Genomic DNA, 56,455 nt, shown 5'->3' on the forward strand with positions numbered 1-56,455 from the left:
TGTGTCCGCGGAGTGCGCGGACCGCGTCGCCTTCGTCGTTTGTGCGGCAGCGCTGCGCTCGCCGCGAGCGGGGGCTCCGCCACCCGCACCCCCTTTTGGGGCCTTCGCTTCGCTCGGCCCGCTGGGGTTGCTCGCCGCGGGACAGTTGCCGGCGGTGGTTGCTCGCCGCTCGAACGGTTCCCGGCGGTGGTTGCTCGCCGCGTTGACGGTCCCCGGTGAGGGCTGGCCGCCGCGTTAGTGGTTTCGGCCGTGGTTGCTCGCCGCTTGATGGTTCCGGGCTGGGTTGCTCACCGTGGACAGCTCCCGGTGGGGGTTGCTCGCCGCGTTGACGGTTCCCGGCGGGGGCTGGCCGCCGCTTTAGTGGTTCCGGCTGGGGTTGGGCGCTGCTTTAGCGGTTCCGGGCTCGGGGTGTTCGCCGCTGGAAGGGTTTCGGGCTGGGGTTTGGGTTGGTTGCCTTCGGGTTGGTGGGGGGTGGCGTTAACCGGTCGCGGTTGGGGGATTGCGGGTTGTAGTTTTCTGGGGGAGGTGGGTGATGGGGTTGGTGAGGACCGGGCGGTTGGGAATGCGGTGGGCGGGGGTGGGGGACTTCGCGGCTTTGAGTGAGATGTGGACCGATGAACTGGTGGGGCAGTACATGGGGGATTACGGGCCGCGGGACGAAGAGGCTGTGCGGGATTGGTTGATGGGGTTTGTGGACGACGGGACGCATGTGCAGTTCAGCCTCACGCGGCGGGCCGATGGTGAGGTGGTGGGGTGGCTCGGGATGGGGCAGAGCGAGGAGCCGGTGGCGGACTGGAGCTTCGGGTACGCCGTACGCGCGGCTCATCGTGGGCAGGGGTACATGACTGAAGCGTTGACCGCGGGACTCGAGTATTGCCGTGCCGAGCTGGGCGTCGCGAGTCTGTGGGGTGAGTGCTTCGTCGGGAACGTTGCTTCCGCGTGGGTGATGACTGGTGCGGGGATGGTCGAGATCGAGCCTGTTGAGCGCAGCCGGCGGTTCCGTATCCCGGCGGCGTCCCGATGATCGATCAAACCCAGGTCAGTGTCGCGGTGCACCCCGATCTCGATGAGTTGGTGCGGTTGGAGTCGCAGCTCTTCAATGAGGATGCTGGAGTCCACGACCCTCAGGTTGATGTCTCCTGGCCGACGCGGCATGGGCGCGAGGATTTCGCCCGGCTGATCGATCTCGACTCCGCACTGGTGCTTGTCGCGCGGCGCGAGAGTGTGGTGGTCGGTCATCTCGTCGGATACCTGACGGCACCTTCACCGACACGCTTCGGACGGCGTACTGCGGAGATACGCAGCCTCTATGTGGACAGCGCTTCTCGCGCGAGTGGCGTGGGGCAAGCGCTGGTCGGCCGATTCAGTGAGTGGGCGCGAGAGAACGACGCGACCAGCGTCAGCGTCACGTCGTACGTCGCGAATCACAGCGCGCGGGCGTTCTACAGCCGGCTGGGCTTTGCCGAGCGGAGCGTCATCTTTCAGGCCGTCCTCGAAGACTGAGCGAGCCGTAGCCCCAGGTCCTCGATGGCGAAGGTGGGGTGGGAACGACGGCGGACGGTGGAGCCGATGGAGCGGGGTGGGTCGGCGTGGCCGCCGCCTCGGAAGATTCGGTAGGCGCCGTAGGTGGCGGGGTCGTACAGGTCCCAGCACCACTCCCAGACGTTGCCGAGCATGTCGTGGAGGCCCCATGCGTTGGGCGTCTTCAGGCCGACCGGATGCGCGACACCGCCTGAGTTCCCGGCGTACCAGGCGATGTCCTCGAGCGGTCCATAACGGTACGCCGGCGTACCCGCGGTGCAGGCGTACTGCCACTCGGCCTCGGTGGGCAAGCGATAACCGGATGAGTTCCAGTCGCACGTGACCTCCAACCCATCCACCACATAGGCAGCGGGCAGCCCGGCCTTCTCCGACAACTCGTTGCACAAGGCAATGGCGTCGTACCAGCTGATCCCGGTGACAGGTACGCCGTCCGAGCCAACGACGGGACAGCAGGCCAACCGGAAGGCGGACAACGACACCTGCCAGCGGGTGCCGAGGCGGTCGTCCCGGAGGGCGATGGTTCCCGCAGGGATGTCGACCATGGAGGGCATCGGCCAACCCTAGGGCCCGTCAGTAGTAGCGGCGGAGGTCCGGCCAGAGCGTGGACCATGGCGCGCCGGGGGAGTCGCACAGCACCAGCGCGGTGCCGTCCTCGTCGTTCGAGACGACGTTGTCGATCGTCCCCACCTGCTCGCAATCGCGGAAGTGCGCCTCGAACGCCGGCGTCCGCTCCTGCTCGACGAGTAGCACCGGACCGGTGTTGCTGTCCGGCGGCCGCTCCCAGTCCGCGAAGCTCATATGACCCGAGTACGCCGGCGGCAGCCCATGCGAAGGCCCGAAGCGCCGCAACGCACCCGCCTCACCGTAGTTGCCGGTAAAGATCGTCGCCGACGCCCGCTGCTCCGAGGGGATCCGATTCCACACGTCCGCGACAGCCGTCGTCAGCTCCGGCCACCCGATCTGCTCGCCCTGTTCCTTGTTCACCGGTATGACGAAGTCCACCGCCGAAGCCGGCAACACGGGCAACGTGAACAGCGCCGACGTGAGAGCAGTCAGCGCGAGTCCAACCGCGACAATCGATCTCCGCCACGCCAGCACCGGCTCAACCCCAGCCGCCACCAGCACGAGCAGCAGCGGCAACGCGTAGTACGACTTCCCGCCGACGGCCAGTACGACGACGCACAGCAGGGGATAGGCCAGCGCGACGGACCGTGCCCACGGCATCCGCCACATCCGGCGGAACCCGGCCACCCACACCGGCACCAGGAACGGCGACAACTGCAGGATCTGCAGCGGGATGAACATGATCCGGTTCTCGGTCCCGTCGTCCTCGCTGATGCCACCGGCGACGGTGAGCTGCGGCCAATCGTGCTGGAACTGCCACAGCACGTTCGGCAGCGCGACGATCCCCGCGACCGCGACACCCGCGAGCAGCCACCACGAACGCAGTACCTCACGTGGACCGACGATCAGTACCGCGATGAGCAAGGCCCCGATCGGCAGCACCACGAGGTACTTGTTCTCCAGCGCGATCCCCGCGGTCAGTCCGAGCGCGAGCCACCACCGGCCGTCGGTCGTCCGCAGCAGTTTGATCGTGAAGAGCGCGATCAGCATCCACGCGAGCAGGTCGTACGTCGCGGTCGACACCAGATGCCCGACGCCGAGCACGAACCCGGACACCGCCGCACAAATCGCGGCCAGCAGTTGGCCGCGCCGCTCGCTCCCGAACTCCCGCGCGATCAGTGCGACCACCACGATCGTGATCGCACTGGCCACCGTCGACAGCACCCGCAGCCCCATCGGGGTGTTCCCGAACGCTTCGGTCGAGATCCGGGCGAGCAACGGTGTCAGTGGCGGCTGGTCGACGTACCCCCAGTCGAGATGTTGCCCCGCGACCATGAAGTAGAGCTCGTCCCGGTGGTACCCGTACCGCCTGGACAAGGCCGTCAGTACGACGGCCACGACCCCAGCGACGGCGTACACGGGAACAGCAGCGAATGCAGGCACCGACGGGCGCGTGGCGGTCATGCCCGAATGCTGACAGCCCGAAGGGTCCCGAACCACCCCGATTCACCCGGAGGAAACCCCGGTTGCTGCGTGGTTGGCATGCCATCGCGCATGATCTGATATGTCAACCGGACAACGTGAGGGGAGAGGCCGTGGCGCTGCTCTACGAGCGGATCAGTGCGCACGTGCTGGAGCAGATCCGGCGTGGTGCGCTGCGGCCCGGTGACCGGGTGCCGTCGGAGATGGAGCTCGCGGCGGAGTTCGAGGTCAGCCGGATCACGTCCAAGCGGGCGCTCGAGGTACTGCGGGAGGCAGGCCTGGTGGAGCGGATCCGCGGCAAGGGGACGTTCGTCGTACGCCATCTGCCCGACCTGACCGGTGTCACCGTGCCGCTGCGGGGACGGGTGCCGCGTCCGAGGCCTGAGGCCCGCTCGATCGCTCTCGTCATCCCAGATGTGTCCGAGGCGTACGGCCTGGAGTTGCTGTGCGCGGTCGAGGAGCGGTGTGCCGAGTACGGCGCGCATCTGATCGTACGGCGGACGCACGGCCGGCAGTCCGATGAGGAGAAGGCCGTGGACCTCCTGGTGGCGACCGGTGAGGTGGACGGTCTGATCGTGTTCCCGGTTCACGGCGACTTCTACAACGCCAGCCTGCTCCGGCAGGTGCTGGACGGCTATCCGGTCGTGCTGGTCGACCGCCACCTGTCCGGGATCCCCGTCGCGGCGGTCCACACAGACAACGTGGCAGCGGCAAAGGCCCTCACTGAGCGGCTGCTCGACCAGGGGCACCGCCACATCGCCTTCGTGTCTCCGCCTCCGGTGAATACGTCGTCGATCGAGGACCGGCTGGAGGGGTTCCGGTCCGCGTTCGGCGGCCGTGGCCAGCCCCACGAGCTGACCGATCTGCGCAGCACCCTGCCCGGGTCGACGACGACGGAGAGCGTCGAGGCGGATGTCGAGGTGATCCGCGCGTTCCGCGAGCGGCTGCCTGAGGTCACGGCGTACTTCGCCTGCGAGTACAACCTGGCCCGGATGACGGACCGGGCGCTTGGCGGCGACCGGGTGGTCGCCTGCTTCGATTCGCCGGGTGACTCGATCGGCGGGCCGCCGTACCTGCACGTCCGTCAGGACCAGCAAGAGATGGGCCGGAGGGCGGTGGACCTGCTGCTCGCTCGGCTTCGCGGTGAAGAGGTGCCGAACCTGACCATGGTCCCGTTCGAGCTGGTCGATGCTGAGGGCAACGGGTAGGAGACCTGACTTTCGGCAGTACGGCGAGGCCGGGGTGACTGTGTAGCGTCTGGGGCATGAACTGGCGGCGCCTGGGAGACGTCGGCCTGTGGGCCGGGCTGAGCTTCCTCGTGCTCGCGGAGAGCGGTGCCCGCGGCGATCCGTACTGGATGCAGGCCGCCTTCATCGCGACGCTGTTCGTGGCGGTCTTCGTCCGCCGGCGCTGGCCACTGGTCGCCCTCGCCGCCGTCGCCTGGGCGGAGATCGTCGTCCTGGCCTTCGCGCTCGGCACGCAGAACGGCGTCCAGGTCGCGTTGGTCCCGGCGATCACCTTGATGAGCTACCTGGCAGGTCGCCGGGAAACTCAGCTGAAGCACTTCGTCATGGTGTGCAGCTGGTCGCTGCTCGGCGGACTGCTCCTCGCGCTGGTGGTGCAGCGTGAGCAGCATGCCACAGAGGCGGTGCTGAGCTGGCTGGTGATGCTGCTGCTCGCACTGCTTCTGGTCGTGCTGCCGTGGCTGGTCGGGCGGTACCGCGCGCAGCAGGCTCTGCTCGCCTCGGCCGGCTGGGACCGGGCGGAGCGGATCGAGCGCGAGCAGCGGATGGCGATCGACCAGGAGCGACTGCGCGAGCGGTCCCGGATCGCCCAGGACATGCACGACTCGGTCGGCCACGAGCTGAGCCTGATCGCCCTCCGCGCCGCCGCCCTGGAGCTCGACCCGTCCCTGCCGGACGAGCACCGGCAGGCCGCAACCTCGTTGCGTGAAGCAGCCGCGACGGCGACGGATCGGCTCGGCGAGATCATCGGCGTACTGCGGGACTCGGACGCGCCGACGGTGCCCCGCGACGAGAGCGTGCCGTCGCTGATCGAGCGGGCGGCCGAGTCCGGTCTCGAGGTCCGTCTGATCGAGGAGGGTGACGGCGAACTGTCGCCGATGGTGGATCGCGCAGTACATCGCATCGTCCAGGAATCACTGACGAACGCGAGCAAGCACGCGCCCGGCGCCGCGGTCACCGTGACCGTGACGCGTGCGGACGACGACGTACGCGTGCAGATTGTCGACACAGGCGCACAGCGACCGGTCCAGTCGGTTCCCTCGAGCGGACGCGGCCTGGACGGACTGCGCGAACGCGTCCGGCTCGTCGGCGGGACGCTGACCGCGGGGCCACGGAGCGGCGGTGGTTTCGAGGTGGTGGCAACAATGCCGCGAGCGGGCGGCCGGCCCGAGCCCGAAGCACCGCCGATGTCTGCCGCGGAAGCGGAACGAGCCACGGTGCGGCGCAGCGCGCGACGCGGTCTGGTCACGGCCGTCGCCGCACCGCTGATCCTCGGAGCGGCCGTCGGCGTGGTTGCCTTGGGCTACTACCTGATCGCAGGCTACAACTCGATCCTGCACCCCGGTCAGTACGACGCTCTGACCATCGGGCAGCCGGAGGACGACGTGGAGAAGGTGCTCCCGGCGATGCAGATGATCGACCCGCCCAGCGAGGGTTACACGGCCCCGGCCGGCTGGTCCTGCCGCTACTACAGTCCGGACGTCCCGTTCTCGATCACCTACGTCTACAGGCTCTGCTTCGCCGACGGGAAGCTGGTCGCCAAGACGGTCGTGCAGAGCGGTTCCGTCGTACCGACCCCCGAAAGCACAGGATGACGACATGATCAGGGTGCTGCTGGCCGACGACGAGGCGATGGTGCGGGCCGGCGTCCGCGCGATCCTCGACACCGACGACGCGATCGAGGTCGTTGCCGAGGCAGCCGATGGGGCGGAGGCGGTCGAGCAGGTACGGCGGCACCGGCCCGACGTGGCGGTGCTCGATATCCGGATGCCGCGGATGGACGGTCTTGCGGCCGGCGCCGAGATCCGCCGGACCGTGCCCGAGACCGCGGTGGTGATCCTGACGACGTTCTCCGAGGACGCGTACATCGCCCGCGCCCTGGGCGACGGCGCGAGCGGCTTCCTGCTCAAATCGGGCGACCCCCGTGAGTTGATCGCCGGTCTCAAGGCTGTCGCGGAAGGTGCCGCCTATCTGTCGCCCCGCGTCGCCCAGCGGGTGATCGCCGAGCTGAGCACCGGCACCGGCGGTGGTGCGATGGCCCGCGCGGCGGCTGCCAAGGAGCAGGTCGCCGTACTGAGTCCGCGTGAGCTGGAGGTGCTGGGACTAGTCGGCGCGGGACTGTCCAACGCCGAGATCGCCCGGCGGCTCTTCCTGGTCGAGGGCACCGTGAAGGCGTATGTGAGCGCGATTCTGCTGCGGTTGGCGGTCAAGAACCGGGTGCAGGCCGCTATCGTCGCCTACGAGGCCGGTCTGGTGACTGGCTGAGGGGTCAGATTCCGTTACCCGGTGGTGGTGCGACGCTCCGGGTGGTGACGTGGTGTGGACACCCGGTCATGGGATAGTGGACCTTCCCCGGGGACCTCACCTCCGGAATCGAAAACCCAGCAACCCCAGGGGCCACCCGCCCCCTCTGACAGAATCGGGGACCCAGGTCGTGACCGACTCGCACAACTCCGGACAGCACAAGGACCGGGAAGCGGCGGCGGCCGAGGTCCGGAGAATGTGGCAACCGACGCCCTCCTGGACCCAGCCGGATCCGAACACGGCGCCCGCCGACGAGCCCGAGAAGCCCGACGAGCAGCCGGACGCGCTCTCCCAGGAGTTCCCGGGCGACGCGTGGTCCCGGCCCAGCCAGCCGCCGCCCAGCCCGTCCTGGTCGCAGCCGGCGGCCGAGTCCGGCACTACGGACGAGACCGACGACGCCGAGGCGGACAGCGCCGACGAGCAGTCGTCCGGCCCGGCGGCCGGCGGTCAGCCAGCCGGACAGGGCGACAGCGGTACGGCGCCGCAGGGTGCCCCGAACAGCCCTGTGTTCGGCGGCTCGTCGTTCCACAGCTCCGGCGCGGGCTACGGCGCCCCGGAGAACCCTCCGGCCGCCAGTGCTCCCGCGCAGGGCGGTCAGCAGCTGTCGCCGGCCGCGCAGCACTTCTTCCCGCAAGGCATCCCCGGTCAGAACGTGCCGCAGCAGCGTGACGTCTCCTACCGCACGGACGAGCTGATCCAGGCGCTTCCGCTGCCTCGGGAGGCCCCGGCGGAGCGCGGCGTCCGCAGTGTGCTGCGACTGCGTCCGGGCAGCGGCGAGCGGCTGGAACGGATCGCCCGCGCGACCGCGGCGACGGCGTTCCGGCGCCCGGTGACGATCGTGGTGGCGAACCCGAAGGGCGGCTCGGGCAAGACGCCGACCACGCTGCTGCTCGCCGGTGCGCTCGGTCAGGCCCGTGGCGGCGGCGTGGTCGCCTGGGACAACAACGAGCTGCGCGGCAACATGCACCTGCGTACGCACGACACGAATGCCCGGTCCACCGTCACCGACATGCTCCAGGCGATGCCGATGCTGACCCAGCCGGATGCCCGGCTCGGCGACGTGGCGGCGTACCTGCGGCACCAGGTCGCCGGGCAGTACGACGTACTGACCTCGGCGACCACGACGTACGCGCAGATCGAGGCCAAGGACTTCGACCAGATCCACCGGTTGCTGAGCCGGTTCTACAAGGTGCTCGTGATCGACACCGGGAACAACGAGGGCTCCAGCAACTGGCGCGAGGCGATGAAGGCGGCCGACGCCCTCGTCATCCCGATCAAGTGGAAGAGCCTGTCCTGCGCGGCCGCAGTGCAGATGCTGGAGGAGCTAGACAACCAGGGCCCGGAGGCGCAGCGCCTGATCCGCCGTGCGGTGATCGCGGTGTCGAACGGTCCCGGCGACGTGAACAAGGAGGTCGAGAAGCAGCTCCGGCCGTACTTCGAGTCGCGCGCGGCCGCTGTCGTCGACATTCCGACCGACCAGCACATCGCGGCCGAAGGCCCGCTCGACCACTCCGCGCTGCAGCCGACCACCCGCCGCGCAGCCCTGGAGCTGGCGGCGAAGGTGTCGGAGCAGATCACGATCGCCCTGAACGTCCCGCGGTAAGCCCGTTGCCGAAGTCGCCCGGACCGTCAAGGTCCGGGCGACTTCGTCGTTCCTACCGGAGTACGGCGAGTCCGCCGATCAGGCGTCGCGGCGGGACAGGATCCGCGTGCCGAGGACGAGACCCAGGACGGCCCAGGCGATCAGGAGAACACCGCTCACAGTCGGGGAGAGCGGATCGGTCGTGCCGGTCAGGTAGTTCTGGCCGGCGCCGCCCGGGAGCAGGGCCGCGATCCACACGAGTGCGCGGATCGAGCTCTGCCCGAGCATGAGCGGGACGACCATGAGCAGGAGGAAGGCCACGGTCAGTGTTCCCGCCGTACTGCGGACGACCCAGGCGATCCCGGCCGCGAACAGCCCGGCTGTCGTCGCGTAGAAGGCGACCGACAGCAGGTCGACCACCAGTGTGCTCGCGGTCCAGTCGGCCCACGAGCCCGCGGCCAGGCCGCCGGCGACAGCTGCGACACCGGCGAGCACCAGGCCGTAGACGAACAGGACCGGTGCGAGCACGATCGCCTTCGCGAGTACGACGTTCCGCCGTACTGGAGTCCACTGCAGGGTCGAACGGATACTGCCGGTCGCGTACTCGGACGTGACGGTCAGCAGGGCGAACGCGGCGATCACCACCTGCACGATCATGATGACCGAAGCGCCGAACTCCCCGACGGCCTCCGTCTGCGCGACCTGCCCCGGCTCCAGATGGGTGCTGGTGTAGGCGAGGTTGAAGCCGAACTGCAGGCCGAGCAGCGTGGTCAGCACGAGTGCTGCCGCGAGGTTCAGCCAGCTCGACCGGACTGTCCACAGCTTGGTCCACTCCGAACGCACCGCGTCCGGGAGACCGGTCCCCAGGGTGACAACCGCCGTACTCACCGCTCACCTGCTTCCACGAGTTCAGCTTCGGGCTCGACGTGAGCCCGCTTCTTCTTGAGCCGGTGCCGGACGACCTCCACGATCAGCGTGACCGCGAGCGCCAGCCCGATGCCGAGGATCACGCCCTTCAGCGGGTTGTCCTCGAACGCTTTCCCGCCGATGTAACCGACCAGGGTGCAGTACAGGCCCCAGCTGACGGCCGCGATGGCGGCGAAGGACGAGAACTTGCGCAGCGGGTACCGCACCGATCCCATCGTCAACGTGACCGCGGTGCGCCCACCCGGCACGTAGCGAGCGACCACGAGTACAAGTCCGCCGCGGTCCGCCAGTGCCCGTCGAGCCCACAGCACGGCGGCGTGCCGTTTGGTCCCCGGCTTCATCCGATCGAGCAGCCGGCCGCCGGCGCCACGGCCCAGCGCATAGGACACGTGGTCGCCGACGAACGCACCGACGGCAGCGGCCGCGATCACGGCGTACAGGTTGGGTTCACCGTTGGCCGCGACGAACACGCCCGCGGTGACCACGAGCGTCTCGCTGGGGATGGCCGGGAAGAACCCGTCCAGGGCGGCGAAGCCCCACAGCGCGAGGTAGATCCACCACGACGACATCAACTCCTCGGCGAAATGCAAGATCGCGTCGGTCATGACGCCACCGCGACGCCGTACTGGACGCTGTCCGCGGTGAGCTCCATGTACGCCTCCTCCAGCGAGGCCCGCTGGGTCTGCAACTCGTGCAGCCGCACGCCGAGTTCATACGCCAGATCTCCGACCCGCTCCGCCGGTACGCCGGTCACGATCAACTGGCCGTCCGCCGACTCCACCCGCTCCGCCTCTGTGATGAGCCGATCCCGCAGTACGGCGAGGTGCGCCCGATCGGGGACGCGGACGGCGACCGTGGTGCGCGACGACCGCGCGATCACGTCCGCGACCGGAGCGTCGGCGATCAGCCGGCCGCGCCCGATCACGACGAGCTGGTCGGCAGTCAGCTGCATCTCGCTCATCAGGTGGCTGGAGACGAACACCGTCCGGCCCTCCGCCGCGAGCGAGCGCATCAGCCCGCGGACCCAGCGGACGCCGTCCGGGTCGAGGCCGTTCACCGGTTCGTCGAACATCAGCACCTCGGGGTCGCCGAGCAGCGCACCGGCGATGCCGAGGCGCTGTCCCATGCCGAGAGAGAACTCTCCGGCACGCTTGCCGGTGACGGAGTCCAGGCCGACGACGGACAGGACCTCGTCCACCCGGCTGACCGGGAGTCCGTTGCTCCGGGCCATCGCGATCAGGTGGTTGCGCGCGGACCGCCGTGGGTGCAGCGCCTTGGCGTCGAGCAGTGCGCCGACCTTGGTGAGTGGTGCCGGCCAGTCAGCGTACGGGCGGCCGTCGACCAGGGCAGTGCCCTCGGTCGGTGCGTCGAGGCCGAGGATCATCCGCATCGTGGTCGACTTGCCGGCGCCGTTGGGGCCGAGGAAGCCGGTTACCCGGCCGGGGGAGACGGTCAGGTCGAGCGAGTCCACCGCGCGGGTGTCGCCGTACCTCTTGGTGAGTCCTTCGAGCGTGATCACGCTGGGGCCCTTCTGCAACGGATTGGTGTCTCGAACCTAGGAATCCGGGCACCCCTGGCACATCGGACGATGGGCGTCGGCGACCCCCTACTTTCGTCAGGTGGCCGGACCTGTGGATACGCCGTCGGGCCGTGGGTCCGGAGTCGATACCATCTGTGGCGTGACCGGCATCTCGGCCGGTCGGCGAACTCGAGGAGTGAACGTGCCGGAAGTCAAGGTCCATCTGATCGGCGTCGAGGGCGAGGCTGAGCGGAGTGTGACCGAGACGACGACGATCGGGGAGCTGTTCGCCGGAATCTTCGGCCAGGACCGCTCCGCCATCGCCGCCCGCGTCAACGGTGAGCTGCGCGACCTGTCCCGGGTGGTCGCCGACGGCGACGAGATCGAGCCGGTGAAGGCGTCGTCGGAGGACGGCCGGGCGATCATCCGGCACTCCACCGCGCACGTGCTCGCGCAGGCGGTGCAGGACCTGTTCCCGGAGGCCAAGCTCGGCATCGGGCCGCCGGTGGAGAACGGGTTCTACTACGACTTCGACGTGCCCACCCCGTTCACCCCGGACGACCTGGGCAAGCTCGAGAAGAAGATGCAGCAGATCATCAAGGAGCGGCAGCGGTTCAGCCGCCGGGTGGTCTCGGACGACGACGCGCGGACCGAGCTCGCGACCGAGCCGTACAAGCTCGAGCTGATCGGGATCAAAGGCTCGGCAGCGGACGCGGCTGAAGGCGCGAGTGTCGAGGTCGGCGGCGGCGAGCTGACCATCTACGACAACGTCCGGCGGGACGACTCCGTCGCCTGGAAGGACCTGTGCCGCGGCCCGCACGTGCCCGCGACCGGCTACCTGGGCAACTTCAAGCTGATGCGGACCGCCGCGGCGTACTGGCGGGGGAGCGAGAAGAACCCGCAGCTCCAGCGCATCTACGGGACGGCCTGGGAGTCGCGCGACGAGCTGAAGGCGTACCTGAACCGGCTGGAGGAGGCCGCCAAGCGCGACCACCGCAAGCTCGGCAGCGAGCTCGACCTGTTCAGCTTCCCGGACGAGATCGGTTCGGGGCTCGCGGTGTTCCACCCCAAGGGCGGCGTACTGCGCAAGGTGATGGAGGACTACTCCCGCCAGCGCCACGTCGAGGACGGCTACGAGTTCGTCTACTCGCCGCACATCACCAAGGCGCAGCTGTTCGAGACCTCGGGCCACCTGGACTGGTACGCCGACGGCATGTACCCGCCCATGCACCTGGACGAGGAGCGGGGCGCGGACGGGCAGATCCGCAAGCAGGGCCAGGACTACTACCTGAAGCCGATGAACTGCCCGATGCACAACCTGATCTACGGCGCCCGCGGCCGGTCCTACCGAGAGCTGCCGCTGCGGCTGTTCGAGTTCGGCACGGTGTACCGGCTGGAGAAGTCCGGCGTCGTGCACGGCATGACCCGGGCCCGCGGGTTCACGCAGGACGACGCGCACATCTACTGCACCCGCGAGCAGATGCGCGACGAGCTGCGCAAGCTCCTGACCTTCGTGCTCGGCCTGCTCGCCGACTACGGCCTGGACGACTTCTACCTCGAGCTCTCGACCAAGAACCCGGACAAGTTCGTCGGCTCCGACGAGGTCTGGGAGGAGGCGACCGAGACGCTGCGGGAGGTTGCCGAGGGCTCCGGTCTCGAGCTGGTCCCGGACCCGGGCGGCGCAGCGTTCTACGGCCCGAAGATCTCGGTCCAGACCAAGGACGCGATCGGCCGGACCTGGCAGATGTCCACGATCCAGCTGGACTTCAACCTGCCGGAGCGGTTCGAGCTGGAGTACACCGCGCCGGACGGGTCCCGGCAGCGGCCGGTGATGATCCACCGCGCGCTGTTCGGCTCGATCGAGCGGTTCGTCGCGGTGCTGACCGAGCACTACGCCGGTGCCTTCCCGCCCTGGCTGGCCCCGGTCCAGGTGGTCGGCATCCCGGTCACCGACGGCCACGTGGACTACCTGTACGACGTCGCCGCGCAGCTGAAGGCGCAGGGGATCCGGATCGAGGTCGACTCGTCCGACGACCGGATGCAGAAGAAGATCCGCAACGCCCAGAAGTCCAAGGTCCCGTACATGCTGATCGCCGGCGACGACGACATGGCCGCCGGGTCGGTGTCGTTCCGCTACCGCGACGGCACGCAGAAGAACGGCGTACCGATCGCCGACGCGGTGAGCGAGATCGTGGAGGCCGTCCAGAAGCGCGTCCAGGTATGACGGGTTCCCCCGACCAACCGTCCGCCGACGACCAGGGCGGCGTACCGGAGTCGCCGTACGCGCCGGATGAGGTGGTTGTGCAGGACGGGGTCGGGGTGCCGGATCCGTTCATGCGGTTGTGGACGCCGCACCGGATGGCCTACATCGAGGGGGAGAACAAGCCGACCAGTGGTGCGGCCGGGTCGGGTTGCCCGTTCTGCCGGTTGCCGGGGCTGCCGGATGCCGACGCGCTGATCGTGCACCGGGGCGAGGCGGCGTACGCGGTGCTGAACCTGTACCCGTACAACCCTGGCCATCTGATGGTGGTGCCGTACCGGCATGTCGCGGACTACACGGAGCTGACCGACGCGGAGGTCACGGACGTGTCGGTGCTGACCCGGCAGGCGATGCAGGCGGTCCGGGCGGTGTCGGCCGCGCACGGCTTCAACATCGGCATGAACCAGGGCGAGATCGCCGGCGCCGGGATCGCCGCCCACCTGCACCAGCACGTCGTGCCGCGCTGGGCAGGCGACACCAACTTCATGCCGGCGATCGCCCACACCAAGGTGCTGCCGCAACTCCTGTCCGAAACCAGGGCCCTGCTCGCCAAGTCCTGGCCCTAGGCAGGCTCAGCGCAGGAACAGGGGCATCATCGGGTCGACGATGCCTTGGAGGGTGGTCAGGGGGACCACGCGGGGTGGGTTCGTCAGGCCGGTGACGCGGACGACGCGGCGGCCGAGGCGGAAGACGAGTTCGCCCTTGTCCGGGAGGTAGTAGCCGGGCTGGCCGACCGGCGCGAGCTGCGGTGGAGGCGTCCGGTCCGCCTCCGGGATCGTCGGCTGGTCGAACGCCTCGACGATCGACACGGTCGCGTCGTACGTCCCCCAGATACACGTCAACGCACCACGGACCCGATAGTCCCGCCGCAGCTGCACCTGCGCCCCGGCGAAGTCCTCGGCCTGCGAGTTCGACAGCTGGCAGGCTGCGTCGGTCTGCCGAGCGTTCCGCAGCGACGTCGGTACGGCGTCCCGCGTCGCCAGCGCGATCGCCACCGCCTTGGCCCGGTCGATGCCGTCCGCGGTACTGCGATCGATACCGCCCGCCGGCGTGATGCGGACGGCCCGGTCGCCGACCGTGAACACGATCCGGGACTCAGTGATCAGGGCGCCTGGTCCGAGTTCGGCGAGAGGCTCGACCGTGGCGGCGCCGGTGAGCAGCCGGTTGAGCGAGTCGGGCTGGCGGGGGAGCGCAGTGACACCGATCGTGACGACGCGGTCCTCGAGAAGCAGTGTGCACAGGTCCATGGCGGGCAGGCCGCCGTCGTTCCAGGCGTTCGGTTTCGCGGTGACCGGCACGTGCAGCTTGGCGGTCAGTGTGCTGGTGATCGCCGTACACACCTGTGGTCCTGGTGCCCCCGCCGTACCGTCCAGGCCCTCGGCCTGCGGGGGAGCGATGGCGGTCGGGACGACGGCGGGAGGCTGCGTCGGCACGGTGACCGGCCGGGAGCCGTTGGCCTTGCGTGCGACCGAGCAGCCGGAGGTCAGCAGCGCCAGAACGAGCGCACCAGCCAGCGCACCAGCCAGCGCGCCGCGGCTGGGCCGCGCCATCCTCCGTCGCGTCCTCACCCTGTCAGCATCGCGCGAAATCAGGTCTACCGCAGGCGGAAAGCCGTGGCATGTCACCGGATGGTGATCCGGCTGGACTACGATCGGCCCGCCATGCTTAACAGATTCCGGCAGTTCTGGACCAAGGTGATCACGCCGATCGCCAAACTCCTGCTCAGGCTCGGCGTGACCGCTGACATGGTCACGCTCGTGGGCACCATCGGCGTGTGCGCGGGCGCGCTGATCTTCTTCCCGCGCGGCCAGCTGTGGCTGGGCGTGGTGATCATCACCTGCTTCGTGTTCTCGGACCTGATCGACGGCTTCATGGCCCGCACGTCGGGCACGTCGTCGAAGTGGGGGTCGTACCTCGACTCCACCCTGGACCGCATCGGCGACGGCGCGATCTACGGCGGCCTGGTCATGTACTACGCCAACTCACGCGCCGGCGACTCGACCCTGATGGCCGCGGTCACGCTGTGGGCGCTGGTGATGGGTGCAGTCACGTCGTACGCGCGGGCCAAGGCCGAGAGCCTCGGGCTGAAGGCGAGCGGTGGTCTGGCCGAGCGCGCGGACCGGCTCGTGTTCACCCTGGTCATCGCGTTCTTCTCCGACGTGTTCGACCTGCCGATCCTGCTGAAGATCGTGATCTGGGCGGTCGCCGTCGCCAGCACCATCACCGTGGTCCAGCGGTCGCTGTCGGTCCGCAAGCAGGTCCTCGCCGACCCCGCCAACGCCGGCCTGGACACCCCGCCACCGGCGACGACCGAGCCTCAGGCCACGACTGAGCCCACGGCCGCCACCGAGCCCCCGGCCGAACCGGACCCGAAGAACTGAGGCATGGACGGCCTCCGTCAGCGGGCTGCCGATCTCGCGTTCGCGCTCGCCTGGGCGCTGGTCCGACGGCTACCTGAGAAGACAGTCACCTGGTTGTTCCGCCAAGCCGCGGATCACGTCGTACGCCGGAACGGTCGCGGCGTACGGCGATTGCGCGGGAACCTGGCCGTGGTCCGCCCGGATGCCACACCGGCGGAGCTGGATGCGCTCACGCTGGCCGGAATGCGTTCGTATTTGCGCTACTGGCAGGAGGCGTTTCGGCTGCCCGAGTGGTCGGACCAGGAGGTCGTCGGCCGGGTCCGTACGGTCAACGAGAAGCTGCTCCGCGACGCTCACGCGGCCGGCCAGGGTGTGATCTGCGCGCTGCCGCACCTGGCGAACTACGACCACGCCGGCGCCTGGGCAGGTCTGACCGGGATGCCGGTGTCGACCGTGGCCGAGCGGCTGAAGCCGGAGTCCCTGTTCGACCGCTTCATCGAGTACCGCAAGAAGCTCGGCATGGAGGTTCTCCCGCTGACCGGCGGTGACCAGGATGTCGTCGGGATCCTGGCCGAGCGGCTGCAGGCGGGCGGGTTCGTCTGCCTCGTGGCCGACCGGGACCTGTCCGAGCGCGGCGTACCGGTGACGTTCTTCGGCCGTCCGTCGCGGATGCCGGCCGGTCCGGCCGCACTGAGCCTGCGGACGGGAGCCCCGCTCATCCCGGCGACGCTGCACTACGACGGGCCTCAGCTGGTGATCACGTTCCACGACGCCATCGAGCCCGAGGGCGGCACCGCCGGGATGACCCAGCGCTGCGCGGACGCCTTCGCCGCCGGGATCGCCGCGCACCCCCAGGACTGGCACATGCTGCAGAGGATTTTCCTGGAGGAGTGAGAATCGTTCCGTGAGGATCGGTGTGGTGTGCCCGTACTCGCTGGGCACGCCCGGCGGGGTGCAGAACCATGTCCGCGACCTCGCCGAGGCCCTGCTCGGGGTCGGCCACGAGGTGTCCGTCCTGGCGCCGGTCGACGACTCCGACGCGGTCCCGCCGTACGTCGTCTCGTCCGGACGCGCGGTCGGGGTCCCATACAACGGATCGGTCGCGCGGGTCACGTTCGGCCCACGGACGGCGGCGCGGGTGAAGAGCTGGCTCGCCGACGGCCGGTTCGACGTGGTCCACGTGCACGAGCCGACGACTCCGAGTGCGTCGATCATCGCGCTCTGGTCGGCCGACGGCCCGTTCGTCTCGACGTTCCACACCTGGCAGGTCCGGTCCCGCGCGATGAGTGCCGCCGCCAGTCTGCTCCGGCCCGCGCTGGAGAAGATCGACGCCCGGATCGCGGTCTCGGAGAACGCGCGTTCGATGATGGTCCAGCACATCGGCGGCGAGGCGGTCGTGATCCCGAACGGTCTCTACACCGCGCGTTTCAAGGGAAGTCCCCGCCCGGAGTGGATGGGCGACGACGGCACGATCAGCTTCCTCGGCCGCCTCGACGAACCCCGCAAGGGCCTGGGTGTCCTGGTGAAGGCCGTCCCCGCGTTGGTCGCGGAGCGGCCGGGGCTGAAGATCCTGGTGGCCGGGTCTGGTCAGGCAGACGAGGCACGGCGCGCTGTGCCCGGGCGGTTCCGCGACAACATCCTCTTCCTGGGCGAGATCGACGACGACGCCCGCGCCGACATGCTGGCCGGCTCGGACGTCTATGTCGCGCCGCATCTGGGTGGCGAGAGCTTCGGCATCGTCCTGCTCGAGGCGATGGCGGCAGGTGCTCCCGTCCTGGCCAGCGATCTGGCCGCCTTCCGGCAGGTCCTCGACGGTGGCCGCCTGGGCGAGCTGTTCGAGCCGGGGAGCGCCGACGAACTCGCTCACCGTGCACTCCGGCTCCTGGGCAGTCCCGACGACCGCGAGAAGCTTCGCTCCGCCGGACTGAGCGCCGTACCTCGCTACGACTGGTCGGTTCTGCTACCAGAGCTCCTCTCGGTCTACGAACTCGTCGCGCGGCGCTAGCGGCGACCGCGGAAGGCGCTGAGGAGGGCGCTGCGGGCGTCGGCTGGTAAGGGGTCGCCGGGCAGGTCGTTCAGGGTCTGTGTCGTCTGGCGGATCTGGTCGAGGTAGCGCTCACAGCCATCGCACAGGGGCAGGTGGTCGACGAAGTCCTGCTCCGCCTCCGGACCCAGGGTCCCTTCGAGGAACGCCGTCACGCGCTCGACGAACTCACGGCACTCGAGATCGCTCATGACTTGTCACCTTCCCGCTGGTAGAAATCTTCCAGTCTGCCGCGCAGGAACGCCCGCGCGCGGTGCAGCAGCACCCGTTGGTTCGCCGCCGTGATCCCGAGCAGCTCGCACACCTCGTCGTACGGGCAGCCCTCGATGTCCCGCAGTACGACGACCAGGCGCTGGCGCTCGGGGAGTGCGGCCAGAGCCTCCGTCAGGGAGGCGCGGACCTCGGCGGTGAGCAACCCTTGCTCCGGTGACGACCAGGCCGGCGGGTAGTCCCACCAGTGGCCGGGGAACGGATCGCCCGCCGGGCGGAACCGGCTCGGGTCAACAGTCGGCCCCTGGTCGTCGATGCTGCTCATCGGCACGACCTTGTGCTCGCGGGTGCCGCGGCGCTTCGCGGTGTTGGTGAGGATCCGGTAGACCCAGGTCTTCAGCGAGGACCGGCCCTCGAACCGGCCGATGCCCTCGATCACCGCGAGCCAGGTCTCCTGCACGACCTCGGCGGCTGACTCTTCGGTCGACACGAACGAGCGCGCGACCCGCCGCATACCGCCGGACCAGCCGTCCAGGAGCAGCGCGAACATGTCCTCGTCGCCGGTCCGCAACCGCTCGAGGAGTACGTCGTCCGACGGCAGCCCGGCCATCATCGGCTCAGCGTACGGCGACCGCACGCCGCTGCACCCAGACGAGCGCGGCACCGGCGAGCGCGACCGCGCCGGTGATCATCCAGCCCGACACGTAGACGCCGGCGTGCTTGCTCACGGCACCGAAGATCAGCGCGAACGGCGTGAACAGCAACCACGAGACCGCGCTGATCCCGGACGCCACACCGGTCCGGATCGTCGACGGCACCGCGTCATGCATCAGTTGGCTGAGGTGGATGCCGATCACTACGAGCAACAGCGTCAGCGCGACCATGGCGGCGGTCAACGCGGCCAGGCTGCGGCTGGTCGTCATGGTCACGCACGCAGCCAGCATGGTGAGTACGACGATCGCCACGGACAGCGGTCGTTCGAGATGCAGCCGACTCGCGAGGAGTCCACCGACCCCGATCATCCCGACCAGCAGTGCCCAGAACGGACCGTAGTACCCGGCCTCTGCCTTGAGCGTGACCAGCCAGAGCGGACCGAACTCGTACATCGCCTGCAAGATCATCGCCGACATGACGGTGGCCGCCGCGATCGGCACCAACCGCCCACGGTCGGTGATCGCGCGGTACGTGACCACGAGGTGATCCCGGAGCGAGGTCCGTTCGGTCGTCCGATGCAGCCGAGGCTCGCAGAACCGGCTCAGCGCGACCAGGTAGAGCGCTGCGAAGGGCAGTGTGAGGAAGTACGTCGCCCGCGGCGAAAGCGCGGCCGCGATCCACCCGCCCGCCAACGCGCTTCCCACCAGGGCGACGCTCTCGACGAAGCGGACCCACCCGATCCGCCGCTCGTACTCCGCGCCGTCACCGGTCTCCTCGACGACCACGTCGTACACCACGGCCTCGACGGTCCCCGAGTACATCGCGAAGTAGATCCCCAGGAGCAGCGCCGCCACGATGTAAGTGACGACGTTCTGGCTGATCGCGCCGATGAACACGCTCAGCAGTAGACCGACACCGGCCACCATCAGCACGCCTCGCCGCGACCAGCGGTCCGCGAGTACGCCGGACAGCACCTCCATCACCGGCACGAGCGCGGCGTACGCGGCCGCCATCACGCCGATCGTGGCCGCATCGAACCCGATCCCGCTCATGAACAGCTTCTCGACCGGCACCCAGAACCCGACGCCCTGCAGGAAGGTGGCCACCCACAGAGGCATCAGCCGTCTTCGCAGCAGCGCGCTCTTGGGTTCGACGCACGGCGTGGGAGGAGCGGTGGCGATGGCTTGCGTCATGACGACTCCCAGGGCTGAGGTGTTCGGTCAGCCCTGCAGTGTCGTGAGGGTGCGGAAGCGTTACACCAGTTTCGCGGCGGTGGCTTGGATCTGGTCCATGTCGCCTGGGGTCGGGTGCCAGGGGAGCTGGAGCGGGTCGTCCTGGTACCGCGGGATGACGTGGAGGTGGGTGTGGAAGACGGACTGCCAGGCGGCCTCGCCGATGCAGCTGAGCAGGTTGGCACCGTCGGCGTCCAGGCGCTCGATCACCCGGCTGACCAGCGACTGCGCGAGCAACGTCGCCGCGGTGAGGTCCTCGGCGCCGGCCTCGCGCAGATCGGTCGAGTGCGCCCGCGGAATCACCAGCAGATGTCCGGCCGTCGCCGGGTTGATGTCCATGAACGCGATCGCCCGCTCGGTCTCCGCCACCCGCGTCGCCGGAATGCTCCCAGCCACGATCCCGCAGAACAGACAGTTCGTCTCACTCATCGCCCCAGGCTAATGCCCGCCAGAGCAGTAGACTGCGCGTGCCCAGATCGATGGCCCATCGAGGAGCCTCATGCCGGACGAACTGCTGCGCCCGACCATCGGCGCCGGTGTGGACATGGCGGTGCGCCCGTGGCGGCTGATGTCGCAGACGTACGTCGCCTTCTTCGGCGGGGTGATCGCCTCGACGGTGATCGCGTTCCTCAACGCCCGCAGGCTCGGCGTCGACGCGGCCAAGCAGCGCCTGATCCTGGGCGTCGGCGCGATCGGCCTGGCGGTGGTGATCGCGGCCTTCGCCGTCCTGAACACCGACGGTGACCTCGGCTCCGGCCTGCGGGTCGGGATCCGGGTCGTCGCCGTGGTCTGCTGCCTGATCCAGCTCCGGATCCAGCGACCGATGGACCGCGCGTTCCAGCTCCGTGGCACCGACTACGGCTCACTCTGGGGCACGGGCTTCGGAGTGACGATCGCCGGCGCGGTCGCCGAAGCCCTGATCCTGCTCCTTGTGACGGTGGCCCTGTGAACGAACCGACTGAGGCCCGCCTGCAGATGGCCGGCCACTGGCTCCAGATCGGTCACCCGGAGCGCACCCTTGACGAACTCCAGGGCCTGTGGGGCGACGCCGCGGTCGACTTCCGTGCGTACCTGTTCCGCGGTGCCGCCCTGCACGCGCTGGACCGCAACGCCGAGGCGATCGACGTACTGAAGGACGGCCTGGCTCAGCACGGACCGTTCCTCCCGATGCTGCAGGTGCTGGGTTCCTCGCTGCGGTCCGAAGGACGTCTCCCGGAGGCCGAGGCCGCGTTCCTGCAAGGTCTCAGCCTGGACCCGAACGATCCCGATCTCCTGATCGGCTACGCCCGGGTGTGTCTGACCGCCGGCCAGGCGCAGAAGGCGAGCGCCCTGGTCGAGCGCGCCGCGTCGTACGCGCCGGAGAGCGCCGCCGTCTCGGCCGCCCGCGCTCAGGTCGCCTTCGCCCTCGGCAACGACCGCGACATGCACCGCCACAGCACGGAGGCTCTCTCGCACGACCCGGAGGACCCCGGCGCCCGCGCCCTGCACGGTACGGCGTCAATGCTCACGGGCGACTCGCGATCCGGCTACAACTCGCTCGCCTCCGCCGCCGCGTCCCAGCCCGGCGACCCAGACCTCCGAGCCGCCGCACGTGAGGCGAAGCTGATGAACCATCCGATGATGCGGCCGCTGCGTCCCTTCCAGCGCGTCAACCCGCTGGTCGTCTGGATCGGCGCGGTCGCGATCATCTACGGCCTGCGCGCGGCCGGGTTGGCCCCGCTCTCGTTCGTCTTCGCGATGGTCTGGCTGGCGTTCTGCGTGTACTCCTGGGTCGCGCCGCCGCTGGTCCGCCGCTGGATCAACAGAAAATGGGGCTCATGACGAACGATCGGATCGCCGCTCTGCGCAAGGCGGTCGACACCAGCCCGGACGACGTACTGCTGCGGCTGGTCCTGGCCGAGTCGCTGGTGAGTGCCGGCGACACCGAGGAGGCCCTGGACCAGTACGTCGTACTGCTCGACCAGCAGGGGTTGCCGGAGGACCAGTTCGTTCCGGTCGGTGAACTGGCCGCGGCCAACGGGCGGCTCGCGTTGCTGCGGAGCCTGCTCGAGGCGGCGCGTCAGCAGGGCGTGGTCGAGGGGACCGGGCGCCTGCAGCAGCTCGTCGACGACATGATCGCCGAGCGCAGTGGCGTCAAGATCAAGGTCGGTCCCGAGGCGGACGCGCCGTTCGAGCTGGACGCCCCGAAAGAGACCACGACCTTCGACCAGGTCGGCGGGATGGAGGACATCAAGCGGGTCATCCACCGGATGGTGATCCTGCCGCTGAGCCGCCCGGAGCTGTACGAGAAGTACGGCCGGAAGTCCGGCGGCGGTGTGATGCTCTACGGGCCGCCCGGGTGCGGGAAGACGCTGCTGGCCCGGGCGACCGCGGGGGAGTGCGGTCTGCCGTTCATCAACGTCCGGATCGAGGACGTGATGGACCCGTATCTCGGGGTCTCCGAGCGCAACCTGCACGCTGCCTTCGAGCGCGCCCGGGCGAATGCGCCGTGCGTGCTGTTCCTCGACGAGCTCGACGCGCTGGCTTTCGCGCGGCACAAGCACGGTGGTTCGGAGGCGCGGCGGCTGGTCGACGTACTGCTGCAGGAGCTCGACGCGATCGGCTCCGAGAACGACGGTCTGCTCGTGCTGGCCGCGACCAACGCGCCGTGGGACGTGGACGAGGCGATGCTGCGGCCGGGACGGTTCGACCGCGTGATCTTCGTCCCGCCGCCGGACGAGCCCGCTCGCGCCGACATCCTGTCCGTGCTGGTGCAGGACGTACCGGCGGAGGGACTGGACCTGAAGGCGCTCGCTGGGCAGACACCGATGTTCAGCGGCGCGGATCTGCGCGCCCTGATCGAGCGTGGCGTGGACCGGGTGATCGACGAGGCGCTGTCGAGTGGTGGAGAGCCGCCGCTGGCCATGCACCATCTCGCCGACGTGCTGCCCTCGGTCAAGCCGTCGACGCTCGACTGGTTGCACCGCGTCCGGTCGTACATCGAGTTCGCCAACCAGAGCGAGCGGTACGACGACGTCGCGGCGTACCTGAAGTCGCGGGATGTCCGGCGCCGCCTCAGCTGACGGCGGCACCGGACAGTGATCCGTCAGGCAGACGACTTCATCTTCGCGGCGGCGCCCTCCGGCATCGCCTCGTAGCGGGAGAACTCCCGGCTGAAGGACGCGGCACCGTGGGACAGCGAGCGGAGGTCGATCGCGTAGCGAGTGATCTCGACCTGCGGCACCTCGGCCTTGACCAGGGTCCGGTCGTCGCCGACCTTGTCGGTCCCCAGCAGCCGTCCGCGCCGCCCGGACAGGTCGCTCATCACCGCGCCGACCAGATCGTCCGGCACCAGCACCGAGACGAGATCCACCGGCTCGAGCAGACTGACCTTGGTCGCGGCCGCGGCCTCACGCAGGGCGAGCCCGCCGGCCATCTGGAACGCCATGTCCGATGAGTCGACGCTGTGAGCCTTGCCGTCCAGCAGCGTGACCCGGATGCCGACCATCGGATACCCGGCGGAGACACCCTTCTCCATCTGCGCCCGGACGCCCTTCTCGACGCTCGGGATGAACTGCCGCGGCACCGCGCCGCCGACCACCTTGTCGACGAACTCGAAGTCCGAGCCCTCCGGCAGTGGCTCGACCTCGATGTCGCAGACGGCGTACTGGCCGTGGCCGCCGGACTGCTTCACATGCCGGCCGTGGCCCTTCGCCTTCCCACCGAACGTCTCCCGCAGCGGCACCCGCAACTCCACGGTGTCCACGGTCACCCCGTACCGGTTGGCCAAGGCGTCGAGTACGACGTCGGAGTGGGCCTCGCCCATGCACCACAGCACGATCTGGTGCGTCTCCGGGTTCTGCTCGATCCGCAGGGTCGGATCCTCCGCCGCGAGCCTCTGCAGGCCGACGCTCAGCTTGTCCTCGTCGGTCTTGGCGTGGGCCTGGACCGCGATCGGCAGCAGCGGTTCCGGCATGTTCCACGGCTTCAGCAGCAGCGGATCGGACTTGTCGGACAGCGTGTCACCGGTCTCGGCCCGGGTGAGCCGGCCGATCGCGCACAGATCACCGGCGACCACCTGAGCCGCCGGACGCTGCACCTTGCCGAGCGGGAACGACAGGGTGCCGATCCGCTCGTCCTCGTCGTGGTCAGCATGCGAGTTCTGCGAACCGAAGAACGACGTGAAATGGCCCGACACGTGAACCGTCGCGTCGGGCCTGATGGTTCCGGAGAACACCCGGACCAGGCTGACCCTGCCGACGTACGGGTCCGACGTCGTCTTCACCACCTCTGCGAGCAGCGGGCCGCCCGGATCGCAGGTGAGGCCCTTGCGCGCCACGCCGTGCGGCGAGAACACCTCGGGCAGGGCATGCTCGAGCGGCGACGGGAAACCGCTGGTCGCGACCTCGAGCAGCTCGTGGGTGCCGACGCCGGAGGCGCTGCAGACCGGGATGACCGGGAAGAACGACCCGCGCTCGACGGCCCGCTCAAGGTCGTCGATGAGCACCTTCTGGTCGATGTCCTCGCCTTCGAGGTAGCGATCCATCAGCGACTCGTCCTCGGACTCCTCGATGATCCCCTCGATCAGCGTGCCGCGCAGCTCCTCGATCTGGTCGTCGTACGACGAGTCGGGCGTGGACGTCGACCGCTTGCCGCCGGAGTAGTCGTAGTACGTCTGGGAGAGCAGCCCGATCAGCCCGTCACCAGCGGGCAGGTAGAGCGGCAGCACCTTGTCGCCGAACGCCGCCTGTGCGGCCGCCAGCGCGCTCTGGTAGTTCGCCCGGGCGTGGTCGAGCTTGGTGATGACGACGGCCCGCGGCATCCCGACGTGGGCGCACTCCTGCCAGACCGTCTTGGTCGGCTCGTCGACGCCCTCGCTCGCCGAGATCACGAACAGTGCACAGTCCGCGGCCCGCAGACCGGCCCGCAGCTCACCGATGAAGTCGGCGTACCCGGGGGTGTCGATCAGGTTCACCTTGGCGCCGTCGTGCGGCAGCGACGCAAGCGACAAGCCCACCGAGCGCTGCTGTCTGATCTCGGCGTCGTCGAAGTCGCACACCGTGGATCCGTCCAGGACGGTGCCAGGTCTGTTCAGGACTCCGGAGGCCACCAGCAGGGCCTCGACGAGGGTGGTCTTGCCGGACCCGGACGGGCCGACCAGCACCACGTTGCGGATGGCGTCCGGGCTGTCCACAGCGGGCGCGGCTCCGGTGCCTTGGGAAGTGTTCGTCTTGTCTGCCATGACGTTCCTCCTGGTTCACCCACGATTCCCCCAACGGCTCCTTCGCACAAGAGCCATCACGTGCCGGATTCGCTGAGCCGTCAGCCGCCCGGCCGGGCCACCTCGCCTCGGCGGACCCTCACGCTGGGTAGGGTCGCGGCCATGCGTAGGGCACTCGGGGTCATCATCAGCACGCTCGTCGCGGGTCTGGCGGTCGGCGGTTTCGCACTGCCCGCGGCGGCGGCGACGGGTGACGAGATCAAGAACTTCACGATCGACTACGACGTCACGGCCGATGGTGTGCTGCATGTGAAGGAGACGATCGCCTACAGCTTCGGCGACACCGGGCGGCACGGCATCTTCCGGGATCTGGTGACGCGGGAGCCGTACGTCGACGACGACTCGAAGGACCAGGAGTACGAGGTCTCGAACATCACCGTCGACAGCCCGTCCGGTGCGCCCGACGAGTTCACCACGGAGACGTTCAAGTACAACGACGACCGCGACCAGAGTCTGCAGATCAAGATCGGCTCCGCGGACAAGACCATCTCAGGGTACGACGCGACGTACGTGATCACGTACGACGTCCGCGGGGCGCTCCGGCACTTCGACGACCACAGCGAGCTGTACTGGGATGCGACCGGCGACGGCTGGGACGCGGTGCTCGATCAGGTCGACGTCAGCGTCACCGTGCCGGAGGGTGTGCAGAAGACGCAGTGCTTCCAGGGACCGTACGGCTCGACCGACGAATGTACGAGCAGCGTCAGTGGCGACAAGGGCATCTTCAGCGCCAGCCGGCTGGCTCGCAGCGACCAGATGACGATCGTCGCCGGCATCAAGGCCGGCGTGGTCAGCAACGACGCTCCGATCCTGGTCGACGCGCCCAGCTGGATGGAACGCAACGGCGTCAGCCTGCCGGCACTGATCGGCTCGGGCATCGTCACCCTCGCCGCGATCGCCGGCGCGTGGCTGTACTCGCAGCGGGGCAACAAGGACCAGCGGTACGCCGGAATGCCACCCGGCACGTTCCCGCCCGACGGCGTCGCTGCCGAGCCGGTGAAAGACGACCTGGCCGAGGACCAGATCCCGGTCGCGTTCGCGCCGCCGAGGATCCCGGTGGCCGAAGGTGGTCTGCTGATCGACGCGAAGGCGACCACGACCGAGACGGCCGCGACGCTGATCGACATGGCGGTGCGCGGCGGCGTACGGATCGAGAACACCGGCAACGATCAGAAGGCGGTGCTGCTGAACCCGGCGGTCGCGACCGCGCCACACGAGCAGGCTCTGATGTCCGGCCTGTTCCCGACACTGCAGGCGGGGTCGGAGGTGCTGCTGCGCCGCGGTGCGGTCGGCGACCACACGATGCGACGGGCGCACGACGCGATGATCGCTGCGCTGCGTGCTCAGGTGAAGGACCGTGCGTGGTACCTGCGGATGCCACGCGCCGGCGGTGGTTCGGTCTTCAAGAGCGGTACCGGGTGCGCGTGTATGGCGATGATCGGGTTCTGGGTGGTCGGTGCCGGCCTGGCAGGCACGGCCACCGCGGCGTTCACCGGCGGGCTCGGTCGTGCGGTGGTGATCGCGGTCCCGGTGATCGCGGTGATCGTTGCCGTCGGCCTCTGGATCGCGATCCGCGGGCGCGGGCAGCGCAGTCCGGCCGGGCGGGCGGTCACGGATCAGCTGATCGGGTTCCGGAAGTACCTGGCGACGGCGGAGGCGGAGCAACTCCGCTTCGAGGAGGGTGAGGACATCTTCTCGAAGTACCTGCCCTGGGCGATCGCGTTCGACCTCGCCGACCGCTGGCAGAAGGTCTGCGAGCGGTTGGTCGCCGCGGGCCGGCTGACGCCCGACCCGTACTGGTACAGCGGACCGTCGTACTACACCTCCGGCTGGACGGCCGGTGCGGTCAGCTCGACCGTCGCGCACACGTTCGACCCGCCGCCCGCTCCGGCCAGCAGCGGCGGAGGCGGCGGTAGCTCGTCCGGCTTCAGCGGCGGCTCGTCCGGAGGCGGTGGTGGCGGTGGAGGTGGCGGTAGCTGGTAGTGGCGGTTCTTACGCTCGGTAGTGTCTCGGGCATGCGTCGGGCACTCGGGATCCTGTTCAGCATGCTCGTCGCGGCTCTGGCGTTGGCCGGCTTCGCGCTGCCGGCATCGGCGGAGGTCGGCGACCGCGTGACGCGGATGGCGATCGATTACACCGTCACCCCGGACGGCGTGCTGCAGGTGACCGAGACCATCGACTACCACTTCGGTGACACCGATCGGCACGGGATCTATCGCGACCTGGTGATCCGTGAGCCGTTCGCCGACGACAAGAGCAAGGACCAGAGGTACGACGTCTCGAACATCAAGGTGTCGTCACCGACGGCGCCGGACTCGTTCGAGACCTCCACGATGGAGAAGAACGGCCGCCGCGACCGGGTCCTCCGGATCAAGATCGGCTCCTCGAGCAAGACGGTTCCCGGGCGGGATGCGACGTACAAGATCAGTTATGAGGTCCGCGGCGCACTGCGGCACTTCGAGGACCACAGCGAGCTGTTCTGGGACGCCACCGGGTCTGCTTGGGACGCATCTCTGGACCGGGTGGACGTCACCGTGACGGTGCCGCAGGGGGTGCAGCGGGTCAACTGCTTCGTTGGGCCGCCCGGATCGACGGACAGTTGCGAGTCGAAGAGCATCAGCGCCGGGAAGGCCGTGTTCGGGCAAGAGGCCGACGTCGTTCGTGGCGAGCAGCTGACGATCGTCGCCGCGATCAAGGCCGGTGCCGTGCGCAACGACACGCCGATCGTGGTGGACCCGCCGGGCCTGCTCGAGCGCTTCCGGCTCACTGTGCCGATGATCGGCCTGGCGGGTCTGGTCAGCCTCGGCCTGATCGCGGCCACGAGGCTGCACACCAAGCGCGGCGGCCGGGACCTGCGGTACGCCGGGATGCCGCCGGGGACCGTGCCGCCGGAAGGGCTCGCCGTACAGACGGAGAAGGACCAGTTGGACGAGGAGCAGCTTCCGGTCGCGTTCTCGCCGCCGCGGATCTCAGCTGCTGAAGGTGGGTTGCTGGTCGACGCGAAGGCGGACACGACGGAGATCGCGGCGACGCTGATCGACCTCGCGGTGCGTGGTGCGATCCGGATCGAGAACGACGACGACGAGCGCACGGCCGTCCTTGTCGATGCGGACGTCGCGACCGCGCTGCACGAGCGGACGCTGTTGACGGGTCTGTTCCCGACGCAGCAGGCGGGAGCGGTGGCGCGGCTGGAGAGGCCTGCGGTTGGTGACCACTCGATGGTGCGGGCGGCCGAGAGCACGGTCGATGCGCTGCGGGAGGAGGTCGTGCAGCGGCAGTGGTACGTCCGGATGCCGCGCAGGTCGCGGGTCGTGCCGTCCTCGGGCGATTGGGGGACGGCGCTTGGCTGTTTGCTGTTCCTCGCTTTGCTGTCCTGCTTGGTGGGGCTGATCATCTGGATCGTCAAGTTCGGCGCACCCAGCTGGCTGGGTCCGGCGGTCGTCATCGCGGTGCCGGCGCTCCTGCTGATCAACCTGGCGATCGACTGGTTCAGGAAGCGCCGCGCGGGCCGGCGGACGGCGACCGGGCGGGCGATCGCGGACCAGGTGATCGGATTCCGCACGTACCTCGCGACCGCGGAGGCGGACCAGCTCCGCTTCGAGAACGGCGAGGACATCTTCAGCAAGTACTTGCCATGGGCCATCGTCTTCGACCTGGCCGACCACTGGCAGAAGATCTGCCGCCAACTCGCCGACGCCGGCCGCCTGACCGCCGACCCCACCTGGTACACCGGCCCGTCCTACTACACCTCCACCTGGACCGCCGCCAACGTATCCACCACAGTGGCCACCACCTTCAGCCCACCCCCGAGCCCCTCCACCGGAGGAGGCACCTCCTCAGGCTTCAGCAGCAGTAGCAGCTCCTCCTCCGGCGGAGGCGGAGGCGGCGGAGGCGGCGGCAGCTGGTAACCCGCCTCCAACCCACCCAGCAGCTGGAGGGGCACTCACCAGCGAAGAGAGAACTGAAAGTACTAAACGAGACAACTGAAAAGTACTAAACCCGCCCGCCGGCCGCGGTGGGAGCGGTGGGGTCGTCGGCGGCGCCTCCGGAGATCTCGCGGGCCAGGAAGTCTTCGAGGTGGAAGAGGTTGTCTCCGGCCCGCTTCGCGACATTGACGAGCGTGGTCATCGCGGAGACCTCCTCGACCTGCTCCTTCAGGAACCACTGCATGAACTGCTCGCCGATGTAGTTGCTCTCGTCCCGAGCGGCCCGTGCCAGCGTCTCGATCTGCTTGGTGACGGTGATCTCCTGCTGCAGCGCGAGTTCCAGCGGCTCCAGCGCCGTCTTGAAGTCGCTCTCCACCTCGCCGACACCGGGGATGTGCGGCCGGATGTCCTTGTCCAGTAGGTATTGCACCATCATCATCGCGTGGTTGCGCTCTTCGAGGGCCTGCTTGTAGAAGTGCCCGGCCAGCTGCGGCAGATCCTGGTCGTCGTACCAGACAGCCACTGCCGTGTACTGCTGCGACGCCGTGAATTCGTTACGGATCTGTTCCTGCAAAAGTTTCTCGTACGTGCTCATCCCGCCAATCTACTGATCGGATCCAGCGAGCACACGGTTGGTGAGCCTGACCTAAGGGTGTGTCTGTCCGAGCTCGACCACCTCGGTACCCCCACCAGGCAGGCTGATCCGCACCGTCGTACCGTCCACCGCAACATCGATGCCCTCGGCAAGCGCTTCCGGCCGCAGCGCGTCCCGCGTCAGCAGTACGGCGCTCACCAGCACGAGCGGATCCCCGTTGTGCGGAGCCGTCAGGTACGGCGTAGCCGAGTGCACACCGAACGGGTTCCCACCGAGACCCCGGTGCACGCCGGCTTCGTCGTACCCGTGCAGACCGACCACCGCCGACATCAGCCCGTCGAGATTCCGTGCCGACGCCGACCGGTTCCCGGCGGTTGCCTCAGGCAAGGATGCCCCGGCGACCGCGAACCCGCCGCTGCGCACCAACGTCCCGGCCGGCCCTTCGACCAGCGCACAGCGGATCTCCCACCCGCCATGCACGACCGACGCCGTCTCGATCCGCCAGGGTCCGTCCGATCCCAGCCACGCCTTGTGCCACGACGACGCCGTACGTCCGCTGACCCCGATCCGCCGGATCCGCCCGCGCGCGCTCGACCGGCCGTCCGCATCGACGAGCGCGATCAGGTTGTCGATCCGTGGCGCGTGGTCGGACAGCTCCGGCCCGGCGTGGTTCGCGTACGCCAGCCGGTTGTAGTGCGCGTCGCCCTCCGGCTCCACCCCTTCGGGCTCGGCCTTCGGCGCGTGATCAGCACCGTGGTTCACCAACTGCACGATCTGGTCATGCCGGCTCGCATGCACGATCCACCCCGGCGCCGGCATCGCCCGCACCTGGTCCGCGTCGTCCAGCGGGACCGAGTCCTCCGGGTCCGTCCACACCGGGTGCTCCGGTGGCAGCAGCAGCCCGATGAACCCCTTCGACGCCCAGTACGGCGAGCCAGGCCCGGAGTACTGCTGGGTCGTGGGCAGGAACGTGTCGTACCACCCCAGCGTCAGCAGCCCACGCTCGTCCGGCACACCGTGCTGCACGAAGTGCCGCGCGATCCCGGAGCACAGCCGCCGCGTCTGCCCGGGCGACAGGGGAGTGGAGTCCAGCAGCGCGCCCATCCAGTACGGCGTCGCCGCGGCCATCCGGTAGGTCAGCGAGCGCCCCTGGTACACCGGTGCACCGTCGTTGCCGACCAGATGCACCGCGTCTTCCAGGAACAGACCGATCCGCTCGCGGTAGACCTTCAGCCGGTCCTCGTACGCCGCACCGGGCGTGGCGGCCGCCATCCGCGTCCACAGTCCCGGGTAGAGGTGCATGGCCCAGCCGATGTAGTTGTCGAAGTTCTGCCCGTCGCCATCGGAGTACCAGCCGTCACCGACGTACCAGTCCTCGATCCGGTCCAGCCCGCCGTCGATGTCTTCCTGCGAGTACGGCGCTCCGACCGACGCGAGGAACTGCTCACTCACGACCTGGAACAGCCGCCAGTTGTTGTCGTGCGTCGTGGACCCGATGAACCCGCCGAGCCACTCGGCAACGTGCTCCTGCGCGCGGGTGTCCAGCCGGTCCCAGATCCACTCCCGCGTCTCGTGCAGGGACACCGCGATCGCCGCGGCCTCCACCATCTGCTGCGACCGCGGGGTGAGCCGCAGCCACGACTCCGGGTGGTCCGGGTTCGCACCGTTCGCGACACCGCGGGCGTACCGCTCGATGAGCGCCTCGCACCCCTCGCCCCGCACTCCACCGATCCGGAACGCGGCCAGCATGAACGACCGCGCGAAACCTTCCAACTGGTCGGACGCCGTACCCGACCGGCTCGGCCGACCAGGCAGCGCGATCAGCGACGCACCGGGGGAGAAGTACGGCACCAGCGACTCCAACACGTGGTCCGCAAGGGCCTCCCAGTGCGCACGCACCCACCCGGTCTGACGAGAAAGAACACGATCGGTGTCGGGCAGAACAAGGCGGCTCATGCGAGTCTCCCGATCTCGGAAGGGTTGATGGCGTGCTGCAGGGGTTCGCCGGCGGCGAGGCGCTCGAGTTCGCTGACGGCCAGTTCACCGAGCCGCGCGATTTCGTTGCCGACCGCACCGGCTACGTGGGGCGTGACGAAGACGTTCGGCAGGTCGAGCAGCGGCGAGTCCGGCGGCAGCGGCTCGGGGTCGGTCACGTCGAGGATCGCGTCGATCCGGCCGGAGACGCACTCACGCTCCAGCGCCTCGGAGTCGATGATCTTGCCGCGGGCGGTGTTGATCAGGACGGAGCCGTCCCGCAGCAGGCCGAGCAGACGTGCGTCCACCAGTCCCACTGTTTCCGGGATGAGCGGCGCGTGCACGCTGAGGATGTCGCTGCGGCTGAAGAGGGTGTCGTTGTCGACCAGTTCGGCGCCCAGCCCGGCCGCCTCGGCCTCGTTCAGGTACGGGTCGCTGATCAGTACGTTGAGGTCGAAGGTGCGGAGTCGCTCCGCCACCATCCGGGCGATCCGCGAGGCGCCCAGCAGGCCGACCGTCGTACCGTAGCTGCCCGGCATCGCGTGCGGGTCCGACTTGCGCCGCTCCAGCCGGTACTGCGCAGCCAGCCGGAACGCCCGCTTGCCGGCCAGCACGATCGCGGCCACGGTGAACTCCGCGACCGGCAGCGCGTTGGCGGTGGCCGCCGACGAGACCTGGATCCCGCGGTCGAACGCGGACGGGTCGACCATCGCCTTCACCGATCCGGCCGCGTGCAGGATCGCCCGCAGCTTCGGCGCCGCGTCGAGCACCTCGGGACCGATCCGCGGGCACCCCCACCCGGTCAGCAGTACGTCGACGTCGGCCAGGGCGGCCTTGATCGCGGGGTCGGCGAGGAAGCTGGTCCCGGGACCGACCGGCAGCACGGTCGCGGCCGCCTCCAGGCGCTTCCGGACCCGCGGGACGAGCACGCGATCCCGGCTGGCGTCGTTCATCGCCAGCATGACGGTCAGGGCGGAGTCAGGTTCGGTGCGCACGACAGCAACTTAGCAAGCGCTTTCCAACGCTGTCTCCCCGCGTGCCGAATCTTGGAAGAAGCTGAAAGATCGCGAGCCCCGGAATGTGGGCCCGAGGTCGGGCGTTGTCAGGTGGAGAGGGCAGGATAGAGGGGCCATCCCCGCCCTGTTGGCCAGATGTGAAGGAGAACGACGATGCTGCGACCGGACGACCTCTACGAGATCGTCGACGAGTCGGTGGCGACCGGCCCGGCGGCGACGCCGAAGGTTCTGGTGCACTCGCTGGACGGGTTCATGGACGCGGGTCAGGCAGGCCGGGTCACGGCCGACCACCTGCTCGAGGTGCTGGACCACCGGCTGCTCGCGCGGTTCGACATCGACCTCCTGCACGACTACCGGGCCCGGCGGCCTGAGGTGACGTTCGCCGAGGACCGGTTCATCGACTACACGCCGCCGCGGCTGAGCCTGCACCTGCTGAAGGACGACGCGGGGGTCGAGTTCCTGCTGCTCGAGGGCCCCGAGCCGGACAACCACTGGGACCGGTTCGCCGGCGCGGTCCGGCAGCTGATCGAGCGCTACAACGTGACGCTCACGGTCGGCGTCCACGGCATCCCGATGGGCGTGCCGCACACCCGTCCGCTCGGCCTGACCGCGCACGCGACGCGGCCCGAGCTGGTCACCCGCTCGAACATCTGGGACGGGGAGATGCGCCTTCCGGCGAGCGCCGGCACGATGCTGCAGGTGCGGCTGGGTGAGGCCGGCAAGGACGCGATGGGCTTCGCGGTCCACGTGCCGCACTACCTGGCCGAGAACCGCTTCCCAGGCGCGGCGCTGGCGCTGGTGCACGCGGTCTCCGCGGCGACCGGACTGTTGCTCCCTAGCAAGGCGCTGCTGGACGAGGCCGCCGTCACCGGCCGGCTGGTCGACGAGCAGGTCGAGGCCTCTGAGGACGCGTCCGCGGTCGTGAACGCCCTCGAAACGCAGTACGACGCCGCTGCCGGCTCGGTCAGCCGTGGCAGCCTCCTGGCCGGCTCCACGCCGTCCGCGGAGGAGCTCGGCGCCGAGGTCGAGCAGTTCCTCGCCGAACTCAACCGCGACGACGAGGACTGACCACCCGCCGTACCCCGCTGACAGGATCCGGGGACCTCGGACAGGTCGATTCCTGTCCGAGGTCCCCGGTTCTTGTTCGCAGCCTCCGGGCTGTCAGGATGAGGCATGCCTGAGTCGCTGGAGGATCTGGTCGAGCTGCTCGACCTGGAGATGATCGAGGTCGACCTGTTCCGCGGCCGGCAGCCGGAGACCTCCTTGCAACGAGTGTTCGGCGGCCAGGTGCTCGGTCAGGCGCTCGCAGCGCCGAGCCGGACCGTCGATCCCGAGCGGGTGGTGCATTCACTGCACGGCTACTTCCTGCGTCCCGGGGACACCGCCGTACCGATCATCTACCGGCCGGAGCCGACGCGGGACGGCGGAACGTTCAGCAGCCGGCGGGTCGTCGCGTCGCAGCACGGCAAGCCGATCTTCTACATGTCCGCGTCGTACCAGCGGCCGGAGCCGGGGCTCGACCATCAGGACCCGATGCCCGAGGACCTGGTCCCGCCGGAGGAGGCGCCGCGGCTGGCGACTGTCCTCGAAGCACGTTCGGGCCGCAAGGCGGCCGACTGGGACAAGGAGTGGGCGGCGCTCGACGTACGCCTGGCCGGTGTCAGCGGTCGTCAGTTCTGGATCCGTGCCGCAGGCAAGCTTCCCGACGATCGCGCGCTGCACGCATGCGTCCTGGCATACGCCAGCGACCTGACCCTGCTCGGCGCCAGCCTTCTCCCACACGGCATCGTCATCGGCGACCCCCGCATCCAGCCCGCGTCCCTGGACCATGCCCTCTGGTTCCACCGCGACTTCCGGGCCGACGAATGGCTCCTCTACGACCAGGCGTCCCCGTCGGCCTCCAGCGCGCGCGGCTTCGCCACCGGCCGCCTCTACACCGAATCCGGCCAGCTGGCCGCCTCGGTCGCTCAGGAAGGCCTGATCCGCCCCGTGGGCCTCGACCTGTAGCAGCTATTGGACGGCGGCTCGGAGTACGCCGAGCATCTCGTCCCACCGGGCGAAAATCGTTCTGCCGTGGCCGACGGCCGGGACGATCGTGAGGGTGGAGGTGGGGATCCGTTCCGCGTGCCAGTGGCCGTGGGACGGCGGGACCATGCGGTCCAGTTCGCCGTACCAGAGCCAGGTCGGGACCTGCAGGTCGGCGGGGTCGATGTCCCAGGGACCGCCCCACGCGACGTTGTCCCGGGCGTAGCCGTCGTACGTGCGGAGTGCATCGCGCGCATCGGCCGCCCACAGTCGCCGTGCCTCCTGGTCAAGCCAGGTGATGTCCTCCGCGGGAGCGTCTCCGAAGAACGCGTCAACCATGGCTTCGTCCGGGAGGGTGAGCATGTGCTCGTGATGAGCGCGTGCCTGCGCACGAAACCCTTCCAGGGCACCAGGTACGTCGCCGGCGTCGACGAGCGCGAGAATCGGGAGGTCCGGATCAGCGCTGTCCGGCGCTTCGATCAACCGCCACGGACCGACCCCGGCCGCGACCCCGACGGCCCGCACTCGCTCGGGATCGGCGATGCCGGTGGCCAAGGCATACGGCCCACCTCCGGACGCCCCGAGTACGGCGAACTCCTGGATCCCCAGAGCGTCAGCGACCCGCAAGGTGTCCACACCAACAGACGCCAGACTCGGCGGCGTATCGGTCGAATCGCCGTACCCCGGCCGGTTGAAGGACACGATGCGGACGTTCTGCCGTATGGCCGCATCAGCACCCAGTACAGCCTGAAGCCGCCCGGACGGCGTGCCATGGTGGAACACGACCGGAACCCCTTCCGGCGACCCGCCCTCCCAGACCGACACCGTCCGTCCGTCGGGAAGCGTCATGGTGGTGTCCATGAGGCAACGATAATTCCGCGCACGATTGTCTGAAGATGTCTGCTACGGTTGGGACATGTTCAAGCGCGCGGTAGTGACGACGACGCCGGAGTTCGTCCCGGCGCGCTGACACCTGAGTGTCTGACAAAGCCCCGGGGCGTGTGCCCCGGGGCTTTGTCGTGCTCCGTGGTCCTCGCCCCAACCCGTGAAGGAGCCACTGAGATGTACGACCACCGCAAGCTCGGCCGTGAACTCGGCCTGTTCGATTCCGACCCGCTGATCGGCGCCGGCCTGCCGTACTGGCTGCCCGCCGGTGCCGCCATCCGCCACGCCTTGGAGAGTTACATCGCCGAAGTGGAGCGAAGAGCCGGCTACCAGCAGGTCTACTCGCCCGTGATCGCCAAGCGAGAGCTGTACGAGATCTCCGGCCACTGGGAGAAGTACAGCGACGACATGTACCCGCCGATGGACGTCGGCAACGAGCAGCTCGTACTGCGACCGAGCATCTGCCCGCACCACGCGCTGATGTACCGATCCAGAGCCCACAGCTACCGCGAACTCCCGCTGCGCTACTCCGAGCTCGGCGGTCAGTACCGCGCCGAGCTGTCCGGCGCGATCGGCGGACTGATCCGGGTCCGCGCCATGCAACTCAACGACGCGCACATCTTCTGCCGCCTCGACCAGGTCGAGGAGGAGGCAGCGAGTGCGCTCGACCTGATCAACCAGGCGTACCGCGACATGGAGATCAGCCCGTCCCGCTACGTTCTCGCTCTGCCGTCCGAGGACGCCGACTTCAACAGCCCCGACTGCAAGTACGTCGGCGATGCCGAGAGCTGGGCGCATTCGGCGGACCTGCTGCGCGACGTCCTGAAGGACGCGGGCATCGACTACGAGGAGGCGCCCGGCGACGCGGCGTTTTACGGCCCGAAGATCGACATTCAGATGGAGGATTCGGCCGGCCGGGAGTTCAGTCTGTCGACCGTCCAGATCGACTTCCACCAGCCGGAACGGTTCGGCCTCGAGTACGTCGGTGCCGACGGCAACAAGCACCGGCCGGTGATGGTGCACCGGGCGATCGTCGGCAGCATCGAGCGCGCCGTCGCGCAGCTGATCGAGGTGCACGGCGGGGCGTTCCCGGCCTGGCTGGCTCCGGTGCAACTCGTCGTACTCCCGATCTCCGACGACGAGGAGCAGGTCGCGATCGACGTCGCTCGGCGCGCGGCACAGCGCGGCCTGCGGGTCGAGGTCGCGCACGCCGACGAGGGCAGTCTCGGTGCCCGCATCCGGGAGAACCGGTTGGCGCCGTACCAGGCCGTCATCGGTGCTCGTGAAGCGGCTGCCGGGTCGCTGGCGATCCGGGAGCGCGGTGGTCAGCAGCACGAGGCCGCACCGATCGGCGAGGTTCTCGACCGGATCGCGGAGCTCAGTGTGCCTGCAGCTGTCCGATCAGGTGAGTGAGTTCGTGCTGCTCGTCGTACAGAGCGAAGTCGGTCGTCTTGCCGGTCGCCTTGAACCCGAACTGCACACGTGACGGGAGCAGCAGCGGCTTCCGGAAGTCGACGCGGACGGTGAAGGCATCCGGCAGCTTCCCGGCGCGCTCGATCGAGGCGAGCGCGGCGGCCTTGGCCCACATGCCGTGCGCGATCTGGCGCGGGAACCCGAACGCCTGAGCGGTCAGCTTGAACAGGTGGATCGGGTTCCGGTCGCCGGACGCGGCGGCGTACCGGCGGCCGAGGTTGCCGCGCAGGTCCCACCACGCGGCCGGGGCGAGCTCGGGATCCGGCAACAGGTCGACCTTCACGGACTCGTCTCCGGACGAGCGGCTGAGCAGGGTGGTGAGGTCAGTCCACACCACCTCACCGTCGACGCTCACCTCGCTGATCACGTCGAAGACCGTGCCCTTGGGGTGCGGGCGTTCCGGCGTACTGTGCACGCGGATCGCGGGCTCGACGTGGATCGGAAGCGGCTGCCGCTGTGTGATCGTGTTGGACAGGTGCACGATCCCCATCGGCTTGTAGGGGAACGACGGATCGGACATCAGGTCCAGGTGCAGTGGGAACGCCAGGACGTGCGGGTACGTCGCCGGAAGCGCCGGACCAGCCGGGAACCCGGTGACATCCCGGTACGCCGACAGGTGGTCCTGATCGATCGCGGACCGGGGGAGCTCCAGCGTCAGACCGTCCGCGTCCGGTTTGTAGTCCGCTCGTCGCAGCGTCGCCTTCACGGTCCGGGCATAGAGCGAGCCGAACCCGGGCGTGTCGTCGTACCGTCGGGTCGGCATGTCATGCGCCCAGCATGCTCTGGCCGCAGACGCGGACCACGTTGCCGGTCACGCCCGCCGACGCGGGATCGGCGAACCAGGCGATCGTCTCGGCCACGTCGATCGGCTGCCCGCCTTGCTGCAGCGAGTTGATCCGGCGGCCGACCTCGCGGATCGTGAACGGGACCTTGGCGGTCATCTCGGTCTCGATGAAACCCGGTGCGACCGCGTTGATGCGGATGTTCCGCTCGGTCAGCTTCGGCGCGAACGCCTGGACCAGGCCGATCACGCCGGCCTTGGACGTCGCGTAGTTCGTCTGGCCGTTGTTGCCCGCGATCCCGGCGATGCTGGCGACCCCGATGATCGAGCCACCGTCCCTGACGGCTCCGGACTCGAGCAGATGCTGGGTGATCCGCTCCGGCGCGCGCAGGTTCACATCGAGTACGGCGTCCCACGCGTCCGTTCGCATGTTCGCGAGCCGCTTGTCACGCGTGATGCCGGCGTTGTGGACGACGATGTCGAGTCCGCCGTGCTGCTCCTGTGCGTGCGCCGCGATCCGCTGTGCGGCGTCGACCGCGGTCACGTCGAGGAGGAGTTCGCTGCCGCCGATCCGGGACATGACCTTGCGCAGCGCGTCCGCGTTCTGCGGTACGTCGACGCCGATCACGGTCGCGCCGTCCCGGGCCAACGTGCCGGCGATCGACGCGCCGATTCCACGCGCTGCGCCCGTCACGAGTGCAACCTTGCCGGCCAGCGGGTGACCCGGGTCGTTGCTCACCAGCGGGCCGGTCCCGATCCGTGCGACCTGGCCGTCGACGTACGCGGACTTGGGGGAGAGGAAGAAGCGGAGCGTCGAGTCCAGCTGCTCGTGTGCATCCGGAGCGACGTACACCAGGTTGACGGTGGCGCCGCGCTTCACCTCCTTGCCGAGGCTGCGCGTGAAGCCCTCGAGAGCGCGCTGGGCGATCTGTTGCTCGGTCGAGTGCGCGAGCTCCGGCGTACGTCCGATCACGATCACCCGTCCGGCGGGCGCCAGCTGCCTGATGACGGGGGAGAAGAACCGTTGCAGGCTCGTCAGCTCAGCTGTCGACGTCGCGCCGGTGGCATCGAACACAAGCGCCTTCGGCCGGATCTCGCTCGACGCGACGCCCTCGGTCGCCGTACTGAACGAGGCCCCGATGTCCCGCAGCAGCGCCTGGATCGCCTTGCCGGCGTCGGTCTCGGAGATCGCGCCGAACACGACCGGTCCGTCGATCACCGGCGAGCCCTCGGTCCAGCGCGGCAGCGGCGTCGGGTCGGGCAGACCCAGGTTCTTCACCAGCGTCTGGCCGAGCGGCGTGCGGGTGAAGGTCTGGTAGCGATCCGTCATTCTCTGCTCCTACTTCTCGAGGATGGCGACGACGCCTTGGCCGCCGGCGGCGCAGATCGAGATCAGGCCCCGCCCACCGCCGTTCTCGTTCAGTTGCTTGGCCAGCGCGGCGACGATCCGCCCGCCGGTCGCCGCGAACGGGTGGCCCGCGGCGAGCGAGCTGCCGTTCACGTTCAGCTTGTCCCGGTCGATCTCGCCCAGCGGCGCGTCCAGGCCGAGCCGTTCCTTGCAGAAGATCGGGTCCTCCCACGCCTTCAGGGTGGCCAGCACCTGTGACGCGAACGCCTCGTGGATCTCGTAGTAGTCGAAGTCCTGCAGGGTCAGACCGGCCCGGGCGAGCATCCGCGGTACGGCGTACGCGGGAGCCATCAGCAAGCCCTCGGCACCCTTCACGTAATCGACCGCGGCGGTCTGCGAGTGCGTGAGGTAGGCGAGCGGCCGGAGACCGTGCTCGGTGGCCCACTCGTCGGTCGACAGCAGCACGGTCGACGCGCCGTCGGTCAGCGGCGTTGAGTTGCCGGCGGTCATCGTCGCGGTCTCGCCCTTGCCGTAGACCGTCTTGAGTTTGGCCAGCTTCTCCAGCGACGTGTCCGCGCGGAGGTTCTGGTCCTTCTCGAGGCCGAGGTACGGCGTGATCAGGTCCTGCTGGAAGCCGCGGTCGTACGCGTTCGCCAGGTTCATGTGGGAGCGGTAGGCGAGCTCGTCCTGGTCCTCGCGGGTGATGCCCCACTCCAGCGCGGTGAGCGCGGCGTGGTCGCCCATCGACTTGCCGGTCCGCGGCTCGGCGTTCCGGGGGATCTCGGGTACGACGTCCTTCGGACGGACCCGCGCGAGGACCTTGAGCCGGTCCTGGAAGCTCTTGGCCCGGTTCAGGTCGAGCAGGATGCTGCGCAGCCGGTCGTTGACCGAGATCGGCGCGTCGGACGCGGTGTCGACACCACCCGCGATCCCGACGTCGATCTGACCGAGAGCGATCTTGTTGCCGACCAGGATGGCCGCCTCGAGCCCGGTGCCGCACGCCTGCTGGATGTCGTACGCCGGGGTGGTCGCGGCGAGCTTGGACCCGAGAACCACCTCGCGGACCATGTTCCAGTCGCGGGCGTGCTTCAGCACCGCGCCGGCCACCACCTCACCCACCTCCTGGCCGCCGAGGCCGGCCCGGTCGACCAGGCCGTTCAGGGCGGCGGTGAGCATGTCGGAGTTGGAGGCGTGCCGGTAGGTCTTGTCCTGGCGGGCGAACGGGATCCTGTTGCCGGCGACAACGGCCACTCTGCGGGTCTCGGTCACGATTTCTCTCCTGCTCTGGTGGAGCGCGGGGTTGTCTTCTTGCCGTTGTTCAGGGCCTTGCGGCCCACGGCGGTTGCGAGCGTGGCGGTGATCGCGGTCGACCGGACGGTGCCGACATCGGCATGATGCACGACCGGGTGCCCGGGCCGGCCGCTCGACACGATCAACCCGACCCTTGCCATGTGCAACGAACCGAGTGTCTGCGTGTACAGATGGTTGGCGAGGTAGTCGCTGTCGACTTCGTCGAACACCCCGGTCCGCTGGCCGGCCTCGAGGATCGCCGCGATCCGCTCCAGCGCCGCGGCCATCGCCGTACCGAGCTTGGTCATCACCGGCTCGGTGATCTCGCCGAACAGTTCGTCACCGGTCCGCCGCAGCAGGCTCATCGCGCAGTCGGCGAAGGCCGGGAACTCCAGGCAGAAGTCGACGAACACCTCGCTGAGCGCTTTCAGTCGATTGAGCGGCGCCCGCCGGGGGTTGTCGACCTCGGCCAGCCGCTGGTCGAGCTCGCCGAGATAGTCGACCAGGGTGAGCGCGAACAGCTCCTCCTTGCCGGCGAAATGGCGGTAGATCAGGGCCTTGTTGATCCCGACCCGCTTGGCGATATCGTCGATCTGGGCGTCGATCGTGCCCCGCTCGTCGAACAGTTCGCGGGTGGCCCGGATGATGTCCCGCTCCCGGTCGCGCCGGCGCTCCGCCGTGGTGCGGCGGCGTCCGATCGCGAGCAGCGCGGAGCTCATGGAACGATCTTAGTCACAGGGGTGCCCCCCGGTGCAAACGACGGTTACACTCGCCGGTAACATCTGGCTTGTCTGCTTCTTTGCCGCCGGAGGATGTTGATGACCGACCCGAAGTCCGCGCCCGCCCTGTCCGCCGACGTGATGACGCTTGCCGGAGAGCTCGGCGCCGAGCGATCCAAGCCCGGCTGGACCACCTTCTCGCTGGCCGTCAACGACGATCAGCGGGAGATCCGCGACTGGACCCACGCCTTCGCCGCCGACGTCATCCGCCCCGCCGCAGCCGAGTGGGACGAGCGTGAGGAGACACCGTGGCCGATCATCCAGGAGGCCGCGAAGATCGGCCTGTACGGCCTCGACATGAACGTCAACCTCTTCGTCGACCCGACCGGCCTGCTGATGCCGCTCGTCCACGAGGAACTGTTCTGGGGCGACGCCGGCATCGCGATGTCACTCAAGGGCACCGGTCTGGCATCGTCCGCGATCTTCTCCAACGGCACCCCCGAGCAGTGGAGCCAGTGGATGGGCCGGTGCTACGGGACACCTGACGACGTACGCGTAGCCGCCTTCTGCTCGTCGGAGCCCGGTGCGGGTTCTGACGTGTCCGCGATCCGTACGCGGGCGACGTACGACTCGGTGACCAACGAGTGGGTCATCAACGGGCAGAAGGCCTGGGCCACGAACGGCGGCATCGCGGACATCCACGTCGTCGTCGCCACCGTCGACCCGTCGCTCGGGACGAAGGGGCAGGCGGCGTTCGTCGTACCCAAGTCCGAGGTGCGGGGGCTGGAGATGGGGACGAAGCTGCGCAAGCACGGCCTGCGCGCGTCCCACACAGCCGACGTCTTCTTCGACAATGTGCGTATCCCGGCGGAGAACGTACTCGGCGGCAAGGAGAAGCTGGACGCCCGGCTGGCCCGCGCTCGCGAGGCCGCTAGCCAGCGCGCTCGAGTGCCCGCTGCCGGACAGCAGGGGCGCAACGCGTCGATGGCCACCTTCGAGATGACCCGCCACCTGGTCGGCGCCCAGGCGATCGGCATCGCGCGAGCGGCGTACGAGGTAGCCCTCGAATACGCCAAGACCCGCGAACAGTTCGGCCGCCCGATCATCGACAACCAGGGCATCGCCTTCAAACTCGCCGACATGGCCCTGGAGATCGACGCCGCCCGGCTGCTGGTCTGGCGCGCCGCCAACATGTCGTCGGCGCTGATGCGCGGCGAAACCCCCGACTACCAGCACGGCGAAGGCTCCATGGCGAAGCTGAAGGCCGGCGAGGTAGCCGTCAAGGTCACCGAAGAAGCCATCCAAATCCTCGGCGGCAACGGCTACACCCGCGAATACCCCGTAGAACGCATGCACCGAGACGCCAAGATCTACACCATCTTCGAAGGCACCTCCGAAATCCAGCGCCTCGTCATCGCGCGGGCTATCTCGGGCATGCGTATCAGGTAGGCGTTCGCGCAGGTCAGAGGCTGATTCCGGGGTCTTCCGGATACGGGCCGCCGTCCGTCTCCCAAGAGGTAGTGGGGGAGCGTACGGCGGCCTGCTCCGTGACTGCTCCGTGGGATTTCAGAGAGAAGAGTCTGGCGAGCCTGGAGTCCACCGCCTTCCGCGCCCGCTCGTGCGATGACGGCAGCATGTGGGTGTACAGCCTGAGCGTGAACCCCGGGTCTCCATGACCGAGGTACTCCGCCAGCTCCTTGATGTTGACGCCATCAGCGAGCGTGATGCTCGCGTAGTAATGCCGCAGCGCATGCATCCCGTTCTCCCGACTGGAGATGTACTGCCGGCGGCCGCGCCGATCCGTCTTCGGCTCTGCGATCACACCCGCGTAGAACAGCGCCGGCTTCCAAACCAGCTCGTCGTACGTCCGCGCCCGAATGTGCTTGTCATCAGTCCACCGAAACAGCAGCTTCACAGTCCGTGGCTCACCATCGGTCTTCTCCCAAGGCAAGGTGTACGGGCGTGGCTCGCAAGCCCCGATGTGCTCCTTGAGGATCAGCGCTGTCCCGTCAGACATCGGCACCGTCCGCTCGCTGTCGTTCTTCGGCAACGCGAACACAAACTCCCGCCCAAGCTTCTTCACCTGCCGCCGAACATAGATAACCATCGCGTCGAAGTCGACGTCCTCCTCAGCAAGCCCGAACAACTCACCCTGCCGCAGTCCACACGCCGCCCCGACTGAAGCAATCGGTCGGTACTGCGGCGCGTGACCTTCCACGATCCGGAGCACGACATCGTCGCTCCAGGCGATCGTCCTGCCGCTCTTCTCCGCGGGCACCTTGACCGCTCGCCCCTTCGCCGGATTCTTCTTGATCGCCTCGTCATCTACCGCGATCTCCAACGTTCCATGCAACACGAGGAACGCCGTACGCGCGGTCGACGGCCCGAATCGCCCATCCAGATCAGCGACCCAAGCAGCAATCTCCGACGGCTTGATCGTCCGCAACTGCCGCCGCCCGAACACCGGATCCACATGCAGCCTCAACGACGATTCGTACCGGATCAGCGAAGCCGGATCCACCACCCGCGAAGCCAACCACCGCTCCGCAACCTCCCCAAACCGAACCTTCCCAGCCTCCGGATCGATGTACTCCCCACGCTCCCGATCCGTCTCCATCGCATTGGCATGCCGCTCAGCCGGCGCCTTCGTCCCGAACGCCTTAGTCCGCTCCCGCCCCTCCGGATCCACCCACCCCGCCAACCACCGCTTCCCGTGCCCCCACCTGGCGGTCCGAACCCGCAGCGTCGTCCCATCCGGTTGCTTGACGCCCCGAGTCCACTGATCCTTCACATACGCCATTGCCGCGCCTCCGCCCGCCGCCGATGTGCGGCAGCTCAACGTTCGAAGCGCGGAGGAAATCGACGGCCAAGGCCGCGTACAGCGACATTCGCCGCGGACTCATGTTCCTGGCGATCAGACCTCGTAGGTGTCGCGGCGGCCCGGGCGGGCAACTCTCGACGAAGTGGTTGCTTGAAGGGTGGCTTTGGTCACGGATTGCAACTATGGTGCACGGTGCACAGGAGGCTCATGGGGTGTGGGCCTGGGGACGGGAGCGTCGATCGGACGCTTGTGCTTATGGGGCGGACATGGGTAGAACGCGCGGTTTCCTCACTGAGTTGCAGACCCAGGCTGCGGTCGCGCAGCGCGAGCCTGAGCGGGCGCACGCCGCAGCCGTGAGAGAGCAGTTGGGAGTGCGGCGGGAGGCCGGACGCGCCTTCAACGCAGCACAGAGGGCGACACCTGTCGCGGCGAAGGATGCTCCGGAGGCCGGCGAATGACGGCTACCCAGACACGGTCGCAGGCGGACCCGCGTGGCTCAGTGTGGCGCCGATGGGATCCACACATCCACACTCCCGGTACGGCCATGAACAATCAGTTCGGCAACGACGCTTGGGACGAGTACCTGAGCCTGATCGAGCAGTCTGCGCCGCCAATTGAGGCGCTGGGCGTCACGGACTACTACAGCATCGATGAGTACGACAAGATCATCGAATTCCAGGCAGCGGGTCGCCTACCGAACGTTGGTCTCATCTTCCCGAACATCGAGCTACGTCTGCCAACGGCGACGAGGAACGACCACCCGGTCAACATCCACCTGCTTGTCTCCCCGGAGGACCCCAACCACGTTGAGGAGACGCGGCGCTTCCTGCGCACCCTAAAGTTCTCCTCGGGTCGAGAGTCGTACGTCTGCGACAGATCGGACCTGATCCGGCTCGGCAAGGCACACAACTCGTCGATCACGGATGACCGGGCAGCGCTGGCGGCGGGCACGAACCTCTTCAAGGTGTCGCTCGACAACCTCAAGGCCTCACTGGATGCCAGTGCTTGGGCACAGGGCAACATCATCATCGGCGTGGCTGGCGGGAGCACGGACGGGACCTCTGGGGTTCGCGACGCGGGCGGTTCTCTCGAAGCCGTCCGAGTTGAGATCGAGCGCCTCGCGCGTGTGATCTTCGCCAGTTCGGCGGCCCAGCGCCTCTTCTGGATTGGGGAGGGGGCACTGAAGGCCGAGGAGCTGACCAAGCGGTACGACGGTTTCAAGGCGTGCATTCACGGCAGCGACGCGCACAGCCTCGACCGAGTGGGTAAGCCGGATGAGAATCGCTATACCTGGATCAAGGGCGACGCCACGTTCGAGTCTCTCCGTCAGGCGTGTTTGGAGCCGAAGGAACGCGTGATTGTTGCCGAGCGACCACCCAAGGGCGCGCTCGACTATCGGGTGATCGACAGCATCTACGTCTCGGGCGCTGACTGGATAGCGACCCCCGAGATCCCCCTGTCTCCAGGGCTGGTCGCCATCATCGGAGCGCGGGGTTCAGGCAAGACAGCGCTGGCCGACCTGATCGCCGCTGGTGCTGGAGCGGCTAGTCCAGACGAGGCAGATCAGACATTCCTGCAGCGTGCTGGTCACCACCTCGACGGAAGTAGCGTAGCTCTTGAGTGGGGCGACGGGGAAAGTTCGGACGCCGAGCTTCCACCGAGCTTCACCCTTGACAGCGACACGCCCCGCGTCCAATACCTGTCTCAGCAATTCGTTGAACGCCTGTGCTCGTCGGAAGGGATAACGGACCAACTACTCGCGGAGATCGAACGGGTTATCTTCGAGGCACATCCGTACGAGGAGCGGCTCGGGGCGTCGAGCTTCCGCGACTTACTTGACCTCCGCGCCAGCCATGGGCGAGACCTCCGTCGCTTCGCTCAGAATGAGATGGAGCATCTCGCGGAGCAGATCGAGGCCGAGCGCGCCGCCGGCGATGAGCTCCCGGGGCTGAAGAACGAGTTGTCCAGACTCTCTGGCCTTCTCGCGGAGGATAAGAAGGCGCGGGGTGGCTTGATTGTCGTTGGCGGCGAAGCTCGCTCCACGCGTCTTGAAGCGCTCAACAGTGCGCTCGTCGCTAAGCAGGCTGAAGTGGACGTCCTAAAGCGACAGGAGAGATCGCTTTCCGATCTCGCAGATGCCGTCAAGGACATCTCAGATCGGCGGCTGCCCGCGATCCAGACTGAGTTGCAGCGCGACTATGCCGTCGCCGGGCTGACGGCCGCTGAGTGGCAGGGCTTCACACTGGGGTTTAACGGCAATCCCGCTACATTCGTGGAGGAACGCCTGACCTCTGTGCGTCAGGCAATCGTGAACCTAGTTGGTCCAACGATTCCTAAGCCAACCCAGCCCGCACACGAGTTGTCGCCGTTTGTCGCTGATGACGCCGACCTATCGAAGGAGACGCTCGGCTCACTCCGCGCCGAGGCTTGGCGGCTCGGCGAGCTCATCGGCCTCGATGTCAATCGCCGGAAGCAGCTGCAGGCACTAAACGACAAGATTGCCAAGACCGAGGCGGCGCTCGTGTCGGTCAATGCCAGCATCAATGAAGCTGGGAGCGCCTCTGACCGCATCAGAGCCCTGATGCTCAAGCGCAAGCAGGCCTACGCATCGCTCTTCGACGGTTTCGTCTCCGAGCAGGAGCAACTTGAGGCGATGTACTCGCCGCTCAGGGACATGCTGGGCGCGGAGCTGGGCACGCTTGGGAAGCTGACTTTCAGCGTCAGGCGCGTCGTCGACGTCGCGGCCTGGTCCAAGCAGGGCGAGGCTCTGCTGGACCTCCGGACGGGCGTGTTTCGTGGTCGCGGTGAACTGCTCACTCAGGTAAGTGAGAAGCTCCAACCCGCCTGGGAGACTGGTGCGAGCGCTGAGGTGGCTGAGGCCATGATGGCATTCCGTGATGAGCACGATCGGCACTTTATCGAGCAGGCAAAGGCGCCGAGTACCGAAAAGACAGTTTTTCGCAAATGGGCCGCTGGCATCGCAGCATGGCTGAACAGCACTGAGCACATCTCAGTCAAGTACGGCGTGCAGTACGACGGCGTTGAGATCGAACAGCTTTCGCCAGGCACACGAGGCATCGTGCTCCTGCTGCTCTATCTAGCTGTGGACCAGACAGATGACCGGCCGCTCATCATCGATCAGCCCGAGGAAAACCTAGACCCCAAATCGATCTTCGACGAACTAGTCGGGCGCTTCGTCGACACGAGGCGTCGCCGGCAGATCATCATCGTGACCCACAATGCGAACTTGGTCATCAACACCGATGCCGACCAGGTCATCGTTGCGAATGCCGAGGCACATCGGCCGGGACGGTTGCCGGTGATGACCTACACGAGCGGCGGCCTTGAAAACCCCGACATCCGACGACAGGTCTGCGAAATACTTGAGGGCGGCCAACATGCGTTCGAAGAGCGGGCTCGACGCCTCCGGATTCGTATCCTTTGAGGCTGTTGGTGGGCCCAAATGGTCTACGCCTCTTAGCGGCGACCTGCGAACTGCATTCAGTCGGCATGCCGCCGTGGCGCACATCGCCTCCGCAATGCGTATCTTGCCCACCGCGCGGCAGATCCTTGCCCGCCAAGGTAAGCAGCTCGACTGAGCTTTCGGAGATACCGGAAACCACGCAGTACTGCCAGAGTCACGCCGGCTGGCCGGCCCGGCCTTAACCAATGTCGGCCGCTGGTCCTTTATTCACCGACGGGTGTGCCGCGGTTTGCCGGTTCCTTAGCGTGCGCCGCGCTGCGTCCGCTCAGGCGCAGGGGCGCCGAGCGGATGCAGCTTCGGGGCAGGAACGCCACCCGACTCAGTGAGGTGGATCAGGTGGAGCTCCCGGTGGAGCGGCGGAACGGACGCGGGGTGCAGGGGACTTGAGGAGAACGTGGGACGTCCCCTCAGCACGTCCGCTCCGCCGGCTTGGTGGCGATCAGGACCTCGTGGGCACAGTGGCGGAGGTGGTCTCTGATCTCTAGTGGGTGCCCGAGTACGGCGAGGTGGTGCAGCGTCGGTACGACGAGCGGCTGCCCCTCGGACTCCAGCAGCGATTCGAGAAGATCGAAGGCTGCGCTCGGCGGTCCGGGCTCTTCGACGTACACCTTGCTGATCTGCAGCCGTTGCTCGATCGCGAACGCATTCAGCTGTCGACGGATCGCAAGGAGCTGTCCTGTGTTGCGCACGAAGGACATCGAGATGAACCCGAGGGCTTGGGTAGCAGGCATTTGCGGCACTCGTTCCTTACGACTGTGTGGCTAGTTGCCGACCACGATCGTGATGCCGTTCGACTCGAGTCGCTCTCGTACTGACATCGCATTACCTGCGACCTCAAGATGCTGGACGTCCGGCGTGATGATCATTCGCTGCGCTTCCTGCATCACGACCGCGAGCAGATCGTGGAACGCCTCCGGTGATGTCTCGATCTCCTCGATGTGAATCGCCACGAGCTGCGCACCACGAGCTTGAGCGGCCTCGACGATTAGCGTGCGTGCGTTCGCCAACTCGATCTCGTTCATGAGGAAGTGCTTGCGGATGTAGCCGTACGCCCGCAAGGCGTCGCCCCGCTCATGGTGGTCCGTACCTGGAAGAGTGCTAGTCATCTGCCGACCGCCGCATCATTCGTTGCGGCCGGACAGGTCTCGCATCAGGTCGGTGATCATTGCGATAGTCAGGCCCGCGGTCAGGCAGATCACGATGAAGAGTGGCGTCGTCATGATGGGCGTCCTTTATCGTCGGTTGTAACGCTCTGTATCCACACCATGGCCCGCTGACGGCGAACACCACTACAGGCAGTGCTCATCGAGTCGACCTATCGGCGGCGCCGATAGACGCACCGGATGCGCTCGGGCTAACTTCACAGAGCCGCCCAGGGACAAGGAGTGACGATGACGGCGACGCAGCCGGTGCTCGACTCCTCCTGGTGGGATCAGCCGGAGCTGCGTACTGTCTTGGCGTCGCGTGACGTGGCGGGCATCTTCCGCTGGTTGCAGCGGCACGGCTGGAGTCAGACGCAGATCGGTGCCCGTACATGTCAGTCCCAGGGCGAGGTCTCGGAGATCCTCAACGGTCGGCAGGTCAAGGCGTACGACGTCCTTGAACGCATCGCCGACGCATTCGAGATTCCCCGCGGACGGATGGGGCTCGCATACAGCTCTTCTGGCCGCGGAGAGAGCGACGAATCGCGCGAACTGACCAGCGACGATCGCAGGAACTTCGCCGGCGCGGTGGCGAGTGTGGCGTTCGGTTCGGTCAATGAGCAGGCTCGCAAATGGCTGCCCGACGTACCCAGTGGTGTGGCTTCTGTGCCGTCGGTGATTTCCGAGATCGACGTGGAACAGGTCGTGTCGATGACTGCGGAGTTCCGGAAGCTCGATCAGCGTTACGGCGGGGGAGCGGCGGTCGACGCTGCCCGTGGTTTCTACGGCTACGCACGGCGGATGATGCACTCGACCGCTGATCTGCGGACGCAACGGAACCTCAAAGTGTCCCTGGCCGACTTCAGTAGCATGCTGGGTTGGTCGTTCCATGACATCGGCGATCAGGCCGCTGCTCGGCGCTTCTTGATGAATGCGCTCGTACTGGCCAAGGATGCCGACGAGCCATCGCTGGCTGCCTCGATTCTGTACCGACTGGGTCGGGTGAGCATGCAAGAAGCCCAGCCTGTTGAGGCGTTGAAGATGCTGCAGCTTGGCCAACTTGCCGCGCAGGACGCAGACGATCCGGCCGAGGTTGCGAGACTCCACGCCAACGAAGCCTTGGCGTACGCGATGCTCGGCAAGCACGATCATGTCGTCGATGCCCTCGCTCGTGCAGAGCATGAGATGGGCCGTGCTGACAAGCGCCGAGTCTCTCCGTGGACAACCCTGTACTTCACTCCGGGCGACTACACCGGGCATCAGGCACTGGTGTACAACTCGCTCTCGGCTGATGCGAAGGACGATGCGCAAGCCCGCGAGTACGCCGTGCGCGCTGTCGCGTTCGCGCAACAGGCAATCACCGAATCCGGCCCTGACAGATCGCGCCGAAGTCGGACGTCTGATCGGATCATCTTGTCGACGAACCTGCTGCGTACGAATGAATTGGCCGTCGGCATCGACGTGGCTCGTGACGTGATCGATGAGGCGCAGCATCTCCGTAGCGGCCGCGGACTCAGCCGCCTAGCCGAGATTGGCGCCGCAGCATCAGAACACTCTGGCAACTCCGATGCCGTGGACCTGGTACACCAGCTCGAATCCGTTCGCACAACCGCGCCGAAGGCACTCACCGCATGACGAACCTGTCCCCAGAGCTCGACCAACGGCTGAAGCACGCACTCAAGGGCATTTGCCAGGAGGCCGGCCTTCTGCCGGACGAAGCGGAGCTGATCAAGTACACGAACAACGCCGTGTACCGGCTTCCCGGCCAGGGCGTCGTCGTCAGATTCGGTGCTGGCGACCTGGCCAGTCAGCGAGCCGACCATGTCGCGCGAATCGCCACCTGGCTGGAGCTCCACGATGCGCCGGCCGTCAGGCTCGCGCCCGGTCTGGTCCAGCCCGTCTTGTTCGAGAACTACTCGGCAACAATCTGGCAGCTCCTCGAAGGTGGCGACCCTGCATGGACCGGCGCCGAGTTGGCGGTGCCCTTGCTGGGCTGGCACAAACTCGAGCCTATGTCCGGCCTAAAGCCCTGGGATCCCTTCAGCAGCGCGCGTAGCCGTCTCGCCATGGCCGACGGACTCACGGCCGACGACCACGCCTGGCTGACCCAACAATGGTCCAATATTGAAGCCGACTACCGCGCACTCACACCCAACCTCCAGATGGGCCTGCTGCACGGCGACGCCTACATCGGCAACCTTCTACGTGAGCCCACAGGCCGCTTCGTCCTTTGCGACTTTGACGGCTCCAGCATCGGCCCGCTCGCCTACGATCTGGTAGTTGCCGCAGTCAGCGCTCTACGCTTCGGTGCCGCCCAAGACCACGAAGCCCTGGCCGCGAGCTACGGTCTAGACGTCACCACCCTGCAGGCCTGGCCAACCCTTAGGCGCATCCGAGAGCTGGTCCTCGTGACGAGTGTCATCACTGACCTCCGCCACCGCCCCGACATCGCCAAGATTCACGCGCATCGGCTGGCCACTCTCAGATCGGGCGCCAACGAACTGTGGCACCGCTACAAGTAGCTTTTGTACGCGTCCGTGTGAGCGGCTCGAGTCATGGATGCGTCGCGAGGTGGGGAGCACCCGCCCGCAGACGGCCGCGTCCAAAGGTCGCACGGTGCCGCATCAGGTCGGTTCGATCCTGATGATGTCATCACGGTTGAGGTCGACCACATTGCGATCGCGGTCGGTGAGGCGTATCGACGCTGTCGGCTCACCGGTGTCCGTTGTCACGACCATCAGCGCGTCTTGATCTAGGACCTGTCCGCGTCCGACGGCGTACTCGACACCTTGCAGTTGCTGTGACGACATGCCCAGCGGAACTATGCGGAGCTGCGTGCTGACTGCGATCTGAGCTCTGAGGATCCTCGAGAGCCCGGAGTCACTTGTAGGCGACGCGATGTGGACCGTGGTTTGCTCTGCAGTCCGGGGATGGTGCGCGAGCACTGGTTCGATTCGTATCTGTAGCCAGTTGGATTTGGGATTGGCGGTCGCGGTGACCGTCCCGAGAGTCGTCGTGTCAATGTTGGCGAGCGCCTCCTGCACGAAGGTCTGTGCGGTGCAGAGATACGTTCCGTCGGCCGCGAATAGTCGGGCTTCGAGATCGAGCTCTGCTCCGGATTCTTGACCTTCGCATAGGACCCGCACGTCAACTTCTCCAGTCCACCGGACCTCGCGCGCTTCGATACTGAGTTGGAGAGCGGCAAGGGGACCGTCTTGTCGAATGGATTGGCTCGGTGTGACGGCCTCGATTCCGAGGAGGGCTGCCCGCTCCTCGGCCCTCTTGGTGAAGCCGCTCGACGAGACGAGAACTGTTTGGTTGATAGGCAGGCTGCTGTGCTTCTGGGCAACCTGCTCGACCCATTCGATGCCCTGGCGGCGCTTGTGATCGCGAGCCTCGATACCGATGCTGAGTTGCTGCCCGGCGAGAGTCGCCGTGATGAGAACGTCGACCTCGCGGCGCTGTCCGGTGATGCGGTCGACGAGCATGGCGGACTCGGTGACAGCGGCATCAGGTGCGATGTGCTTCTTGACGAAGTACACGACGGCCTGAAAATCGTTCGACCGAGCTGGCATACGGCAATGATAGGGACCGTGCACGGTTCGCTGAAGGTGGCTCGACGCAGCGTCGCGATCAGACCTAAGTCGGTGACCCCGACCAGGCGCTCACGAACCGATCGAGTTCGGCTTGTCTGAGCGCTGCGTGCGCTCCATCTCGTGCACGAGGTGAGGCCGTGCGTCTACGTCAAGTCCCATCTCCTGTACGGGTTTCGAGTGGACAAGAGTCGTGTTTGTGCGCGCTTCAGGGCCTCGCGGAGAGATGCGTTAGAGCGCTGCAGCTCAGTGACTTGGTGCTGCAATCGGTCGACTTCTGTGAGGAGCGTGGTGACGTGTTTGGCTTCGATTGCTTCCGCTGAGCGGACCCGTTTGCGGCTTCGCCAGTGGCGGAGGCGGCAATGATCTGAGCAGAAGCGTTGGTCGGATCTGGCCGCGGTGTAGCTGTCGGCGCAGTGCTCGCAGACATGGTGGAGCGCCGTCAGATCGTGCCCGAACGGAGGTGGAAGGTCGTCCATGGATGCTCAACGTCCGGCCCGCGAAGATGCCGAAATACTCGTTGCAAATCGCTGACACGCCTCGAGTGCAAGATGTGTGACAGTGGTGGAGCTCCCTCTGAGCAGCTGCCATCAGTATCGGCTGTGCGTTGGCACGCAGATTTGCGTACCATCTAGGCAGTTCGTCACCAAGAGGCGGTGGACTATGCGTCTCCTGCTCGGCGCCCGCGGACGGTCGTCGGCAAAGAGCGTGGTTTCCCGCGCCGCCGGCCCGCGCGCTCGCCCGCGGCGAGTTGACCTGCAGGCGATGGGCTCGGACCTCGCCCGCCTCGGCATGAAGGTCCTGCGTCCCATTAAGGTTGACCGCGGAACTGGGCGAAGGTCCAAGAGCGTCGTCTTCCGTCGCTCCGACCGCAGGGCAAACAGGAGCATTGCGGCTAGGCCCACCGTCGAGGCGGCGGACCGTCCACTGATGCTCGTCATGTCGTAGTGCGAATTCAAGCCGCCGATCATCATGCTGAGACTTCGAACGCAGCAAGCCGTCAGACGGTCGGGGGGGCGACGTCGGCGGAAGTGAGGTCGGCGCGGTGGCGGAGCCAGGTGGAGAGGGTGCCGTAGCGGCGAGAAGACCGTCAGATCGTCGGAGGTCTGGCCCGCCAGCGTGTGTGAGCCATTAGGTCGGGTCCGCGCTCACTCTAGTCCCTTGCGGAACCGCTCCGCGCTCAAGTCGTTGCGACGAGCATCTCGATCGTATGACCGTGCAACACCGCGCAGCACAGCGGCGGCGCGTGGAGCGACGTCAGAGATCTTGACAGCGTCAGTTTCGTACTTCGCCTTCAAGTCACGTTCCCGCTCGCCACCTTCCTCAAGTCCACGCGTTGTCACGCCGCGGCCGTTAACAATCGCCAGGTACAGCCCAGACTCGATCTCGTCGCTTTGCCGCTCTTCGAGGAAGTCCCTGACAACCTCGCCTGGCCAGACTCCATCGGCATCCGGTGGAGTTCGGACTAGAACCTCGCCAAGGTTGCGCAGCCCATGTCCTGCGCGTCCGGTCGTCTCGAGGTTCGCGACCATGCCATCAGTCCAAGATCGCAGCGATTCCGCGTCCATGACTCCGTCAGTGAGGCCCGGCGGCTCGTTCCATGCTCGCAAGAGGTCGTGCGCGTTCCTAGCCATGCGAGCTCGTTGCTGCTCCTGTTCTGGAGTGCGCTGCTCGTCGGCATCGTCAGCAGCCCGGTAGACACTGCTGATCATCAGCGCAAAGAAGTCTGGATCGGTCGCGAGTGCTCGGGACAGGGTTGGGACCACCGGCTCGTGCCCAAGCGCACCAAGGAACGCCCACTCAAGACTTGCGACTCGGTCAGTGCCGAGGAATGCAACGTTCGCTTCGAGCCGCGTGACAAGCTCGTTGAAGTCGTGGTCACGCAAGCCCGAGGAACGGATTTGGTCCTGATCCTGCAGCAGGGACTCTAGCCCCTCGGCGATGAGCGTTGCTTCCAGTTCAGAGTCAAGCACCTCGCGTCGTGAGTAGATCCCTAGGAACTGCAGGGCATCGCCATGTCGACCGACGCCCATGAGGGCCCGCGCGACGATCTCCACATCTGCGAATTCGCCGCCAAGGCCGGCGTAATTGAAGTGCCGCCAAAACTCGTCATGTACCGCGTCGTCCTCAGCAGCCTTCTCCCAGGCGGCAGGGTGATCACGAGTTGCAAGCAGCAGCGTGGCTCGCTGTTCGGGTGCCGCCGCCGCTTGAGTGGCTAGCAACTCGTTGGCCCACTGCCAACCGGAGGCTTGAAAGCGCCGTTGAAAGTAGGCGAAGGCGAACTGACTCCTTGCCCGGTCGTCGGTAGCGAGAAGTGTGAACACCTCGTAGTCGAGTGAGGGATCGGCCGCAGCCACGGCGTAACCCACCGCTCCTGGCAGTTGTACACTCCGGGCCAAGGTTGTAGCTGCCTCGACGCCGCCTTCGCGAACAATCTCGCCTGCAGCCTCGTCGCGGCGCTCCTGAAGGGCTTCCTCGTATGCAGCATGGTCTGCGCGGCGGCTCAGAGCCCCGAGATGCGGAGTCCAGCCATCAAAGAGATGCGCATGTACTTCGGTTGCCGAAGTTGGCGCGAACCCAGCAGCGACCGCCTCGAGCTGGGTGAGGTCTTCTTCTGGTAGCGCCCACTGAGCTGTGGCGAACTCTCGATGATCGCCGATCAGCTTCTGCATCTGCTCCCACAGCTTGATAGCTCCGGTTGCATCCATCGAGCCAGACGTATGCAAGGACGCGATCGAGTCCCGTAGCATCTCGCGTCCGTGAGGCGGCAGGTCCGAATAGCCATCGACCAATGCCGTCCACCGCTCGTGGGACGTGCCTGCATCGTCGAGCATGCGGGTCAGTACCGCAATGGTGAAGTCATGCCATTCGGCATTCGTGACTCTGACATGCGCTGGCTTCCAGTCTCGGTAGTGCGGACTGGCCGTTGGAAAGTGGACCCCATGAAGCGTGGGCAACAGGCTCTTGAGAAGGCGCCAGGTCGTGTCCGGATAGCGCTTTCTCATTACGTCAATAACCGCCACCCGCCGTTCCACTGAAACGGAATTCTCGGGTTGCCACGGACAGAATATGTCGGTCAGACTCTTGGCGGGTCGGTTGCTGTATCGGCCCCCGGGGTCCAGTTGGTCAAGCCGAGCTAACAGGTCGATAGCTCCGCCGAAGTAGTCACCGCTCCAGGCGAGTGTTTCAAGTGCCCAAAGCAGGTGTGTATGGGGCGACCCAGCGAAGAACGAGTCGGTAGCAGACTGATCTGTGAACAGCTTCGCCAGCAACGAGTCTGGCTGAGCGAGCGTATTCGCAAGAGCCTTGGTGAACTGGTCGGGAGCCGCTTCGGCCAAGAGAGGCAACATCGGTGTCAGCGACTGCCAGCCGTGGCCGCTCTCATCCCCATTGGCTGCCTCAAGCAGTTGTCTCACGAGATACGCGGCCCATTCCGAACCTGTCACGCCCTCTACCGAAGCGCGTTCACCGAAGACAGCGAGCAGCGCCAGCGTCTCACTGAGTCCCTTGAACAATGCTGAAGAATACTCGCGCTTCTTGCCCTCAATCGACGCGCGCCACCACCGAGAGTCCTCGGGAAGATCGAGCGCCGGGTCGATCTCACCAATGACCTTCGCGACAGCGGGCTCAAGCCTCTTGAGATCATCCGCGGTAAGAGATGCCGACAACAGCATCCACGCGTCCATGTCTGACACAAGGTGCCATTCATTCCCAACGCCCGTTAAGAACGGGTCGTCGCCAGCGGCTAGCGCAACACATTGTTCTCGCAACTCTTCATACGTCAGGCCCGAAAGATCCTCCGCAATCGCGCGATCACCTTTGCTGGCATCAGACCATGAACCGAGCATGAGCATCGCTCGAACTGCGCGAGTGATTGACGGCGCGGCCCACGCGGGCTGCACAAGCGCTGGCTTCTTGGCAAGCCGACGGCGCAGGGCGGTTTGGCTTCGGCGAGCGAGTCGCCCCAGCTCATCCGCCCGATCCTGCGACTCCAGCCCTGCCGCCCGGAGCGCCTCGCTGACACCCTTCGCGTCGAGCGAGTCCAGCTCGATGTCGACGTGCGGGCCGCCGGCGGTCACGGGCACGATCACGGTGTGCGCGCAGTCCGGAAGGACTTCGGTTGCAAAGTCCGGATCAGCCACAACCAGCACCAGAGGCTGCTGAGCCTCGAGGAGGCCACGCCACGTGGTCCGGTCGTC

At 67.5% G+C, this 56,455-nt stretch carries 49 protein-coding genes and 1 pseudogene (1 of these 50 cut by a window edge); 24 read left to right on the forward strand and 26 right to left on the reverse strand.

The features are described 5' to 3' along the window. From ACGFH6_RS26025 to ACGFH6_RS26035, 3 genes are all read left to right on the forward strand, one after another. Positions 1–238 (forward strand): hypothetical protein (locus ACGFH6_RS26025; RefSeq protein ID WP_393388768.1); only part of this gene is annotated, 238 nt, incomplete at its 5' end. 294 nt (positions 239–532) lie between these two features. Then, complete coding sequence (locus tag ACGFH6_RS26030; RefSeq protein WP_393388771.1) at positions 533–1,024, forward strand: GNAT family N-acetyltransferase; 492 nt, start codon at positions 533–535, stop codon at positions 1,022–1,024. Beyond that, positions 1,021–1,503, forward strand: a complete 483-nt coding sequence (locus ACGFH6_RS26035; protein ID WP_393388774.1) for a GNAT family N-acetyltransferase — start codon at positions 1,021–1,023, stop codon at positions 1,501–1,503. The genes ACGFH6_RS26030 and ACGFH6_RS26035 overlap by 4 nt, the downstream gene beginning before the upstream one ends. On the opposite strand, the gene ACGFH6_RS26040 is transcribed toward ACGFH6_RS26035, so the two are convergent. Continuing rightward, complete coding sequence (locus ACGFH6_RS26040; RefSeq protein WP_393388777.1) at positions 1,482–2,093, reverse strand: formylglycine-generating enzyme family protein; 612 nt, start codon at positions 2,091–2,093, stop codon at positions 1,482–1,484. The genes ACGFH6_RS26035 and ACGFH6_RS26040 overlap by 22 nt on opposite strands. 19 nt (positions 2,094–2,112) lie before the next feature. Then, on the reverse strand, positions 2,113–3,570 hold the full coding sequence (locus ACGFH6_RS26045; RefSeq protein ID WP_393388780.1) for an ArnT family glycosyltransferase: 1,458 nt from the start codon (positions 3,568–3,570) through the stop codon (positions 2,113–2,115). A gap of 131 nt (positions 3,571–3,701) precedes the next feature. Between ACGFH6_RS26045 and ACGFH6_RS26050 the strand changes: the two genes are divergently transcribed. The 4 genes from ACGFH6_RS26050 to ACGFH6_RS26065 all read left to right on the forward strand — a co-directional run bounded on the left by ACGFH6_RS26050 (position 3,702) and on the right by ACGFH6_RS26065 (position 8,739). Further along, complete coding sequence (locus tag ACGFH6_RS26050; protein WP_393388783.1) at positions 3,702–4,796, forward strand: GntR family transcriptional regulator; 1,095 nt, start codon at positions 3,702–3,704, stop codon at positions 4,794–4,796. Positions 4,797–4,852: 56 nt separating this feature from the next. Then, complete coding sequence (locus ACGFH6_RS26055) at positions 4,853–6,427, forward strand: sensor histidine kinase (protein ID WP_393388786.1); 1,575 nt, start codon at positions 4,853–4,855, stop codon at positions 6,425–6,427. A gap of 4 nt (positions 6,428–6,431) precedes the next feature. After that, positions 6,432–7,097: a response regulator gene (locus tag ACGFH6_RS26060; protein WP_393388789.1), complete on the forward strand. Its 666-nt coding sequence runs from the start codon at positions 6,432–6,434 to the stop codon at positions 7,095–7,097. A gap of 169 nt (positions 7,098–7,266) precedes the next feature. Then, positions 7,267–8,739 (forward strand): AAA family ATPase, encoded by a 1,473-nt coding sequence (locus ACGFH6_RS26065; RefSeq protein ID WP_393388792.1) that lies wholly within the window; start codon positions 7,267–7,269, stop codon positions 8,737–8,739. Between the two features lie 78 nt (positions 8,740–8,817). Here the strand turns inward: ACGFH6_RS26065 and ACGFH6_RS26070 are convergent, their stop codons facing one another. The 3 genes from ACGFH6_RS26070 to ACGFH6_RS26080 are packed head-to-tail and all read right to left on the reverse strand — an operon-like array spanning position 8,818 to position 11,164. After that, positions 8,818–9,606: an ABC transporter permease gene (locus tag ACGFH6_RS26070; protein ID WP_393388795.1), complete on the reverse strand. Its 789-nt coding sequence runs from the start codon at positions 9,604–9,606 to the stop codon at positions 8,818–8,820. Continuing rightward, positions 9,603–10,250 carry a DedA family protein gene (locus ACGFH6_RS26075; protein WP_393388798.1) on the reverse strand — a complete coding sequence of 216 codons (648 nt, stop codon included), beginning with the start codon at positions 10,248–10,250 and terminating at the stop codon, positions 9,603–9,605. The genes ACGFH6_RS26070 and ACGFH6_RS26075 overlap by 4 nt, the downstream gene beginning before the upstream one ends. Beyond that, the gene (locus ACGFH6_RS26080; protein WP_393388801.1) at positions 10,247–11,164 is read right to left on the reverse strand and encodes an ABC transporter ATP-binding protein; all 918 of its coding nucleotides are present in this window, start codon (positions 11,162–11,164) and stop codon (positions 10,247–10,249) included. The genes ACGFH6_RS26075 and ACGFH6_RS26080 overlap by 4 nt, the downstream gene beginning before the upstream one ends. Positions 11,165–11,366: 202 nt before the next feature. Between ACGFH6_RS26080 and thrS (ACGFH6_RS26085) the strand changes: the two genes are divergently transcribed. Further along, positions 11,367–13,388 (forward strand): threonine--tRNA ligase, encoded by a 2,022-nt coding sequence (gene thrS / locus ACGFH6_RS26085; protein WP_393388804.1) that lies wholly within the window; start codon positions 11,367–11,369, stop codon positions 13,386–13,388. Continuing rightward, positions 13,385–13,990 carry an HIT family protein gene (locus ACGFH6_RS26090; RefSeq protein WP_393388806.1) on the forward strand — a complete coding sequence of 202 codons (606 nt, stop codon included), beginning with the start codon at positions 13,385–13,387 and terminating at the stop codon, positions 13,988–13,990. Before thrS (ACGFH6_RS26085) ends, ACGFH6_RS26090 begins: the two co-directional genes overlap by 4 nt. A gap of 6 nt (positions 13,991–13,996) precedes the next feature. On the opposite strand, the gene ACGFH6_RS26095 is transcribed toward ACGFH6_RS26090, so the two are convergent. After that, the gene (locus ACGFH6_RS26095) at positions 13,997–14,974 is read right to left on the reverse strand and encodes a hypothetical protein (RefSeq protein WP_393388809.1); all 978 of its coding nucleotides are present in this window, start codon (positions 14,972–14,974) and stop codon (positions 13,997–13,999) included. Positions 14,975–15,085: 111 nt separating this feature from the next. On the opposite strand from ACGFH6_RS26095, the gene pgsA reads away from it, so the two are divergent. Genes pgsA through ACGFH6_RS26110 form a run of 3 tightly spaced genes read left to right on the forward strand, consistent with a single transcriptional unit; the run spans position 15,086 to position 17,789 of the window. Beyond that, a complete protein-coding gene (gene pgsA / locus ACGFH6_RS26100; protein ID WP_393388812.1) occupies positions 15,086–15,805 on the forward strand; it encodes a phosphatidylinositol phosphate synthase in 720 nt (239 codons plus the stop codon). A gap of 3 nt (positions 15,806–15,808) precedes the next feature. Then, positions 15,809–16,678, forward strand: a complete 870-nt coding sequence (locus tag ACGFH6_RS26105; RefSeq protein WP_393388815.1) for a phosphatidylinositol mannoside acyltransferase — start codon at positions 15,809–15,811, stop codon at positions 16,676–16,678. A 10-nt stretch (positions 16,679–16,688) separates the two neighbouring features. Further along, positions 16,689–17,789 (forward strand): glycosyltransferase family 4 protein, encoded by a 1,101-nt coding sequence (locus ACGFH6_RS26110; RefSeq protein ID WP_393388818.1) that lies wholly within the window; start codon positions 16,689–16,691, stop codon positions 17,787–17,789. On the opposite strand, the gene ACGFH6_RS26115 is transcribed toward ACGFH6_RS26110, so the two are convergent. Genes ACGFH6_RS26115 through ACGFH6_RS26130 form a run of 4 tightly spaced genes read right to left on the reverse strand, consistent with a single transcriptional unit; the run spans position 17,786 to position 20,353 of the window. Next, complete coding sequence (locus tag ACGFH6_RS26115; protein ID WP_393388820.1) at positions 17,786–18,019, reverse strand: anti-sigma factor family protein; 234 nt, start codon at positions 18,017–18,019, stop codon at positions 17,786–17,788. The genes ACGFH6_RS26110 and ACGFH6_RS26115 overlap by 4 nt on opposite strands. Next, positions 18,016–18,651, reverse strand: a complete 636-nt coding sequence (locus ACGFH6_RS26120) for an RNA polymerase sigma factor (RefSeq protein ID WP_393388822.1) — start codon at positions 18,649–18,651, stop codon at positions 18,016–18,018. The genes ACGFH6_RS26115 and ACGFH6_RS26120 overlap by 4 nt, the downstream gene beginning before the upstream one ends. A gap of 4 nt (positions 18,652–18,655) precedes the next feature. After that, positions 18,656–19,885 (reverse strand): MFS transporter, encoded by a 1,230-nt coding sequence (locus ACGFH6_RS26125; RefSeq protein WP_393388825.1) that lies wholly within the window; start codon positions 19,883–19,885, stop codon positions 18,656–18,658. A gap of 60 nt (positions 19,886–19,945) precedes the next feature. Then, positions 19,946–20,353: an HIT family protein gene (locus tag ACGFH6_RS26130; protein ID WP_393388827.1), complete on the reverse strand. Its 408-nt coding sequence runs from the start codon at positions 20,351–20,353 to the stop codon at positions 19,946–19,948. 70 nt (positions 20,354–20,423) lie between these two features. Between ACGFH6_RS26130 and ACGFH6_RS26135 the strand changes: the two genes are divergently transcribed. The 3 genes from ACGFH6_RS26135 to ACGFH6_RS26145 are packed head-to-tail and all read left to right on the forward strand — an operon-like array spanning position 20,424 to position 22,986. After that, positions 20,424–20,873 carry a hypothetical protein gene (locus tag ACGFH6_RS26135; RefSeq protein ID WP_393388829.1) on the forward strand — a complete coding sequence of 150 codons (450 nt, stop codon included), beginning with the start codon at positions 20,424–20,426 and terminating at the stop codon, positions 20,871–20,873. Further along, a complete protein-coding gene (locus tag ACGFH6_RS26140; protein ID WP_393388831.1) occupies positions 20,870–21,745 on the forward strand; it encodes a tetratricopeptide repeat protein in 876 nt (291 codons plus the stop codon). Before ACGFH6_RS26135 ends, ACGFH6_RS26140 begins: the two co-directional genes overlap by 4 nt. Beyond that, positions 21,742–22,986: a tetratricopeptide repeat protein gene (locus ACGFH6_RS26145; RefSeq protein WP_393388834.1), complete on the forward strand. Its 1,245-nt coding sequence runs from the start codon at positions 21,742–21,744 to the stop codon at positions 22,984–22,986. The genes ACGFH6_RS26140 and ACGFH6_RS26145 overlap by 4 nt, the downstream gene beginning before the upstream one ends. Before the next feature lie 23 nt (positions 22,987–23,009). Here ACGFH6_RS26145 and ACGFH6_RS26150 read toward each other — a convergent pair whose 3' ends face one another. Next, positions 23,010–25,145, reverse strand: coding sequence for an elongation factor G-like protein EF-G2 (locus ACGFH6_RS26150; RefSeq protein WP_393388836.1), 2,136 nt, complete (start codon positions 25,143–25,145; stop codon positions 23,010–23,012). 141 nt (positions 25,146–25,286) lie between these two features. Between ACGFH6_RS26150 and ACGFH6_RS26155 the strand changes: the two genes are divergently transcribed. Continuing rightward, positions 25,287–27,167 (forward strand): DUF2207 domain-containing protein, encoded by a 1,881-nt coding sequence (locus ACGFH6_RS26155; protein ID WP_393388838.1) that lies wholly within the window; start codon positions 25,287–25,289, stop codon positions 27,165–27,167. A 32-nt stretch (positions 27,168–27,199) separates the two neighbouring features. Continuing rightward, entirely contained in the window at positions 27,200–29,092 is a 1,893-nt protein-coding gene (locus tag ACGFH6_RS26160; protein WP_393388840.1) for a DUF2207 domain-containing protein, read from the forward strand. 85 nt (positions 29,093–29,177) lie between these two features. Here ACGFH6_RS26160 and ACGFH6_RS26165 read toward each other — a convergent pair whose 3' ends face one another. The 3 genes from ACGFH6_RS26165 to ACGFH6_RS26175 are packed head-to-tail and all read right to left on the reverse strand — an operon-like array spanning position 29,178 to position 32,674. Beyond that, positions 29,178–29,705, reverse strand: a complete 528-nt coding sequence (locus ACGFH6_RS26165; RefSeq protein WP_393388843.1) for a ferritin — start codon at positions 29,703–29,705, stop codon at positions 29,178–29,180. Positions 29,706–29,756: 51 nt separating this feature from the next. After that, positions 29,757–31,661 (reverse strand): DUF2264 domain-containing protein, encoded by a 1,905-nt coding sequence (locus ACGFH6_RS26170; RefSeq protein ID WP_393388846.1) that lies wholly within the window; start codon positions 31,659–31,661, stop codon positions 29,757–29,759. Beyond that, entirely contained in the window at positions 31,658–32,674 is a 1,017-nt protein-coding gene (locus ACGFH6_RS26175; protein ID WP_393388849.1) for a hydroxyacid dehydrogenase, read from the reverse strand. The genes ACGFH6_RS26170 and ACGFH6_RS26175 overlap by 4 nt, the downstream gene beginning before the upstream one ends. A 174-nt stretch (positions 32,675–32,848) precedes the next feature. Here ACGFH6_RS26175 and ACGFH6_RS26180 point away from each other — a divergent pair, with 174 nt between their 5' ends. Both ACGFH6_RS26180 and ACGFH6_RS26185 read left to right on the forward strand, forming a co-directional pair. Beyond that, a complete protein-coding gene (locus tag ACGFH6_RS26180) occupies positions 32,849–33,763 on the forward strand; it encodes a proteasome assembly chaperone family protein (RefSeq protein WP_393388852.1) in 915 nt (304 codons plus the stop codon). Between the two features lie 105 nt (positions 33,764–33,868). Continuing rightward, positions 33,869–34,702: an acyl-CoA thioesterase gene (locus ACGFH6_RS26185; protein ID WP_393388854.1), complete on the forward strand. Its 834-nt coding sequence runs from the start codon at positions 33,869–33,871 to the stop codon at positions 34,700–34,702. Positions 34,703–34,705: 3 nt separating this feature from the next. Here ACGFH6_RS26185 and ACGFH6_RS26190 read toward each other — a convergent pair whose 3' ends face one another. Beyond that, a complete protein-coding gene (locus ACGFH6_RS26190; protein ID WP_393388857.1) occupies positions 34,706–35,581 on the reverse strand; it encodes an alpha/beta fold hydrolase in 876 nt (291 codons plus the stop codon). A 201-nt stretch (positions 35,582–35,782) separates the two neighbouring features. On the opposite strand from ACGFH6_RS26190, the gene thrS (ACGFH6_RS26195) reads away from it, so the two are divergent. Next, positions 35,783–37,018, forward strand: a complete 1,236-nt coding sequence (gene thrS, locus ACGFH6_RS26195) for a threonine--tRNA ligase (RefSeq protein ID WP_393388860.1) — start codon at positions 35,783–35,785, stop codon at positions 37,016–37,018. Here thrS (ACGFH6_RS26195) and ACGFH6_RS26200 read toward each other — a convergent pair. Genes ACGFH6_RS26200 through ACGFH6_RS26215 form a run of 4 tightly spaced genes read right to left on the reverse strand, consistent with a single transcriptional unit; the run spans position 36,984 to position 41,216 of the window. Next, positions 36,984–37,841, reverse strand: coding sequence for a MaoC/PaaZ C-terminal domain-containing protein (locus ACGFH6_RS26200; protein ID WP_393388863.1), 858 nt, complete (start codon positions 37,839–37,841; stop codon positions 36,984–36,986). The genes thrS (ACGFH6_RS26195) and ACGFH6_RS26200 overlap by 35 nt on opposite strands. A 1-nt stretch (position 37,842) precedes the next feature. Continuing rightward, positions 37,843–39,189, reverse strand: a complete 1,347-nt coding sequence (locus tag ACGFH6_RS26205) for a 3-oxoacyl-ACP reductase (protein ID WP_393388866.1) — start codon at positions 39,187–39,189, stop codon at positions 37,843–37,845. Between the two features lie 9 nt (positions 39,190–39,198). Then, positions 39,199–40,476, reverse strand: a complete 1,278-nt coding sequence (locus ACGFH6_RS26210; RefSeq protein ID WP_393388868.1) for an acetyl-CoA C-acetyltransferase — start codon at positions 40,474–40,476, stop codon at positions 39,199–39,201. Next, positions 40,473–41,216 (reverse strand): TetR/AcrR family transcriptional regulator, encoded by a 744-nt coding sequence (locus tag ACGFH6_RS26215; protein WP_393388871.1) that lies wholly within the window; start codon positions 41,214–41,216, stop codon positions 40,473–40,475. Before ACGFH6_RS26215 ends, ACGFH6_RS26210 begins: the two co-directional genes overlap by 4 nt. A gap of 99 nt (positions 41,217–41,315) precedes the next feature. On the opposite strand from ACGFH6_RS26215, the gene ACGFH6_RS26220 reads away from it, so the two are divergent. Beyond that, on the forward strand, positions 41,316–42,665 hold the full coding sequence (locus tag ACGFH6_RS26220; RefSeq protein ID WP_393388873.1) for an acyl-CoA dehydrogenase family protein: 1,350 nt from the start codon (positions 41,316–41,318) through the stop codon (positions 42,663–42,665). A 13-nt stretch (positions 42,666–42,678) separates the two neighbouring features. Here ACGFH6_RS26220 and ACGFH6_RS26225 read toward each other — a convergent pair whose 3' ends face one another. Both ACGFH6_RS26225 and ACGFH6_RS26230 read right to left on the reverse strand, forming a co-directional pair. Further along, entirely contained in the window at positions 42,679–43,557 is an 879-nt protein-coding gene (locus ACGFH6_RS26225; RefSeq protein WP_393390548.1) for a tyrosine-type recombinase/integrase, read from the reverse strand. A 69-nt stretch (positions 43,558–43,626) separates the two neighbouring features. Continuing rightward, positions 43,627–44,016, reverse strand: a pseudogene (locus ACGFH6_RS26230) (hypothetical protein); the annotation flags it as partial. A 475-nt stretch (positions 44,017–44,491) separates the two neighbouring features. Here ACGFH6_RS26230 and ACGFH6_RS26235 point away from each other — a divergent pair. Further along, entirely contained in the window at positions 44,492–47,482 is a 2,991-nt protein-coding gene (locus ACGFH6_RS26235) for a TrlF family AAA-like ATPase (protein WP_393388875.1), read from the forward strand. Positions 47,483–47,928: 446 nt separating this feature from the next. Here the strand turns inward: ACGFH6_RS26235 and ACGFH6_RS26240 are convergent, their stop codons facing one another. Both ACGFH6_RS26240 and ACGFH6_RS26245 read right to left on the reverse strand, forming a co-directional pair. Beyond that, a complete protein-coding gene (locus ACGFH6_RS26240; protein WP_393388878.1) occupies positions 47,929–48,252 on the reverse strand; it encodes a hypothetical protein in 324 nt (107 codons plus the stop codon). 30 nt (positions 48,253–48,282) lie between these two features. Next, positions 48,283–48,627, reverse strand: coding sequence for a hypothetical protein (locus ACGFH6_RS26245; RefSeq protein ID WP_393388880.1), 345 nt, complete (start codon positions 48,625–48,627; stop codon positions 48,283–48,285). A 285-nt stretch (positions 48,628–48,912) separates the two neighbouring features. Here ACGFH6_RS26245 and ACGFH6_RS26250 point away from each other — a divergent pair, with 285 nt between their 5' ends. Both ACGFH6_RS26250 and ACGFH6_RS26255 read left to right on the forward strand, forming a co-directional pair. After that, positions 48,913–50,298, forward strand: coding sequence for a helix-turn-helix domain-containing protein (locus tag ACGFH6_RS26250; protein ID WP_393388882.1), 1,386 nt, complete (start codon positions 48,913–48,915; stop codon positions 50,296–50,298). Then, complete coding sequence (locus ACGFH6_RS26255) at positions 50,295–51,185, forward strand: phosphotransferase (RefSeq protein WP_393388885.1); 891 nt, start codon at positions 50,295–50,297, stop codon at positions 51,183–51,185. The genes ACGFH6_RS26250 and ACGFH6_RS26255 overlap by 4 nt, the downstream gene beginning before the upstream one ends. Before the next feature lie 102 nt (positions 51,186–51,287). On the opposite strand, the gene ACGFH6_RS26260 is transcribed toward ACGFH6_RS26255, so the two are convergent. The 3 genes from ACGFH6_RS26260 to ACGFH6_RS26270 form a co-directional block, all read right to left on the reverse strand. After that, on the reverse strand, positions 51,288–52,238 hold the full coding sequence (locus ACGFH6_RS26260; protein ID WP_393388887.1) for a hypothetical protein: 951 nt from the start codon (positions 52,236–52,238) through the stop codon (positions 51,288–51,290). A 164-nt stretch (positions 52,239–52,402) separates the two neighbouring features. Beyond that, positions 52,403–52,735, reverse strand: a complete 333-nt coding sequence (locus tag ACGFH6_RS26265) for a DUF2116 family Zn-ribbon domain-containing protein (RefSeq protein ID WP_393388890.1) — start codon at positions 52,733–52,735, stop codon at positions 52,403–52,405. A gap of 669 nt (positions 52,736–53,404) precedes the next feature. After that, a protein-coding gene (locus tag ACGFH6_RS26270; protein WP_393388893.1) for a hypothetical protein crosses the window boundary here: on the reverse strand, positions 53,405–56,455 show its 3' portion. Its footprint extends 723 nt past the window's final position; only the last 3,051 of its 3,774 coding nucleotides appear in the window; the start codon falls outside the window, past its right edge; it ends in the stop codon at positions 53,405–53,407.

This window comes from Kribbella sp. NPDC049227, from assembly GCF_043197265.1.
Classification (GTDB): domain Bacteria; phylum Actinomycetota; class Actinomycetes; order Propionibacteriales; family Kribbellaceae; genus Kribbella.

Bases quoted from the DNA above. Each gene is read 5' to 3' on its own strand.
- ACGFH6_RS26030 (WP_393388771.1), top strand. From the start codon at position 533: ATGGGGTTGGTGAGGACCGGGCGGTTGGGAATGCGGTGGGCGGGGGTG.
- ACGFH6_RS26035 (WP_393388774.1), top strand. From the start codon at position 1,021: ATGATCGATCAAACCCAGGTCAGTGTCGCGGTGCACCCCGATCTCGAT.
- ACGFH6_RS26040 (WP_393388777.1), bottom strand. From the start codon at position 2,093: ATGCCCTCCATGGTCGACATCCCTGCGGGAACCATCGCCCTCCGGGAC.
- ACGFH6_RS26045 (WP_393388780.1), bottom strand. From the start codon at position 3,570: ATGACCGCCACGCGCCCGTCGGTGCCTGCATTCGCTGCTGTTCCCGTG.
- ACGFH6_RS26055 (WP_393388786.1), top strand. From the start codon at position 4,853: ATGAACTGGCGGCGCCTGGGAGACGTCGGCCTGTGGGCCGGGCTGAGC.
- ACGFH6_RS26060 (WP_393388789.1), top strand. From the start codon at position 6,432: ATGATCAGGGTGCTGCTGGCCGACGACGAGGCGATGGTGCGGGCCGGC.
- ACGFH6_RS26075 (WP_393388798.1), bottom strand. From the start codon at position 10,250: ATGACCGACGCGATCTTGCATTTCGCCGAGGAGTTGATGTCGTCGTGG.
- ACGFH6_RS26090 (WP_393388806.1), top strand. From the start codon at position 13,385: ATGACGGGTTCCCCCGACCAACCGTCCGCCGACGACCAGGGCGGCGTA.
- ACGFH6_RS26095 (WP_393388809.1), bottom strand. From the start codon at position 14,974: ATGGCGCGGCCCAGCCGCGGCGCGCTGGCTGGTGCGCTGGCTGGTGCG.
- pgsA (WP_393388812.1), top strand. From the start codon at position 15,086: ATGCTTAACAGATTCCGGCAGTTCTGGACCAAGGTGATCACGCCGATC.
- ACGFH6_RS26105 (WP_393388815.1), top strand. From the start codon at position 15,809: ATGGACGGCCTCCGTCAGCGGGCTGCCGATCTCGCGTTCGCGCTCGCC.
- ACGFH6_RS26115 (WP_393388820.1), bottom strand. From the start codon at position 18,019: ATGAGCGATCTCGAGTGCCGTGAGTTCGTCGAGCGCGTGACGGCGTTC.
- ACGFH6_RS26120 (WP_393388822.1), bottom strand. From the start codon at position 18,651: ATGATGGCCGGGCTGCCGTCGGACGACGTACTCCTCGAGCGGTTGCGG.
- ACGFH6_RS26125 (WP_393388825.1), bottom strand. From the start codon at position 19,885: ATGACGCAAGCCATCGCCACCGCTCCTCCCACGCCGTGCGTCGAACCC.
- ACGFH6_RS26130 (WP_393388827.1), bottom strand. From the start codon at position 20,353: ATGAGTGAGACGAACTGTCTGTTCTGCGGGATCGTGGCTGGGAGCATT.
- ACGFH6_RS26135 (WP_393388829.1), top strand. From the start codon at position 20,424: ATGCCGGACGAACTGCTGCGCCCGACCATCGGCGCCGGTGTGGACATG.
- ACGFH6_RS26145 (WP_393388834.1), top strand. From the start codon at position 21,742: ATGACGAACGATCGGATCGCCGCTCTGCGCAAGGCGGTCGACACCAGC.
- ACGFH6_RS26150 (WP_393388836.1), bottom strand. From the start codon at position 25,145: ATGGCAGACAAGACGAACACTTCCCAAGGCACCGGAGCCGCGCCCGCT.
- ACGFH6_RS26155 (WP_393388838.1), top strand. From the start codon at position 25,287: ATGCGTAGGGCACTCGGGGTCATCATCAGCACGCTCGTCGCGGGTCTG.
- ACGFH6_RS26160 (WP_393388840.1), top strand. From the start codon at position 27,200: ATGCGTCGGGCACTCGGGATCCTGTTCAGCATGCTCGTCGCGGCTCTG.
- ACGFH6_RS26165 (WP_393388843.1), bottom strand. From the start codon at position 29,705: ATGAGCACGTACGAGAAACTTTTGCAGGAACAGATCCGTAACGAATTC.
- ACGFH6_RS26170 (WP_393388846.1), bottom strand. From the start codon at position 31,661: ATGAGCCGCCTTGTTCTGCCCGACACCGATCGTGTTCTTTCTCGTCAG.
- ACGFH6_RS26180 (WP_393388852.1), top strand. From the start codon at position 32,849: ATGCTGCGACCGGACGACCTCTACGAGATCGTCGACGAGTCGGTGGCG.
- ACGFH6_RS26185 (WP_393388854.1), top strand. From the start codon at position 33,869: ATGCCTGAGTCGCTGGAGGATCTGGTCGAGCTGCTCGACCTGGAGATG.
- ACGFH6_RS26190 (WP_393388857.1), bottom strand. From the start codon at position 35,581: ATGGACACCACCATGACGCTTCCCGACGGACGGACGGTGTCGGTCTGG.
- thrS (WP_393388860.1), top strand. From the start codon at position 35,783: ATGTACGACCACCGCAAGCTCGGCCGTGAACTCGGCCTGTTCGATTCC.
- ACGFH6_RS26200 (WP_393388863.1), bottom strand. From the start codon at position 37,841: ATGCCGACCCGACGGTACGACGACACGCCCGGGTTCGGCTCGCTCTAT.
- ACGFH6_RS26205 (WP_393388866.1), bottom strand. From the start codon at position 39,189: ATGACGGATCGCTACCAGACCTTCACCCGCACGCCGCTCGGCCAGACG.
- ACGFH6_RS26215 (WP_393388871.1), bottom strand. From the start codon at position 41,216: ATGAGCTCCGCGCTGCTCGCGATCGGACGCCGCCGCACCACGGCGGAG.
- ACGFH6_RS26220 (WP_393388873.1), top strand. From the start codon at position 41,316: ATGACCGACCCGAAGTCCGCGCCCGCCCTGTCCGCCGACGTGATGACG.
- ACGFH6_RS26235 (WP_393388875.1), top strand. From the start codon at position 44,492: ATGACGGCTACCCAGACACGGTCGCAGGCGGACCCGCGTGGCTCAGTG.
- ACGFH6_RS26240 (WP_393388878.1), bottom strand. From the start codon at position 48,252: ATGCCTGCTACCCAAGCCCTCGGGTTCATCTCGATGTCCTTCGTGCGC.
- ACGFH6_RS26245 (WP_393388880.1), bottom strand. From the start codon at position 48,627: ATGACTAGCACTCTTCCAGGTACGGACCACCATGAGCGGGGCGACGCC.
- ACGFH6_RS26250 (WP_393388882.1), top strand. From the start codon at position 48,913: ATGACGGCGACGCAGCCGGTGCTCGACTCCTCCTGGTGGGATCAGCCG.
- ACGFH6_RS26255 (WP_393388885.1), top strand. From the start codon at position 50,295: ATGACGAACCTGTCCCCAGAGCTCGACCAACGGCTGAAGCACGCACTC.
- ACGFH6_RS26260 (WP_393388887.1), bottom strand. From the start codon at position 52,238: ATGCCAGCTCGGTCGAACGATTTTCAGGCCGTCGTGTACTTCGTCAAG.
- ACGFH6_RS26265 (WP_393388890.1), bottom strand. From the start codon at position 52,735: ATGGACGACCTTCCACCTCCGTTCGGGCACGATCTGACGGCGCTCCAC.